At 32.1% G+C, this 47,370-nt stretch carries 41 protein-coding genes and 1 tRNA gene; 7 read left to right on the forward strand and 35 right to left on the reverse strand.

What is annotated here, in order from left to right:
- The first annotated feature begins 161 nt into the window (after nucleotides 1-161).
- Nucleotides 162-2,198, forward strand: a complete 2,037-nt coding sequence (locus tag F0000_RS18725) for a carbohydrate-binding protein (RefSeq protein ID WP_223148922.1) — start codon at nucleotides 162-164, stop codon at nucleotides 2,196-2,198.
- Between the two features lie 368 nt (nucleotides 2,199-2,566).
- Here the strand turns inward: F0000_RS18725 and F0000_RS18730 are convergent, their stop codons facing one another.
- The 3 genes from F0000_RS18730 to F0000_RS18740 are packed head-to-tail and all read right to left on the reverse strand — an operon-like array spanning nucleotide 2,567 to nucleotide 4,485.
- Nucleotides 2,567-3,166 (reverse strand): hypothetical protein, encoded by a 600-nt coding sequence (locus tag F0000_RS18730; RefSeq protein WP_149626258.1) that lies wholly within the window; start codon nucleotides 3,164-3,166, stop codon nucleotides 2,567-2,569.
- Complete coding sequence (locus F0000_RS18735; RefSeq protein WP_149626259.1) at nucleotides 3,159-3,653, reverse strand: RNA polymerase sigma factor; 495 nt, start codon at nucleotides 3,651-3,653, stop codon at nucleotides 3,159-3,161. Before F0000_RS18735 ends, F0000_RS18730 begins: the two co-directional genes overlap by 8 nt.
- Nucleotides 3,646-4,485 carry an alpha/beta fold hydrolase gene (locus F0000_RS18740; RefSeq protein WP_149626260.1) on the reverse strand — a complete coding sequence of 280 codons (840 nt, stop codon included), beginning with the start codon at nucleotides 4,483-4,485 and terminating at the stop codon, nucleotides 3,646-3,648. The genes F0000_RS18735 and F0000_RS18740 overlap by 8 nt, the downstream gene beginning before the upstream one ends.
- Before the next feature lie 280 nt (nucleotides 4,486-4,765).
- Here F0000_RS18740 and F0000_RS18745 point away from each other — a divergent pair, with 280 nt between their 5' ends.
- The 3 genes from F0000_RS18745 to F0000_RS18755 all read left to right on the forward strand — a co-directional run bounded on the left by F0000_RS18745 (nucleotide 4,766) and on the right by F0000_RS18755 (nucleotide 8,506).
- Nucleotides 4,766-5,716, forward strand: coding sequence for a hypothetical protein (locus F0000_RS18745; RefSeq protein WP_149626261.1), 951 nt, complete (start codon nucleotides 4,766-4,768; stop codon nucleotides 5,714-5,716).
- A gap of 237 nt (nucleotides 5,717-5,953) precedes the next feature.
- On the forward strand, nucleotides 5,954-7,063 hold the full coding sequence (locus tag F0000_RS18750; protein ID WP_149626262.1) for a hypothetical protein: 1,110 nt from the start codon (nucleotides 5,954-5,956) through the stop codon (nucleotides 7,061-7,063).
- Between the two features lie 381 nt (nucleotides 7,064-7,444).
- The gene (locus tag F0000_RS18755; protein WP_149626263.1) at nucleotides 7,445-8,506 is read left to right on the forward strand and encodes an Ig-like domain-containing protein; all 1,062 of its coding nucleotides are present in this window, start codon (nucleotides 7,445-7,447) and stop codon (nucleotides 8,504-8,506) included.
- Nucleotides 8,507-8,737: 231 nt separating this feature from the next.
- On the opposite strand, the gene F0000_RS18760 is transcribed toward F0000_RS18755, so the two are convergent.
- Both F0000_RS18760 and F0000_RS18765 read right to left on the reverse strand, forming a co-directional pair.
- Nucleotides 8,738-9,235 carry a YdeI/OmpD-associated family protein gene (locus tag F0000_RS18760; RefSeq protein WP_149626264.1) on the reverse strand — a complete coding sequence of 166 codons (498 nt, stop codon included), beginning with the start codon at nucleotides 9,233-9,235 and terminating at the stop codon, nucleotides 8,738-8,740.
- A 99-nt stretch (nucleotides 9,236-9,334) separates the two neighbouring features.
- Complete coding sequence (locus F0000_RS18765) at nucleotides 9,335-9,961, reverse strand: GyrI-like domain-containing protein (protein ID WP_149626265.1); 627 nt, start codon at nucleotides 9,959-9,961, stop codon at nucleotides 9,335-9,337.
- A 1,181-nt stretch (nucleotides 9,962-11,142) separates the two neighbouring features.
- Between F0000_RS18765 and F0000_RS18770 the strand changes: the two genes are divergently transcribed.
- The gene (locus tag F0000_RS18770) at nucleotides 11,143-11,652 is read left to right on the forward strand and encodes an RNA polymerase sigma factor (RefSeq protein ID WP_149626266.1); all 510 of its coding nucleotides are present in this window, start codon (nucleotides 11,143-11,145) and stop codon (nucleotides 11,650-11,652) included.
- A 338-nt stretch (nucleotides 11,653-11,990) separates the two neighbouring features.
- On the opposite strand, the gene F0000_RS18775 is transcribed toward F0000_RS18770, so the two are convergent.
- From F0000_RS18775 to F0000_RS18890, 24 genes are all read right to left on the reverse strand, one after another.
- Complete coding sequence (locus tag F0000_RS18775) at nucleotides 11,991-13,400, reverse strand: T9SS type A sorting domain-containing protein (RefSeq protein WP_149626267.1); 1,410 nt, start codon at nucleotides 13,398-13,400, stop codon at nucleotides 11,991-11,993.
- A gap of 1,779 nt (nucleotides 13,401-15,179) precedes the next feature.
- Complete coding sequence (locus F0000_RS18780) at nucleotides 15,180-16,457, reverse strand: RNA polymerase sigma factor (RefSeq protein ID WP_149626268.1); 1,278 nt, start codon at nucleotides 16,455-16,457, stop codon at nucleotides 15,180-15,182.
- Nucleotides 16,458-16,467: 10 nt separating this feature from the next.
- Nucleotides 16,468-16,812, reverse strand: coding sequence for a YciI family protein (locus F0000_RS18785; protein WP_149626269.1), 345 nt, complete (start codon nucleotides 16,810-16,812; stop codon nucleotides 16,468-16,470).
- 400 nt (nucleotides 16,813-17,212) lie between these two features.
- A complete protein-coding gene (locus F0000_RS18790; protein WP_149626270.1) occupies nucleotides 17,213-17,560 on the reverse strand; it encodes a YciI family protein in 348 nt (115 codons plus the stop codon).
- Between the two features lie 704 nt (nucleotides 17,561-18,264).
- Nucleotides 18,265-18,945: a 2'-5' RNA ligase family protein gene (locus tag F0000_RS18795; RefSeq protein WP_255452804.1), complete on the reverse strand. Its 681-nt coding sequence runs from the start codon at nucleotides 18,943-18,945 to the stop codon at nucleotides 18,265-18,267.
- 88 nt (nucleotides 18,946-19,033) lie between these two features.
- Nucleotides 19,034-20,266 (reverse strand): DUF3999 family protein, encoded by a 1,233-nt coding sequence (locus tag F0000_RS18800; RefSeq protein WP_149626271.1) that lies wholly within the window; start codon nucleotides 20,264-20,266, stop codon nucleotides 19,034-19,036.
- A complete protein-coding gene (locus F0000_RS18805; protein ID WP_149626272.1) occupies nucleotides 20,247-22,568 on the reverse strand; it encodes a DUF2339 domain-containing protein in 2,322 nt (773 codons plus the stop codon). Before F0000_RS18805 ends, F0000_RS18800 begins: the two co-directional genes overlap by 20 nt.
- A gap of 336 nt (nucleotides 22,569-22,904) precedes the next feature.
- Nucleotides 22,905-23,534, reverse strand: coding sequence for a hypothetical protein (locus tag F0000_RS18810; RefSeq protein ID WP_149626273.1), 630 nt, complete (start codon nucleotides 23,532-23,534; stop codon nucleotides 22,905-22,907).
- Nucleotides 23,535-23,820: 286 nt separating this feature from the next.
- Nucleotides 23,821-24,585, reverse strand: coding sequence for a hypothetical protein (locus F0000_RS18815; RefSeq protein ID WP_149626274.1), 765 nt, complete (start codon nucleotides 24,583-24,585; stop codon nucleotides 23,821-23,823).
- Nucleotides 24,569-25,348 (reverse strand): YARHG domain-containing protein, encoded by a 780-nt coding sequence (locus tag F0000_RS18820; protein WP_149626275.1) that lies wholly within the window; start codon nucleotides 25,346-25,348, stop codon nucleotides 24,569-24,571. The genes F0000_RS18815 and F0000_RS18820 overlap by 17 nt, the downstream gene beginning before the upstream one ends.
- Nucleotides 25,349-25,485: 137 nt before the next feature.
- Nucleotides 25,486-26,388: a PD40 domain-containing protein gene (locus F0000_RS18825; protein ID WP_149626276.1), complete on the reverse strand. Its 903-nt coding sequence runs from the start codon at nucleotides 26,386-26,388 to the stop codon at nucleotides 25,486-25,488.
- A gap of 122 nt (nucleotides 26,389-26,510) precedes the next feature.
- The gene (locus F0000_RS18830; protein WP_149626277.1) at nucleotides 26,511-26,927 is read right to left on the reverse strand and encodes a nuclear transport factor 2 family protein; all 417 of its coding nucleotides are present in this window, start codon (nucleotides 26,925-26,927) and stop codon (nucleotides 26,511-26,513) included.
- Between the two features lie 47 nt (nucleotides 26,928-26,974).
- Complete coding sequence (locus F0000_RS18835) at nucleotides 26,975-27,736, reverse strand: DUF6503 family protein (RefSeq protein ID WP_149626278.1); 762 nt, start codon at nucleotides 27,734-27,736, stop codon at nucleotides 26,975-26,977.
- Between the two features lie 720 nt (nucleotides 27,737-28,456).
- Complete coding sequence (locus tag F0000_RS18840; RefSeq protein ID WP_149626279.1) at nucleotides 28,457-28,963, reverse strand: ferritin; 507 nt, start codon at nucleotides 28,961-28,963, stop codon at nucleotides 28,457-28,459.
- Nucleotides 28,964-29,431: 468 nt separating this feature from the next.
- On the reverse strand, nucleotides 29,432-29,806 hold the full coding sequence (locus F0000_RS18845; protein WP_149626280.1) for a nuclear transport factor 2 family protein: 375 nt from the start codon (nucleotides 29,804-29,806) through the stop codon (nucleotides 29,432-29,434).
- Nucleotides 29,807-30,055: 249 nt separating this feature from the next.
- On the reverse strand, nucleotides 30,056-30,565 hold the full coding sequence (locus F0000_RS18850) for a hypothetical protein (RefSeq protein ID WP_149626281.1): 510 nt from the start codon (nucleotides 30,563-30,565) through the stop codon (nucleotides 30,056-30,058).
- Between the two features lie 98 nt (nucleotides 30,566-30,663).
- Complete coding sequence (locus tag F0000_RS18855; protein ID WP_149626282.1) at nucleotides 30,664-31,176, reverse strand: PAS domain-containing protein; 513 nt, start codon at nucleotides 31,174-31,176, stop codon at nucleotides 30,664-30,666.
- A gap of 98 nt (nucleotides 31,177-31,274) precedes the next feature.
- Nucleotides 31,275-33,746, reverse strand: coding sequence for a TonB-dependent receptor (locus tag F0000_RS18860; protein WP_149626283.1), 2,472 nt, complete (start codon nucleotides 33,744-33,746; stop codon nucleotides 31,275-31,277).
- Nucleotides 33,727-35,088 carry an HTTM domain-containing protein gene (locus F0000_RS18865; protein ID WP_149626284.1) on the reverse strand — a complete coding sequence of 454 codons (1,362 nt, stop codon included), beginning with the start codon at nucleotides 35,086-35,088 and terminating at the stop codon, nucleotides 33,727-33,729. The genes F0000_RS18860 and F0000_RS18865 overlap by 20 nt, the downstream gene beginning before the upstream one ends.
- A 16-nt stretch (nucleotides 35,089-35,104) precedes the next feature.
- Nucleotides 35,105-36,214: an imelysin family protein gene (locus tag F0000_RS18870; RefSeq protein ID WP_149626285.1), complete on the reverse strand. Its 1,110-nt coding sequence runs from the start codon at nucleotides 36,212-36,214 to the stop codon at nucleotides 35,105-35,107.
- Between the two features lie 104 nt (nucleotides 36,215-36,318).
- Nucleotides 36,319-37,548 carry a DUF4856 domain-containing protein gene (locus F0000_RS18875; RefSeq protein ID WP_149626286.1) on the reverse strand — a complete coding sequence of 410 codons (1,230 nt, stop codon included), beginning with the start codon at nucleotides 37,546-37,548 and terminating at the stop codon, nucleotides 36,319-36,321.
- A gap of 200 nt (nucleotides 37,549-37,748) precedes the next feature.
- Entirely contained in the window at nucleotides 37,749-38,210 is a 462-nt protein-coding gene (locus F0000_RS18880; protein WP_149626287.1) for a heme-binding domain-containing protein, read from the reverse strand.
- Between the two features lie 16 nt (nucleotides 38,211-38,226).
- On the reverse strand, nucleotides 38,227-39,093 hold the full coding sequence (locus F0000_RS18885; protein WP_223148923.1) for a hydroxymethylglutaryl-CoA lyase: 867 nt from the start codon (nucleotides 39,091-39,093) through the stop codon (nucleotides 38,227-38,229).
- 49 nt (nucleotides 39,094-39,142) lie between these two features.
- Nucleotides 39,143-39,769, reverse strand: coding sequence for a LysE family translocator (locus tag F0000_RS18890; RefSeq protein ID WP_149626288.1), 627 nt, complete (start codon nucleotides 39,767-39,769; stop codon nucleotides 39,143-39,145).
- A 186-nt stretch (nucleotides 39,770-39,955) separates the two neighbouring features.
- On the opposite strand from F0000_RS18890, the gene F0000_RS18895 reads away from it, so the two are divergent.
- Nucleotides 39,956-40,867, forward strand: a complete 912-nt coding sequence (locus F0000_RS18895; RefSeq protein WP_149626289.1) for a spondin domain-containing protein — start codon at nucleotides 39,956-39,958, stop codon at nucleotides 40,865-40,867.
- A gap of 6 nt (nucleotides 40,868-40,873) precedes the next feature.
- Here the strand turns inward: F0000_RS18895 and F0000_RS18900 are convergent, their stop codons facing one another.
- Nucleotides 40,874-41,902, reverse strand: a complete 1,029-nt coding sequence (locus tag F0000_RS18900) for a quinone-dependent dihydroorotate dehydrogenase (protein WP_149626290.1) — start codon at nucleotides 41,900-41,902, stop codon at nucleotides 40,874-40,876.
- Nucleotides 41,903-42,003: 101 nt separating this feature from the next.
- Between F0000_RS18900 and pepT the strand changes: the two genes are divergently transcribed.
- A complete protein-coding gene (gene pepT / locus F0000_RS18905; RefSeq protein WP_149626291.1) occupies nucleotides 42,004-43,245 on the forward strand; it encodes a peptidase T in 1,242 nt (413 codons plus the stop codon).
- A 38-nt stretch (nucleotides 43,246-43,283) separates the two neighbouring features.
- Here the strand turns inward: pepT and F0000_RS18910 are convergent.
- From F0000_RS18910 to F0000_RS18930, 5 genes are all read right to left on the reverse strand, one after another.
- Nucleotides 43,284-43,355 (reverse strand) — tRNA-Cys (locus F0000_RS18910).
- Between the two features lie 57 nt (nucleotides 43,356-43,412).
- Nucleotides 43,413-44,129, reverse strand: a complete 717-nt coding sequence (locus F0000_RS18915; RefSeq protein ID WP_149626292.1) for an aspartate/glutamate racemase family protein — start codon at nucleotides 44,127-44,129, stop codon at nucleotides 43,413-43,415.
- Nucleotides 44,130-44,131: 2 nt separating this feature from the next.
- The gene (locus F0000_RS18920) at nucleotides 44,132-45,046 is read right to left on the reverse strand and encodes an EamA family transporter (protein WP_149626293.1); all 915 of its coding nucleotides are present in this window, start codon (nucleotides 45,044-45,046) and stop codon (nucleotides 44,132-44,134) included.
- A gap of 22 nt (nucleotides 45,047-45,068) precedes the next feature.
- Nucleotides 45,069-46,535, reverse strand: a complete 1,467-nt coding sequence (locus F0000_RS18925) for an aminotransferase class V-fold PLP-dependent enzyme (RefSeq protein WP_149626294.1) — start codon at nucleotides 46,533-46,535, stop codon at nucleotides 45,069-45,071.
- Complete coding sequence (locus F0000_RS18930; RefSeq protein WP_149626295.1) at nucleotides 46,501-47,280, reverse strand: hypothetical protein; 780 nt, start codon at nucleotides 47,278-47,280, stop codon at nucleotides 46,501-46,503. Before F0000_RS18930 ends, F0000_RS18925 begins: the two co-directional genes overlap by 35 nt.
- Between the last annotated feature and the right edge of the window lie 90 nt (nucleotides 47,281-47,370).

The following is a 47,370-nucleotide window of genomic DNA, read 5'->3' on the forward strand; positions in this document are numbered from 1 at the left end:
CCCATATAAAAAGAAAGTCTTTTCTTATTTTTGAAAACTATTATGTGAATATCGTTTGCAACAAATAGAAAACCTATCCTCTTAAACCCTGAAAGTAAGTAAAGAATTAACTTTTTTAAAGAAGTTAATTTTAAAAAATCCAACTAACTAAAAACAAACTCATGAAATTATTGTACACTTTTGTCTTTTTTTCTTTTCCGCTACTACTACAATCGCAGACATTTGGCGGTGTAGTTATAGATCAAGATACTGGAAATCCTCTCAAAGATGTTAGCATTCGTCTTATCGAAGATGATATGGAGCAAGTTACATCTGATGATGGTACTTTTTCTTTTGCCATAAACTCTAGCGAAAACAAAACGCTTCAATTAAACAAAGAAGGATACGTTTTTGAAGATCTTAGAAATCTTGCTCCTGCCACAAATCTGAATATTTCGTTAAGAACTAAAAAGATTAGTTCGGCTACACTTCGTTGGCAAAACTACCTTACCTCATGTGCTGCTTATAATAGTCCTAACATACCTGAAGAGCCCACTTGGGATGTAGAGTTTACAGAAACTGATTTGACTGGTGATTTTGCTGCAAACGCTACCTATACAAGAAGAGATCCTAGTGCAGTTATTGAACATAATGGTATGTATTATGTTTGGTATACTTATAAACTATCTGAGACTTCTACTTATTTTGGTACAAGTAATGTTAATGACAACGTATTTCCCTGGGATCATGCAGATATATATTACGCATCTTCTCCAGATGGGTATCAATGGACAGAGCAAGGAGCAGCGGTATCGAGAGGCCCTTCAGGATCTTATGATGATAGATCAGCATTTACTCCAGAAATTTTTGTGCATCAGGGAAAGTTTTATTTGATTTATCAAGCGGTAAAACATCCATACATAGAGCGCGTAAAAAATACAGTTGCAATGGCAGTAGCTGATACACCGAACGGTCCCTGGACAAAATTAGATGAGCCTATTCTTAGACCAACGGATAATGGTATATGGCAAGATGGTTCTACCAGTCGTTTTGATGTTATAGAGAAAGGTGATTTTGATAGTCATAAGGTACACGATCCTTGTCTGCGTTTTTATAAAGATAAATTCTACTTGTATTATAAAGGAGAGCGCATGGGTGAAGAAAAATTCTGTGGAGAAAGAGAAATCAGATGGGGAGTTGCTATTGCTGATCAACCAACAGGTCCTTATGTAAAATCAGAATACAACCCTATCACAACCACCGGACATGAAGTAAGTGTCTGGAATTATGATGATGGTATTGCCATTATCCAAAAATTAGACGGCCCCGAAGTTGGTAGTATACAATATGCCACAGATGGAATAAATTTTGAAATGATGGGAAAAGCTACCCACGTTCCTGATGCTTTAGGAATCTTTAGACCTGCTAGTGAAGGAAATTCTCCAAGATCTGGAGTTTCCTGGGGATTATGCCATGTCCTGAGATGGGATCAAATACAGGGTGGATGGATGTTTTTAAAACGTTTTGATCTGGTAAATCCTCCAACAGATACCAATGGTTTGGTCATTGAAGCAGAAGATTTTTTAAATACAGGAACCGATGGCACTCTTACACCAGGAGGTTTTGATGGTGTAAATGCTACCGCTACAGGAGTTAATTATGTCAATACTCTTGATTGGATGGAGTTTGATGTTACTTTTCCAGAAGATGGAGCATATGAACTTACTTATTTCATTAGTACTCCTAATGATAATACCGCAGTACAAATGCTGATAGATGGACAAGTTATTGCAAATAATACTGTGACTAATAATGGAGAATGGGAGGAATTTTACCCATTAAAAAACCCAGATCTAATTGTTATTGATGCAGGTACCTATAGGATAAGAGTGGTTGCTAATGGAAGTAATGACTGGCAATGGAATATGGACAAATTTCAATTTGTAAAGGATGATAGTGGTACATTAGGAGTTGAATCAGAAGAATTAGATGCATTAACAGTGTTTCCTAATCCGGCAAACTCATTAATCTCAATACCAAATATTAAAAAATCAACTAACTATTCAATATATAACATACAGGGTATTGCAGTCGGTAACGGAATCATAAAACCCGGTAGTCCATCTATTCAAATTTCTTCTTTACCAAAGGGTGCTTATATTTTGACATTAAAAGATGATGGTAACAAGGAGAAATCAACCATGATTATCAAAAAATAAGATTATATTTTCTGATTCTCTTGGATATAGAGGAATCATTAATCGAACTCATCTTGAGTACTGCTTTGACCTAGAAAATTTACATTTTCGGTTAAAAACTACTACTCAAGATAAGTTCATTACAAAACCATTCTAGATATTAAATTCCAGGGTGGTTTTTGTTATGGAAGTAGTTTTTACTTTCTCTTAAGGCACTTTTGTTAAATACCAAGTATCCTGTGAATTCACTCGATAATCGAGATTTAAATGCTGCGGCCTGCTTCAAAATCAAAATATTTTTTTCAATAACTGCCTTGTGGGCTTGCCCAGAGATAGTTTACTTGAATAAAACTTTCTCTTTTTTTGTATCATTTACATTCGTTTTCTTCCTATGTTTTTTCTATAATATGCTTTCTTAATTTTACCATATCCAAAAGTATTTGTATCTCTTTTTTGATATTCTTTCTGATAACTTTAATCAATATGAAAGCTCCTACAATATATGAAGTGCATATAAATACTAAATACCAGTTTTTTAAGTATACGCTAAATTCTGGAGTGATCATATAGAAGCCAATCGTATACATTATAATGATAGCAATTGTTACTGGTCCGTGAATAGTCTTCCTAAATCTGTAAAATGACATGGTATCATTAGTCGTTTTTAAGGTAGTATGTATCAAACGTATTCTTTTTGATTTTTTTATACTAATAATTTCAATAATAATTCTGATTAGTAATCCTCCTGTCATAAGCCCTACTCCTATTCTACTTACAACTCTTTCTACGGGAGCTACAAAATAGAAGAAAGCACTTATTCCTATAAGCGTGCATAATAATATGATACTATTACCGTAATAAAAATGCACACTCCATCTCTTTTTCACCTGTATATCAACAAGAGTTTGTTCCATTATCCGTTCGGTATTTTCAATCCCTATTTTGCCTTTTTTCCATTGATTTTGCAATACTTCAAATTCATTACTCATGATCTAATATTTTTTTAAGTCTTTTTTTAATTCTATGAATTTTTACACGCACATTGGTTGGTTTGATCCCAATAACTTCGGCTATATCTTCATACTCTTGCCCATCAAGTACCATCATAATTAATAACCGATCTAGTTCTTCTAATTTACCAATAGCGCGATATAAATTTTTATTTTGGTCGATTCTGGAATCATATGAAGTATCTGCCAGAACATGTGCTATTTTTTCTATAGAAACCTTGGTTTTCTTTTTCTCTTTTCTGATATATTGGAGGCAAGTATTTACGGTAATTCGATATATCCATGTTTTATATTTTGATTCCCCTTTAAAACTATGCAGAGCATTCCAGATATTAATACATACTTCTTGTGATAAATCATTTGCTTGTTCAAGGTTTCCTTTCATATATCCCAGGCATATCTGTAGAATCATAGGATAACATTCATGATATATTGATTCAAAAAGTTGTTGCTTCTTTTTACTCATGTACCAGAAAAGAATTTACTTTTTTATAAAATAACGCTGGTTGATCAAACATAATAAAGTGTTTACTATCCGGTACCATTATGATGGTTTTCTTGGATAAAGTAGCATATTGTTTCTCATAATTTGCTTTTGCTATTTCTATGGTAGGGAAAGCGGCTCCCAAAATCAATGTTTTTGCTTCTACTTTATTTAATACTTTCCTTAAATCTAATTTTAACAAATCGGTGTATCCATATACATATGTCTTTCGATCAGCTTCCATAATCCAATGCTCCAAAATATCGATTTTATCCTTTTTATTAGTCATATTTTGTGCCATCATCCTCGCAGTTTGTCTAAACTGAATAGTATCCATAGCCATCATCTGCTCATTATAAGGGCTTTTGTATTGAATTTTATTTTCTGGAACTCCTGGCATCATAAGCTCACGCATACAGGGAATAGAATCTACAATGACCAAACTCTCTATTTTTTTAGGTAATGCGACTGCAATATCGATTGCTAAATTTCCTCCCATACTATGCCCAATGATTTGTACATTAGTTAAGTTATTAGTTTTTATATAATCGATCAATTCATTTTTAATAGTATCATACCAAGGCATTTCTATTGGCGCATTGCCATTAAACCCTGCATAGGATATCAAATAACTTTTGTGATTTCCTTGTAACTGATGAACGGTTTCTTTCCAAATTGAACCTGGATTTGTAAAACCTGGTAAGAATAATACTGGATCCCCTTTTCCTATTATTTCTACTTTAATTGCTGTAGTCTGACTAAATCCCAAATTAATAACCGCTAATAATAAAAATATAATTCTAAAATTCTTCATAATATTTTGTTTGTAAAGTTTTCTCTTTGATGCAAGATCATAACAATTGTTACACCTGATCTCAAAAAAAATTAAAAAAAATGCTAGCTTTAGACAATAATCAGGATAAATAACTGATTTACTATTAGTTGCAACAAGAAAAGTAGTTTTATTTTTTTGTACTTCATAACAGCATTAGGAAATAAGAAAAATCCGAGAATTGAGTCAAAAAGAGCATTTTTATAACGAATTGAAAAAAAATAAACCATTCTATAAAAAAATAATATCAAAAATAAATACCATGGAATATATACGGTCACTATTAATGCTACCATTCCTGACTATTTCATTCCTACAGGCACAAGGGGAATTATCACAGGCAGGGTATATCGAATTGACTTCTGATGAATATGAAAAGATTTCAGAAATAAATAAAGAGAATAAATTACATGGCAACTATTATATACGAGAGTTTTCTGACAAAAAATTAATAAACATAAGAAAGATCTCTTATAAAAAAGGAAAAAAACATGGAGAATGGTTACATTTTTTAACCTTTACTAAAAGAGGTATTGATCTATCAACCATAGAAAACTATGAAGATGACCTAAGAAACGGATATTATTATAACTCTGATAATGGTTTTACTTTTACAGAAGAAGGATCCTATAAAAAAGGAAAAAAAGAAGGCTTATGGCTCATCACAAAAGGAGGGTCTAAAGAAAAAATCTTATACAAAGATGGTCAAAAACATGGAAAATACTGGAGGCAAGATGCATCTGGAGTGATCATTAATGGACAATACAAGAAAGACAAGAAACACGGTAACTGGACTATACAGGATCTCTCTGGAAATACAGTGCAGCCTAAAGATAACCAAAACCCAGATTCCTCTGTGAAATCAGACATTACTCAGTTACATACAATCAATAACGTTAACCTACTAAAAGGTATCATTTTAAAACCGGATAAAACCCCTGTGTCTATAGCTGTTATCCGTCTTGTTATAAACGAAGCTACCTGTGCATACGATTATTCTGATTTTAATGGAAAATTCAGTATTAAAACTGATAGCACAAAGGTTACAGAAGACAGCTATTTTGAAATTGTCATTGAAGGCCATCCCAAAAAAACAGTTCCTTTTCATGGGTTTTCTAATAATGGATCTATCAGTCTTGACAAAAAAGGAAAAAAGATCACCTACGAAGAATATCGTGCGTATTATGAATCCGCAAAAAACTGTAATCTATAAATCTACTTAGTTTATTAGATCATCCACAAATGAAATCATCTGCCAACATCATTTCTTTTTGTATCAAAGAAAGCAACTTCATTATCGTGCAACGATGATAAGCTGTTTTTTATGTTTTCACCCCAGAACAACACCTGCAAAATACTATAAATGAATGTATTGGCATTTCTTTAACTGATAGCTTTACCCATTTTACTTAATTTTAAGCACAATGATCTATTTTTTAAATTTTATAGTATGAAAACGTATATCCCTTTTGTTTTTTTATTGATCTTCTCTTTTTCCGGAAATATAGCGAATGCCGACCCTTCGTTAAAATCAAATTTTACCACAGGTGATCCTGATATTATCGCTATCAATAAAATGACTTTCGGACCTGAAGGTATTTTATTTATTGGTGATAGCAAATCAGCTCAAATAGTTGCAATCGATGTAAGTAACCATCCCAAAGTCGATAATTCTAAAGTAAAAATTGAGCTATTGGATACATTAATTGCAGACCTGTTAGGTACATCTGTCGATCAGATACAAATTACAGATATGGCTGTGAATCCGGAAAATAACAATATTTACATCTCTGTCCATCACGGTTCTGGTATTCCGATCTTGCTGAGAGTAGAAAACAATACGCTAAAACAAGTACCGCTGGATAGTATATCGCATAGTAAAACTACATTAATCGATCCGGTCGGCGTAGAAACCGAAGATAAAAGAGGAAGAAAACTGCGCAAGTGGGCGGTAGCAGATATGAAATATTCTTCAGGAAAAGTACTACTTTCTGGTTTGAGTAATAAAGAATTTGCTTCTACCTTTAGAGCTATTGATTTTCCTTTTTCTAAAAAGCAAAATTACGGGTCTTTGGAGATTTATCACGCTGCTCACGGACAATATGAAACTCATGCTCCTATAAAAACTTTTATTACCACAAATATCAAAGGAAGCTCTCATATAATCGCAGGGTATACCTGTACACCTTTGGTAATTTTTCCCATGGATAAAATTAAACCGGGAACACATCAAAAAGGCAGAACTGTAGCTGAGTTAGGTAGTGGAAACTCTCCAGTAGATATGATAGAAGTTGAAAATGAGGGAAAACGCTATTTACTTATCGCTAATAACAATAGACCACTAATGAAAATGGAATTCAAAGATCTGGAGGCTTTTGATGGATCTCTAACCACTCCTGTTACTAAAAAAGGAGCCGCTGTTGGAGTAGCATATGTAAATCTACCTTTTGTAAATGTACAGCAACTGGATAAACTTGGCGATAAAGACTTTCTCATTATAAAAAGAGAAGCTGATGGTAATTTGGTTTTAAAAACAGGAAATCGTTGGTGGATCCAGTAGTGAAGGTTATTTATGGGGTGTATTCAATTATTATCGTAGAAGAAAAAACCGTCAATTCGAGACATCTAATAAAAATTTTATCCAGCGTTTAAATTGATGTGTGCAAAAAAAATATCAGAGTGATCAGAGAATTATCGAGGTAAGTCACATATCATACAACGAGTTGAAGAACACATCCGTGGTAATACTTTAACAAAAGAAAAGTGTGTCAAGAATAGATTCTAAAACCCAAAACGCTTGTTTTGGATACAAAATTTTTATCAGAATTTCAATACAAACTAATACGTTTGTAATTAAATCGGAATCAGATTTTTATTTTGAACTATGAACGAAAAAGAGGAATTTTTAATGAGTCATTTTAAATAGAAAATACCATATGGTATGAGAATATATATCTTTTTTATAATACTACTCATTTATCATACTTCAGAGATGTTTGCACAGACACCTCTGGATTTTACTTTTAGCCAGAATGAAATTATTGTACCCAGAAGAAATGCTCCATTCGATGAACTGAAGGTATATCGAGGAGAAATTTCTGGAGACAAACTTTTTTCTACAAATGCAATACTAGGAAAAATCGTAACTGAAGATATTCAACTACGGTTTATTCCTGTAATACCCTTTGGGCAACATCAAAAATATACGCTTTTTTATGACGGTATCATAGATTACTTTACCATCAATATTCCTAATGACTACACATATCTTACTGTACAATCTATATATCCATCTGATAAAATGCTTCCTGCCAATTTACTAAAATGGTATGTCCGGTTTTCTAAACCAGTTAATGAAGCTTTTATATATGATCATATACAATTCATAAACGCCAGAGGTGATACACTACATAATCCGATTTTACATATAGAAAATGCGCTGCTATCGGATCAAAATACGCTATTAACTATATGGATAGATCCTGGTCGTCAAAAACGTGATCTAAGTCCTAATATAAAATTAGGTGCCGTTTTTAAAAAGAATAACTCATATACATTAATTATTTCAAAAAAATTGAAAGATCATCAAGGTATTCCTATGCAACAAAATTTCAACCATCAATTCAATATTACTGAAGCTGATCGTATACAACCTAATATAGACTTTTGGAAAATACAAACACCAAAAGCGGACTCAAAGGCAGATTTGATTATTAATTGCGAGGAATCATTGGATTATGGAAGTAGTCTGGAAGGGGTACTACTAACCAATTCTATAGAAGGAACTGTTCCCGGAAACTGGAAACTTATTGATCACGAATCTGTATTTGTTTTCACCCCCGCAGATACATGGCGCAGTGGCAGATATACAATTTCTTTTGATAAAAATATCGAAGATCTCGCTGGTAATAATTTAGAACGATTGTTTGATAGCGATATCACCAATCATGCCAATACAGGTCTTAACAAAAAAGAATACAAAATTGCATTTACCATCCGGTAAATTATGTTGGGGCGAGCCTCGAAGTATTTAAATCTCGATTATCGAGTAAAAACGGATACACTCAGAGGTTCTAAATATATTAGAATCTACTACTTTTATTTGGATTTTTTTTAAAATCATAATTACATCATTATCTGAATAATCAAAGGTTGTACAACCTTTTTTCACATAAAGTTGTATACAAAAAAACAGTTAGTCTGGATATCGATATGATACAGATCAATAGAGTCATTACATTTTTTCTTTATCATAAAATCTTAATTTTTTCTGCACGCGATCCATCATCCTAAGAATTCTATTTGCTTTTGTTTCGTCTGTTTTTGCAGCATATACCCAATCCAAATATGTTTTCTGTTCCCCTTCTGTAAAGGATAAAAAGGTTTCTAGCACTTTTTTGGATTCCTGAGTAAAACAATCTATAATTTCTGAGGGTATTTGGAGTTTTGAATGATCAGAATATAGAATCACATTTACATAATCTCCTGCCTGTTTTTTAATTTTATTTCTAATTTCTGCTCTTACGGGAAGAAATAATTTTCCATTTCCCATAGGCATTAATTTATACTGCCTTAGCTCAAAACCATCTATAAAACCTTTGACTTTTACCCATCCAAAAGGTTTTTTTTTATTTTGAAGAACTTCAGGTATTTCTGCATACGTCCATCCTCCTTTTCCCGAGAATTTACATAATAAGTATTCTGAATTAACTAATGGTTTTTCTGTATCCATAAAATATTTTGATTCTCCTCTATTTTTTATGTATAGTCATCTGCACAAACTACCTGCACTTAAATAACACCATTTGTTGTTCGGTATAAAATCTTAAAATCATTTTTTGACTTTAAACCTGAGCACAGTTTTTAACTTTTCTGTACGTACTCTTCTAAAGTCTGACAAGTAGATTTCCCGATGTTTCTTTGATACCCTAAAGAGGCTTTCCTTTTTCCCAAATTCCTCCATTAAACTAAAACTTTCATTTTCCTTATCATATGATCCCAAATGCATTATTTGAATGCATTTTCCTTCCTTTATGCTTTCAAATTTAACGCTCTCTAATAGTTCATTTGGTTTTTTATCTTGCGTCTGATCTATTACTTTTTTAACAAATTCATCATCGACAAAACCGGGTTGTCTAATCATTAGTTTAAAAATCAGGTCTTTCTTATCAATAATACCTTTAAAAGTTTTTTTTGCTTGTTTATTAATATCCCAAACACCTTCTAATGGATACACCGTGTAGTCCATATATCCTTCAAAGGTTCCTTCTTTTTTTAAATTCATTTTTATAGCATAAGAAATTGAATACAAAACCTTAATAAATTCAGGAAAAAACTTACTATTAGGATTTCCTTCTCCTGTGATAGTCAGAAATTTATATTCGGGGATTTCAATCACTTCCGGCTCGTTTCCAGGCATATAAATTTTCTTTTCTTTTTTTCTCCATTCGTTTTTCATGACAATACTTTAGATAGCTTTTATAGTATTACAAAAATATGATGAAGGAGTGACAACTGTATGTCAGGTATATTTTAAAAACAAACATAATACCAGTTCTTAGATGAAACTACCGTAAACTGAATCAAATTATTCTTTAATTCAGACAAGAAAGAAATGATTTTAGTAGATAACTTCATTTAAGACTGGTATACAATACACTTTGGTATGCAATACTATTAGAAGTAATATCACTTCTGGTATTTAAAAAATACTCAATTAACATACAGTTATTTCTGTTTAGGTAAAAAATATAATTGAAGTGTAAACATAGCTAATACTTTTTATATTTTGAACTCATCTTGAGTAGTGGTTTTTAACCAAAAAGGTTGGATTTTTTACTATAATGAAGTAGTTTTTTTTCAGAATAGCCATAGCTACGGTTAAAAAAATAGACAAAATTAAAGTGCAAAATGTAAATTTTGTAGGTCAAAGCAGTACTCAAGGTAAATTCTTTGAAATATTAATGCAAAAGAGAAAATCTGAAGGAATAATTTTAAATCAGATTGGTAAACTACCGAATTAAAACACGATTTTGAATCCTTCTTATATAACAAACACGCTACTTTTCGTCCATAATACTTTGCGATAAAATAAAATTTTAGAATGTTAGTTAACTAACATTCTAAAATTTTATTTTTTATTAATATTACTAACACCAATTTTAAGTATATTATGAACAAATCGTTAATTTTTTACAGATATATTATCAAGTATATTATTTCCCTATTATATTCAAATAATCATTATACTGATACTACAGTAAATTTTCTTCTTTTAAAAAAAACAATAAATAAAAAACTCAGAAAAAACTAAACATACCAAAAACATTGATTTATTGGACTTTTACCTACTTATTCTTTTGATATTGATTCACTAAATCAAAAGAAACAGGATTCTTAAAATAGTAAGTTGCTTTTAGGTAGTTCTTTCTTACCTATTACAATCATTCAAGATATTCAAATTTCTTGTCCAATCTTATAATCATATAAAATTTAAAAAGCCAAAGGATTATTTCAAACTCAATTCAACGACTTTTACTATACTGCTTTTGAAAAAATTTACTAGCTGTCTAATAATAGACATCGATTCAATCAAAGCAGTATTAGTATCACCATTAAATAAATGTTTTCGAACTATCCATGAAAAAAAAATCCATCTGCGAAAAGAAAAACTTTGAAGCAATTTTTGATAAACATTCTGCATCTCTAAGAAATATCATTTACTATAAATATGGTGATATGGATCTTGCTGAAGATATTGTACAGGATGCCTACATAAAATTATGGCTAAATTGTAAAAAAGTACTTTTTGAAAAAGCCAAAGCCTACCTAATAACAGTTGCCAACAATAATTTATTAAATCATATTTTACATCAAAAAGTAATTCTCAAATATGAACAGAAACCACATTCAGAGATTGATCATCAAGATCCTCAGTTCTTAATTGAAGAAAAAGAATTTATGAAAAAACTAAAAAATGCAATCAATCAACTGCCTGAAAAGCAGCGTGAAGCCTTTTTATTATCAAGAATTGACAAAAAGACATATCGAGAAATCTCAGAAATTATTGGTGTTACTATTAAAGCTGTAGAGAAAAGAATACACTACGCTTTATTAAATCTAAAAGAAAGCTTAGGAGACATTTTATAAGTTTTTATATCATTTCACCATTAGACATGGTAGTGTTTCAACCTTTAGAGTACCCCAAAGAGTCATAAGATTTTTCTTATGGTCTTTTTATGTTTTATATATCTTTTTATCATTTCCCGATCTATACCACTAATCCTATTCTTTAATTAGTAAACTTAAAAAACATCAAAACTTTTAAAACATAACCACCGTCAGAGACGATGGTTTTTCATAAATAAACTACCTTGGGAAAAACTCACGAGGCATGTATTGAAAAAAATACATATCGATTCTGAGGCGTCTCAGAGGATTGAAGTCTCGGTTATCCAGCAAATAATTTTCTCTTCAATATAAGATTCTTAATTTTTTACAATTTTTTTAGTTACTATCCCTTTATTAGTTCTAATTGTAGCCATATATAATCCCGAATTAAGTTCTTTGATAGAGAATACAGAATTCTTTTTTCTAAGAACTTCATTTCCTTTTATATCATAAACAGTCACTTCTATAACTGGTATTGTAATATTCATCAAATCACTGCTTGGATTAGGAAAAATTTCAAACACATCAATTGCTAAATTATTTGTATCAAGTGTCTGTATCAAAATACAGGAAGATCTTTGGGTACATCCATTGACAGTAACATCTACTGCATAATTACCATTATTGCTAGCAGTAAATGACTGACCGGTTTCTCCCGATATTTCAGAATTCATATCACAATTAATCCATTGATAAGTAGCTCCTGTAGTATTTGCTGTTAATACTGGCACAGCACTATCGTCAACAGATGCATCTGGCAACACAAAAACCGCTACGTCATCACTGGCACTTGTGGAACATCCGTTACTATCTGTAAAACTATAGGTAATCGTATGCGTTCCGACACCTGCTACTGCAGGATCAAAAGAATAAGTCATCCCGTTTCCATCATCAGTTACTCCAGAACCCGAATATACGCCTCCGCTCGAAGTACCTCCTCCTAATCCGGATTGTACTCCTGCATCAACACAAAGATCTGATAGCGCCGTAAATGTTACAGTAGGCAACACAAACACCGCTACGTCATCACTGGCATTTCCTTCAGTAGACACATACGTAATCGTATGGGTTCCAATACCTGCTACTGCAGGATCAAAAGAATAAGTCATCCCGTTTCCATCGTCAGTTACACCAGAACCCGAATATACACCCCCAGTAGGAGTTCCTCCAGCTAATCCGGATTGTACACCGGCATCAATACAGAGATCTGCAAGAGCAATAAAAGCGGCTCCAGCATCAACAGTTACATCTGCCCCATAAAAACACTGTGTACCAAAAGCTGAGTTTGTCACAGAAACTGACAGTGTATTAGTCCCGCCAGAAGTAAAGGCGGCTGCAATTGCAGGTGTTATCGTTACAGAATAACTCTGAGGTATATTAGGGTCTCCCGAGATGGACTGACACGAGCAGCTCAACCCGGTAGCTGTTCCAGTAACAATAGAAACTCCATTTAAAAAAAACTCTACATTACCCGAACAAGCACCATAAATCAATAATGACATTGATTGTAATGCAGCTCCAGAGGGGTTTGTATCAATAAAAGATCCTAATTCTAAAGCAGGATTGCCATCAAGAACGCAATCAAATGTAGCATCTATTCCAGAATTAGGACATGTACCTCCAGAACCAGAATTATTTGTAGTATCTATAGTATAAGTCTGTGAAAATGCCTTGAACGACAATAAAAATACATAAATAAGAATTTGAAAAGAATAACTTTGTTTCATGAAATGTAAATTTTAAATTAGAATTCATTAAGATTTGTTTCTTATTTAGACAAAAATACTTCTAGCCTCTTTTATACTAACAATACAGTAATAAGGGACATTCTAATTCGATATAAACCCGGCTTATTAATTGTTTAGTAATTAATGCTATTTGTAATTACGTTCAGGCCCTATTAATAAAGGTTAAAAAAAAAATACAAACTAAATAACAAGCTATTAATAAAAATTAGAAAAGCTTTTTATTTAACAAAACGCAACATAACCAAAATATATTTACGCATAAATAAATAAACATCTGTCTATATCTAAGATATTAAATCTCAATCTAATTGACGTAATTTTCCCTCATTATTTTTTTTTAAAAAACCTGAAAATTAGCACAATAAATGACCCCACAGTAGAGCCCGAGGAATATCCAACGGAAGAAGGTTTATTTTTAGTTGACTGAAAAACTTATGTTTTTTTAACTTTACTCTTAATCCTGATGCAGAACTTCGAAGAATTCTATAGATTAAATTATACGATTTATAACTAAAAATTTCGCATATTCATCGTTTCTTTTTCCTTTCTACTTCGTTTAAAAAATAAACCGTAGCTATAGCTATGCTTGATTTTTTTGCCTTGCATAAAGAAAAAATAATTCAATGAATTTATACGAATTTTTTAATCACAAATCGTATTACAACACTTATAATAAGTATCATATACTAATGGGAAGATCCGTTTTTTAGACCTAATAAGATTTACATTCTTTTAATTCTGAGCTAGGTTTTATTTATAATATAAGTTTATGTGATGGTTAAAAACAGAACTATATTATTGCTGCTGACAATTTGTATTGTAAAATACGATATCCCATCTCGTCCATAAAAATAAGAGTATGTTTAAAAAGAATACAAATTGAAAATCAATAGTTTGAGGTTCTGAGGACACTTCAAATGATGAGAATATCGAGATATTTTAATTATTTGAAGTGAGCTCACGGTTCTTAAAATATTTTTTTTCAGGAAGTAAGGTGTTTAAACAAGCTCTAACCACTATACTTGTAATTTAGTTTTTTAAAACTTTTTAGATATGTTTATTCTCGAGGATAAAATTGAAATTACAATAATTACATCTTCTTTTAAGATGACCTCATTTAGACTTTTTTAATTGAGGGAAAAATTAGTTTTTTGCTCCCACTTTGTGTTTTTTCCTTCCGTAATGCTGCTATTGCTATGCAATTCAGAAATAGTTTTCAATTGGCAACAAAATCCAGAGTTTTCATTTAAGTCCAAAAAGTCTATATGAGTTGGTCATTTTTTTATATTATTGCTTATGCTTTTTTTCTCAAATTCTTTCCATCTTTTAATTGCTCTTACTCTTCTTTTTTTCTCTCCAATTATAGCCGAAATTGCTCTTAATAAAGCTAAAGCGAAAAATAATATAAATACCCAGATCATCTTTTAATTATAATTAGTTAGATTGTTAATGATTACATTGATAAAACATCCTACTACTACATAGTAGTACTATGTATATGTCATAAGATCATAATATGTTACCAGGTAATAGTTTTTTTTTATAAATGAAGAGGTTTACTAACTAAATTCTGATATAATGAACTCATCTTGAGTACTGCTTTGATCTACAAAATTTACATTTTGCACGCTAATTTTGTTGGTTTTTTAAACCATGGCTATGCTGAAAAAACTACTTCATTATATAGTACAAAAGCCAAACTTTTAGATTGAAAACCAATACTCAAGATGAGTTCAATGCCATTCCTCTGATTTAAAACTACCCATTCAAGTTTGTTATTTTTTGTTTCAGTAAACGTTTCTCAGGTTTTGATTGTGTTAGCTGTATTGCTTGTTGATAGTATGCAACTGCTTTACTTGATGCTTTTAAACGTTCATGGATTTCTCCCAAAATAGCATGATAAAGGTAATATTTGCTTATTATCTTATGATTTTGGATTTTTTTTATGGCTTCCAGAGCTTCATCAGGACCATTAAGTTCCAGCATCACTAAGCATCTGTTGAGAAAAACAACCGGATCATATGCTATAACTAGTAACAAGTCATAATATGTTAATATTTCTTTCCAGTTTGTATTTTCATAATTAGAGGCTATACAATGCTGATAGGCTATCGCTGCTTCCAGGTGATAGGTTGTAAGAGTTTTTCCAAAAGCTGCCTGATTCAGATACATACTCCCCAGGCTAATAAGTTCCTGATTCCAGCTATTTCTGTCCTGATCTGCTAAACGTATTAATGCTCCTTGTTCTGTAACCCTGCTATCTACTCTGGCTGCATGGAAACTCATAAGTGCCATTAACGCATATACTTCTGGAGTTTGGGTGCTTTTATTATCTAATAAGGATTTGCATAACCATAATGCTTGTGATATCAAATCTTTTCGTATTAATTGATCACTATGCGTAGAATTATATCCTTCATTAAACATAAGATATATAGTACGTAAAACCACGGCTGTTTTAGCATTTATTTCTTCGGGAAATGGTATTCTGGGGCGAATTTTATGTTTCCTGAAATATTCTTTAGTTCGGTACAATCTTTTAGAAATAGTATCTTCTGAAACAAGAAAGGATCTGGCTACTTCTTTAGTACTAAATCCGCAAAGAGATTTGAGGATGAATGTGATCTGGTTTTCTTGTGAGATATCAGGATGACAACAGGCATACATCATTGCTAAAAAATCATCTTGTATGTGCTGTTCTTTCCAAAAATTATCCATCGTAGTTGCCAGCGTATACTCTGAGATTAATAATTTTCGTTCCGGATCGGAGAAATCTATTGTTTTACTATGTTTTTTTCTGCGAATGATATCAATAGCTTTATTACGTGCTGTACGATACAACCATGCTTTTGGGTTTTCTGGCATTCCTCTATATTTCCAGGTTTCCAGAGCACTAATCAATGCATCTTGCACAACATCTTCTGCTAGTTCTATATTTTCTGTCCCAAATATTTTTATCAATACAGCAACCATCTTTCCAGACTCTTGTCTAAAAAGATTGTTCAAAGTTTTGTTTATATCTTCTTTTTTTTTCAAAAAGTATAGATTACACTAATGGGCTTATTTCCCGAATCTCCAGGCTACAATCAAACTCAAAACTAGGGCATTCTTTTGCTATCTTTGTTGCCAGATCCATTGAATCTGCTTTGATAAGCAGATATCCTCCTACAATCTCTTTACCTTCTGCAAACGGACGATCAGTTATTTTTTTTCCGCCCTCGGTCAGCGTAGCACCTTCATTCATTAATGGTTGACCTCCAACCAGTGTTTCCTCTTTTGCCAGAGTTCCCATCCATTGTTGCCAATCTTCCATATGTTTTTGCATTTCCTTTAGAGCGCTATTTTGATATTTCTCCTGTCCTCCTCTTATTAATATTAAAAATTCTTTCATCTGTTTACGTTTTATACCATTCTTTGAATTTACTGAAATATAATACGATTTATAACTAAAAATTTCGCATATTCATCGTTTCTTTTTCCTTTCTACTTCGTTTAAAAAATAAACCGTAGCTATAGCTATGCTTGATTTTTTTGCCTTGCATAAAGAAAAAATAATTCAATGAATTTATACTAATTTTTTAATCACAAATCGTATAATATACTTTTTTGCATCTTAATTTTTGAATAAAAAACACGATTTTCTTTTACAATAAACTACCTCAGGGTAGGCTCAAGAGCCATTTATTGAAAAAAACATTTCGAATTCGAGGCTAGCCTAGTAACATGTAAATCTCGATTGCCGAGTACATTCAACATATTGGTTATAATTTTGCACCTGATTTAGTATTTCTCTATGCTTTTACCGGCCAGACTTCTCTAACCTCAACAGATGTCTCCCACTGCAAACCTGGGCAGCCTTTTGCCATTTCTGTTGCTTCTTCCAGTGAGTTAGACGTTACTGTTACATATCCTCCGACGAGTTCTTTGGCTTCTGAAAGAGGTCTGTCAGTAATTTTTATAGTTCCGGGGTGAATTGTATTTCCTTGAGGATATAAACGTTCTGCTCCAACAAATTTTTCCTGCTGAGCCATTTCTCCGATCCATTGTTGCCATTCTTCCATGTGTTTCCCTTGTTCTTCTGGAGATTTGGCATCCCATACATCATCTCCTCCTTTAAAAAGGAACATAAATTGTTTCATAAGTCTATTTATTTTATGGTTTATATCATTTCTGATCTTATGACGAGTTGTTTTTCTCTATTTGGACAAAAAAACAACTTATTTTCAAAAAATTTTTAGCACTTCCATACATCTTGTCAAAATTAAAAAACCTGAGAAACCAGACCACTTGCACCTGACCTTTAGTCTCTCTACCCCCATACGACTATACTTCTACTTCTTACAGAAGTACTTCTAACCAGTCTTTTTATCCTTATTACCCCATTTTTAATGCCTCCTACCCCTTTTTATTTATGATGAAACCCTATTGGATAGGGGGTATCCCTATAACTTATTGGGTGCTTAGACCTTTGTAGATGGCATAGAACTATTTCAGGACGGTCTGGAACTACTTGTGCAAGAAGTAAAAGGCATCAAGCAAGGGGCTAGAGATATATCTTACCTTATTACCATAAGTATCTCTTATATATGTTCCTTCTTTGATTTAATACCATTTACCTTTTGAATTTACTGTAATAAAATGTTCTTTTTTCACCTCAGCTTCAGCATAAAAACAAACCCTGCTATGATTGATTTTTCTTATTCACCGAGATAAAAAAATCTTACGTTTCTTTTCCTGTAAATTCAAACAACAAATGCTATAACCAATATAATTATATCTTTTTATGATCTTTTCGAAATAAAAGCCATCCATAAAACAATGTTGAACTTTTGTCTTCTTATAATTAAATTCTAAAATCCTGTATTTTTTTCACATATCTTTCTCTTTGATACCAATCGTTATACACCAATTCTAACCTATCTGTATCAAAACTTCCAAAATCATACGTTATATATTCTTCTATAAGATCAAGAAACTCAAGTTTTTTTGATATTGGTTTTCTATAACGAACTACTGTAGCGTGTGCTGTGAGGATCGTATATCTTGTATCAATTGATTGTTCTAACCCAGAGTTCTTAAATTGTATTCTCAACCTATTTCTTATATCATTGAGGACTGGATTGCCAAAACCTTTTATCATCACACAAGAAGGAGATGCTGTAACTCCTTTACATTCTATTTTGATTTTTGAGGCATCTATCAGACTTTCTTGTATAATCTTGATATATCTATCTAATACTATATGGTTTAGGTCAAAACCTTCATAACAAGAGATTATAGATAAAACAGTAATATGGATATCTGAGTTTGGGTAATAGTACTGATCTGGTTCAATTTCTTTTAACTTGCTTAAAAACTTTTGGATATTATTTTTCACATTGATGGATGGTCGCAGCAAAAGAGTAATTCCAAATCTTTGATCTGAGTGAGCATCTATCAAACGATCAACCTGACAATTGTTTGATATAAAATAATGTTTTGTCTCTTCATAAAGCTTTTTATAATGTTCTTTGAGGTTTATCATTATTATAATTTTTGAAGTTTATGCTTATATTTTCTATGTAATTGCCCACATAGTAAATCTCTTGATTAGAAAAGAGAAATTAAAAATCTCACTTCTTTTTCATCATCATTAATGTAAATCCTCCCAACAGTCCGATAACAATAAGCATTACTACCCATAACCATATTTCGTTTTTAAAAAGTGGCAATACGGTTTCTGGTTTATTTTTACTAATAGCTTCTTCAGCTCCAATTCGTAGTGTTTTTACATCTTCAGAAGTAACATCATATATATACTTTAGATCATAAGAGGGCTTTCTGACAGCAGGGTTACCATAGGTGAGATAATATGTTGCCGGAGTGGTAAAACGTGCAATCAGTTCGTGCGTATATCCTTTTACACTAATAGCATCGAATGCAAGTGGTTCATTATCTTGGTTATCGATTACGATTCTTAATTTTTCTGCAATTACGCTACGAAATCTAAACTCATTATCCTCTATAGAATTAAGTATCCCGGATGTTAGGTTTCTATAAGTATGTATCCACCCTTTTTTGGTTTGGGCACTATCACTAAGATACGCTATTCGTAAAGGTCGATAATAATCAAAATCGTTTGCATCCCTTATTTTTATATAACTCACAGGAGTTGATGTTTTTAAATCTATATCTATTACGGTACGATGGTTTTGTTTTTGTTCCTGAGTATGTATTGATTTAATATCATATGTTTTATAACTGGCTTCTTCTACTTCTACTAATGTCATCTGAGCATTCTTTACCTCTGGTGCTTTAGTCCCTTTTATAAATACTCTAAAATATTGGTATTTTGAGCTTGGGATTTTTATTCTGGTAAATGCATAATTTGTCAGTTCATTTTTTATGGAGAGTATCCTATACGATTCAACAATGGTAAACCAGTTTTTTAGATTCTGGCTTCCTTCTATGTTAACAAGATTATCAAAGTTCTCCTCCTCAAAAAATAGTTTGATTTGATTAATTACCTGATCATAAGGGATTTTTAGCGTAATAAATGAGCCTTCAGCAGTTATGGATTGATTTATAATTTCGAAATTTACTTCCTTTCCCGATCTTTTTTCCTGGTTTTGTTTTAACAGATATGGCGCTTCTATAGTATCATTTTCTTTGGTAATTCCATAAATTCTAATATCTGAAAGGTCAGATGATAACCGTTTAAAGATTTCGTCAGGTAACGCTATCCTATGCCAGGTATTACTAATACCCGTCAACTGTCTTTTATAACTGTAGGTATCGATCTGTCCATAACTACATAAACAGTATAAAAAAAGGATAAAGACTATGTTATTGATCTTTGATCTCATCTGTAATGATATGTTTGTATTTATTATATAAAAAAGAAATAATCAATAATAATAATCCCAGAGATACGAATACAATAGTTTTAGAAATCGTGTTAAGATGTGATATATCATAAAAGAATAGTTTGATTAAGGTGATACCAAACAATCCAAACGCAATGATCCGAATATGCTTTCTCTTTTTCCAGAATCCTAAAACGATTAATAACAACGCATACACTCCCCATAAAATACTCAGGCCTAATTTATCAGAGGATGTATACCCTGCGATATCTAACCAATGAATTAGTTCACTACTTACAATCCATAAAATGGCTATTTGTAGTATAATATCATATCCTATCGTAAAGGTTTTTTTTAGAAATTCCTGCCTTACATACTGATAACTAGCCATTAGCAATCCGATACTAAAAGCTATAGCAATATACCGAATCCCAATATGATACAACCCAGCTTCTCCAGATTTGATCGTAGCAGGATACAGATAATTCTCGCGCAACACACTGAGTATGTAGAGCCCACTGGTCAGAAAAATAAGTAATGCTATTATATTGAATAATATATTGATATATCCCAATACCTGATTCTTAAACTTCTTCATATTTACAAAAGATAAGATTGTCAGAAATAGCAATGTATAATTAATCAGCCAGATTCCTCTGAACTTCTGACTATCATACTCATAAGCGTCCCAATACGCTATGATTTCTAAGAAAAAAGCCATGTATAAAGTGAAGAGAAAGGTAGCAGAGATCCATAATGAAATTAGATGAAACAATGTCTTTTGATCAGCCCATGGAAATGGATATTTATCGCTTCTGAACAGGGAAAAAATATACCCAAAAGATGCTACACATACTAATGATGTAAGTACTGATATATTAAAAAATGGCAGCATACTACTTTCTACTCCTTCTAATACATAGGAGTATTCTACATAATAATTCCACCAATCCTGAAGCAGACTAAAAAAGGTAAGCGCGATCACAGGGTATGCTAGTTTTTCATAGATTGGTACTTTTTTTGTTCTACCAATCCAAAATAACAGAGCAGCTTCTGCAGCCCATAAAAGTGTTACCCAGTTACCATCCAGTTGAACCGGAAACGCAATACTGATAAAAACCAATACCATCCCTGAGGTAAAATAAAAGAGGTTACGATCCGCCAGTTTTAGTCTATATATAAAAACACTAACCCCAAAATGAATTATAGCATTTCCCAATGTAAATACTCCTAGTAACTGCTCTCCTACAGGGTGATTCGTAAGGATAGAAAAACCAATACTATAAAAAACAAATGCATTCATCAATTGTAGTAAAACATCTCCCATACCAAACTTCTCTTTTCTTTTGAGTTTGTAGAACAAGAATATAGAATAAAAAGTGACAAAAAATATAAACAAAAACACCGATGCCAGTGTAAAATGGACCGCTATCTCATAGGAAGAAACAAACCAACTAAAGAAAATTAACCACGTTAGAAAAAAAGATGAATAGTATAATGGTTTCCAGTAGCGCTGCAAGGATACAAATAGGATTCCGATATTAATGATCGCCATATAGCTAAATAGTATTGCCACTTTTCCTGATCCGTCACTAAGCAAAAAAGGTACGGCATAAGCGCCCACCAATCCTATATGTGCAATCACTTGTTTATTATAATGTATAGCAGCAAATACAGTAAAAATTGTAAATATCACCATGAGTACAAAAGCAAATACTTGTGGCATAAGCTCATATAAACTATAACCTATAAAGGTGATAAAATAAAGTATTGTCATTGCTCCACTAACTAATACAGCACTAAAATTCTCGTACTTCTTTTTTAGTTTCATGCCTACTCCAATCAGTCCGATACCCATAAGATATCCTAATATTATTCTTGTCAATGGACTTATTAGCTCATTATCGATAGAATATTTAGCTCCGATAGCAACACCTATCACAAGAATAATTACGCCTATTTTGCTAATAAGATTCTCTCCTATAAATTTTTCTAAACTGGATTTGTTTTTAAGTCTGGTAACTTTTTTGATAACGGGCGCTGAAACGGTTTTCTGTACAGGTATTTCTTCCTTTTTCACCTCAGAATGTGTTCTATTTTCTACTTTTTCAGGCTCTGAAGTAATGCCTGGAGAGTCCATTTTCTTTGCTGTTACAGGCTGTTCCTGTTTTTTCTCTGAAGTCTTTAATCTAAATATTTCCTGTTTTAGATCTAGTATTTCTCTATAAAAACTTTCTTGCTTTTTTGAAAGAATTTCCAGTTTCTGAAGAAGTTCTTCGAGGTATTCCTGATTGTTAGCCATATAGTTTATCTAAATTAAAAAAGAAGTAAAATGGTTATACCATTAACCTGCTTTTGTATGATAGGTTTATACCAGAAAATCTATCTTAGAACTGATCTGGAGTACTGCTTTTTCCTATGAAATTTACATCTATTTTTTCAAATTAAATGGGGTTATTCTCAAGGTTTATGTTTACTCGATAATCGAGATTTAACTACCTCAGTTTACCTCGAGATAGTTTATTGTTTTTTTTACCGTTTTTTACTATTTTTCCTGGTAACCTGATTTTACCCCAAACCCCACATTTGTCATCTCTGTAGGATGTAGATAAATAAGAATTTTAAATCATTAGCATATTCAATTAATTTCCATATGATATACGACTTCAAGAAATTTCTGAGAAGCTGTTTTTTCTTTTTTATCAGATTTTAATTCTTTCAATACTCCTGCTATCTTAATTTTTTTCTCTGGTAGCTTAGTTGTTCCTTTAGAATGAGCAATCAGAAATTCCTTATCAGAAACTTCATCTCTTATTTCATACACATCATATATATCAATTATTGGAACCATTGAAAATGTTGTTACCTTACCCGTAACGATAGGAATCATGATAAATCCTATAAAATTACTATTGGATTCAGTCAATTTTGGAATTCCGGTCATGATCATATTTGAGGCTACTATGCCTTTAGTATGAGCTTCTGACGGCAACAATTCGATTGGTTTATACTTTGCATAAACCTTTTGTAACTTTTCGTCCAATTTTGAAATGACGGCTTTTCTTTTTTCTTTATCTAATTTTGAAATTGACACCTCAAAAAACAAAATCATTTGTTGCTTATCATAAAAAAGACCTCCAACTTTTCCTAATTCAGATGTAGAGATTATCCCATCATCTGCTTTTGTCAAAATGTTATAAAACCTTCCTCCATTATCTAGTTTTGAAATTGCTTCATCGATATTTTTATAAGGCTCTATTTTTTTCATATGCTTTTTTGTGCTTTTCCTTCTATAACAGTATGGGCAATAACCAAGTACGATTTCAAAATATCCATTCAAATTTGCTCTGTATCCTTGATACTTCAAAATAAAAATGGTCGCCTTTTTGTTTGAGTATTTTAAAACCAGACATGGTCTAACAAGAGTATTTCCTGGTTTTTAAAACAACTATCCTTTTTTTATTCAAAAATATCATCTAAAAAATTCAATTACTACCCTGAAAAAAGGGAAACTACATATGCAATATTGATTACTAAAGAGTATCAATACCCTATTAAAACCCTGTTGTAAATAAGTTTCTCGCTCCTCTAATACCACATTTTTGATACGTATGATAGGATTGTGCTGCTCGTTCATCTATTTGTTCCCCTGATTCATTAGCTATCCAACCATCTATTGCTGATTTGAGCGTATATGCTTCCGGAGCCATTAGGTGTGTGGTCCATAATATCGGATTAGCCTTTGCTTTTCTAACTTGAGGTTCGAAATAGCGCTTACTATAACAAGCCAAAATTATTATATCTCTTATCTTGGTAACAGATTCCTGGTATGACGGATTACTCTCAAAATCCATCAACCCGTTATGACCTACATAAGCCAGGAGATCAGATCCACCACCAAAATCCAGCGTTTTTGATTTTTCTTTGAGCTCAAAAGAAAGTTGCCCATTAGCAGATCTCAAAAAGTTTTCTGTACAGTCTTTTATCTTAGCTCCATCATAAGCATCTGCCAATACATATATATCTTTTGTTATGTGTTTGAATAATAATCTTTCTAAAATAATCGGATCATCTGATGGAACCGTTTGTATAAGTTGCCAGTCTTTAGTTTTTACTTTAAAAAAATTCTTTACTCCATAACCAGCACCCCAGTATAAATTGTTTTTTGGATCTTGACCATTTCCGATTTTATCGGGTACAGGAACAATACCTTGATGTATATTATCACACAAGGCTACAAAAACATGAATTGTTTTTGTCTGACTTACTGCTGCAAAAGAAGAAAGAACAATTGTAATAAGACTAATTATTATCTTCATGCTTCTTAAGACTTACGATCAATTCAATATTTTTTTTTTCGATCGGTGTTAATTTTTCTGTGGCATCCTGATCAGATGGAGTATACCATGATTTTGATTCAAAATAATCCTGCCACATTTCTTTCTTAAACATATATCCGTGAGCAGCAAAGATTTCATTTTTGATAATTGCTAATTCTTCTTCTGTTTTTTCTTTTAATTCTTCTTCAGTAAAAACTCTATGAGAAAATATATAGTTTTCACGTTCCAGTGATTTTCTATCTGTATAGGGTTTAGCAAACGTTCCTTCCTCACGTATTGGCTGAAACTCAAGCCACATTTTCACTCCTATTTGACTTCCATCCCCCTGACAATCGAGTTTTTCTCTTACCTCCTTAAAAACTAATAATTCTTTAGAAACATACACAGATTTCCTGCTATCATCAAAAGAACAATCGGTTATTGTTCTTTCAAAAGCTATTGTTCCTATTCGTTCTCCGGTATTACTAAAGGATGTTATGGATGACTGCACACAATTCCTTTTTGCATTACACTCCAGATGCGTAGATACTATAAGATAAGTATCTGTTTGTACAATGATTTGACCTGTTAGCAGTTTATTTGCTCTTTCTGTAGGTTGAAAATCAAAATAAGTTTTAGCTAAGATTAAAGGAATCTCTTTTTTAGGAGTAGCAAATAAAGATATAAGTTCATTGAATTCATTTTTCTGCGCATAGATTTTAAATGAGAGAAAAATAAGTATGATGAAGGTGTATCTTATCATAAATAATATTTTTTTATTAGAAATTAGTAAGGTTAATTGTCTAAAAAAGGGAGGGTATCCTACAAATCTAAAAAAAGCTTATTAAATATTGGTGGATTTTTTGATTTTTTTGGAATAATTTTATAGTGGTGTCTATCTTAACGATATTGCTCAAATATCTTAGCGTCTACCCAATAAATATCCTGATTACTAGTATAGAAAAAGTATTTTCCATCTTTGGTCACAAAAGGACATAGTTCATGCCCTTTACTATTAATCGGAACTCCCATATTCCTGGATTTAGTCCAGCTACCATCCTCACGTTTAAAACTGATATACAGATCTCCTCTCCCTAAGCCTTCTTCTCGTCTTGCACAAAAAATAATATATGATTCATCTGGAGCTACAAATACGTCTGCTTCATAACTTTTGGTATTAATCGCTCCACTTAATTTTTCGGGTTTCTGAAACTTACCATTTACACTTCTTGAAGCATATATATCAAAATTGTCATTATTATTTCCTGAGAGGTTATTTGAACTAAAATACATAGTCCCTTCATTCGTAAAGGACATATAATATTCATCCCCATCAGAATTAATAGCAGATCCAGCATTTATAGGTTCTGACCAACCATCAGGTTTTTTTTCAGAATACCAGATATCATGCCCTTTTCTATTCCCGTTTTTCTTATGTTGTAGATTTGATATGTAATACAATCTATACTCATCTGGTGATAAAAATGGATCATTAAAACCATATTTGGGGTCAGATACAATAGTTTTTGGTACAGTCCATAGATCATTTTCTAATCTGGTATATCGGATTTCGGTTTTTCCATTGATATCTACTCCATAATAGAATTCTTTTCCGTTTTTAGAAAATACTGATCCAAATTCTGACTCTGTAGGTTTGGAAATTATATGCTGAGCAAACACTTCTGGTTGCAATCCAGGAGGTTTTTGATTTAAATATAAACGAGATTCTTCGACATTCTGGGTATATCCCAATGTAGGTAATATGGCTATGGATAATAGTACATTTATAGTTTTTAATTTCATGATCTTTAATGTTGTTGGTGATGAAGTTTGTCTATTTTTTTTGAAATTCTTCAAAATACTTAACTACACTATTATAGAGGTTTCTATACAGAGTATCTTTAAAACCTTGACTATTTTACAAATCACTTGTTGTCATGTAGTTTTTTATAGAAAATTTTGCTTACAATCTTCCATTCTCCATCAATTTTCAGCAAATTCATATAATCTATAAATGTAAATGTAGGATATTCAATTTCTAACCTGGCGTGAGCCGCATGACCAGATATATCAATAGTCGCAATTTTTGTTTTACGATTTTGTTTAGGCCCTGGTTTCATTATTTTTTCAAAAAAATCAATGGCATTGACCTCCTGATATCCTTCCCGAATATATTTCATAGTAGCTGTTTTATGAAATGCCTTTTTTAGGGTTTCAAAATCATTATTAGTTCCTCCTTCCAAATAATAATTTACTGTTTTTTCTACCAGTTTACGGTCGGATTCTTGTGCACTTACCACTGTAATTGCCAGTACTAAAAATAAACTTAGACATTGTTTCATGATTGATAATTATTTTGATGATTTATTTAATGTTGATATGTATCCTTTCAATTGTGTGATTTCATCTTTTTGATAGCAATATCAGAACCAGAATATTCATCCGTATAGTAGTCATACCAATGCCTGATCCTTGGAATTCTGATTCGGTTAATAACGATCTGTTTTTCAAAATAAATTCTTTCTCCTTCTTTAGGTTTATCCGGAAAAATTATTTCTACCCCAACTAATTGAAAATTTGATCTTTTTATATATACATACCAAAACTTAGAAAACAGAGCCTCTTTTAGTTCTAACTCAATTTTATAACATTCTTGTTCATTAAAATCAGCAGTAGATACCTTTTTGAATTCATAGATAACAGCTTCGTTTAACGACATAGGTAGCCCCCACATCAGCTGGTAAAACTTTTGATAATCTATACTTCTATCAGGAACCAATTTGTATTTAGTAATTAGAGCGGTATCTTTTACTTTCTGACCATCTAGTAAAGCACTTCTTTCTCCATCTTTGTTAATACTATACGTTACGATATGTTTTCCTCTGTTTCGTTGTAGCTCAAATGATTCTTTTTGATTATTCATTTTTATTATAGAATACCTGTAGGGATTTCCTATTCTGGGTTCTTGTATATGCATATAGAGCATAGAAGTATTCCATTGATGCTGAGGATCATGATAATTTATACTTTTTTGTAATACTGTGCTACCATTAATTTCCTGAACAGGTTTTTTACTGCAAGAATATAGAACTGATATGATTATACATATACAACTACAAAAAGTAGTTGTAGTACATCTTCTAGTATTCATAAATATACCCATATCCCCAACAGTATTTATGTTACTAAGCTATTAAATCATTTTTGTAATCCATCCCAATAAAATCTTAATCCGTTAAAAATGCAGCACACTATCAACCTATATGTAAGTGTTTTATGAACGCATCTTGAGTAATTAAAATCATTTCTTTTTGTTTCACACTTCAAAATAAAAAGGATCGATAGTGTTGCTATCTATGAATTTTCTTTCTCGTCTGAATTAAAGAATAATTTGATTCAGTTTACCATGATTTCGTCTAAGAATTGATTACTCTCCAAATTTTATGACATAAAAGTTAACCTTCCCTACAAGCTATTCCTTCCTTTTGTTTTCTTATAATCAAATAATGCTAAGCTTTCATTATTATCATTAAAGTTTAGGACATTTTTTACAATTTGTTTTTCCTTTCTTCTTATATTTTTTACAACATTTCTTCTTTTTTATACCACAGCTAATTTCACAATTTACAGTGATACAAGGAGTATATAGAGAAGGTGTATCGAATGTTCTCACAGTCTTTTAATTTTTATTAAATCTAAATAAAGTGTAAAAATATAAAAAAAAAGATTCTCTAAAAAAGAATCTTCACTTTTAATTTACTCTATACTTGAGATTTAGACAAGGGCTTGCCTCAAAAGCAATTTTTTTTTCTCAATACACGCCTTGTGAGATGATCCCCAGACAGCTTGTTTATTAATAATACGTTAGCTATTACTCTTCTGATGATTTTACCGCTTGTAATGTGTTAATATCTCTATCAAAAAGGTAATGACCTGATTTGTCATCTCCAATTATTTTTAGTTTATCTAATAATGTCCGGGCTGTAGCTTCTTCTTCTAATTGCTCTGCTACATACCACTGCATAAAGTTGTGCACATTGTAGTCTTTATGCTCTAAGCATTGAAAAATCACATTATTAATCTGTGCCGTTACAAATTCTTCACTTTTCAGAAAAACTTCAAACAACTCCATTAAACCATTAAAACTATCTCTTGGTTTATCTATTGAAGGAATCACAGCTTGTCCGTTACGTTCATTGATAAACTTAACTAACTTGGTCATATGGACACGTTCTTCTTCGGATTGTGTATAAAAAAATTCTGCTATTCCATTATATCCATTGATATCTGCCCAGCAGGCCATCGCAAGGTATTGTGCAGAAGCTTTTGCTTCATATTTTATCTGGTCATTAAGAGACTTTTCTATTTCTGGTATCATTTTTCTGTACGTTCAATTAAGTAGACTAAAGTACATAATTTATTGATCCTTCAGTAGTTTTTATACGATTTGTGATTAAAAAATTCGTATAAATTCATTGAATTATTTTTTCTTTATGTAAGGCAAAAAAATCAAGCATAGCTATAGCTACGGTTTATTTTTTAAACGAAGTAGAAAGGAAAAAGAAACGATGAATATGCGAAATTTTTAGTTATAAATCGTATTATATGTTTTTACAGTTGTTTTCAACTTATTTAAAATCAGACTATTTTAAGAATTAATATAAGAAAGACCCGAGGTCATTAAAATTTCTCTTTAGCTAATTTTAACATAAGTTTCCTTATTAAAATCCAAATGATTTTTCGAATTGAGATCTAGAATCATAAACTACTTCGTGGTCAATATCCTTTACATCTCGATTATCGAGTACTATCCAGGTTTGATCTTTGAATCAAAAAATCATTATTATCAATTGATTTTAGTGTCTTGAAAACCAGCTCTTTTCCACGTGCCAGACTCCTTAACCCAGATATTTGTTACCCGATAATTATTTTCTTCTGATATTCCTGATTTTGTCTGCATTACCTTAACTCTGGCGGTTACAATGGCTGTTACCTTATAGATTTTAATTTCAATTTCATCTATCCGGTAGTCATTAACTAACAGATGCCCACTGTCTATATCTGTTTTTCGATTTTGCAAATATGAAACCCAGCTTTCTTTATCTATGGATTTAGAATGACCATTAGTATGTATATAACTATCTGTGATCATTGTTTTTATTTTTTTGACATCGCCTGTTCTGAAAGCCTGATTGAATTTTTTTATAGTGACTAATACGATTTGTGATTAAAAAATTCGTATAAATTCATTGAATTATTTTTTCTTTATGCAAGGCAAAAAAATCAAGCATAGCTATAGCTACGGTTTATTTTTTAAACGAAGTAGAAAGGAAAAAGAAACGATGAATATGCGAAATTTTTAGTTATAAATCGTATAATACGATTTACGGGTGAGAATTTCGTAAAAATAATGGCAAGGATTTTTCGCTAGATTGATGAATCAAATTAAAGAATAGCCATAGCTATTGTTTCATTTTATGAAGAAAATATAGTAGAAAAAGAATGTCATTAGATGCGAAATTTTTATTCGTAAATCGTATAACAAGGATTTTCTTTCTGCTTCAGTATTATATACGTGTGAATCCTGTTTTTTTGAACAACTGTTTACTAGTAAAACTACTATCAAAAACCTAAACATAAGTATACCTACACGCCTAAACATATATTCTTTTTTTATAGCAAGTTTATCGATACCTGAAATCTCTAAAGCTGTAAATGCTTTATAAATAAATACTTTAATAATTGGGACCATTCCATAAATAGTTATCAATATCTTAAACCATTTTCTTAGCAAATGAAAGGAAAAGATTAAAGAATCCATTCCTAATGTAATTAGTGTTTTGATCGTATTACTTATATATTTTTTGGAATATAGAGAAGCAAAAAGTGCTACCCATATTTTGGGCTGTAACATATAAAATACTCCAACGATTACAAGATTTATAGCAGTAAATAATGATATGGACTTTGCAGCAGTCATTTTTTGTAAAAAATTATGATTACAAAACTAGACAAAAACAAAATAAAAAAAGAAAAGGTTACTGCATACTAAATTAAAAACAAAAATACCCTAAGAAACTAAGCTGCAGTTTCAAAAGCAATGTAATTGACGAGTTTCCCTCGTTTATTGAGAACCGGAAAACCTTTAATATTACAAACGTATGTAGATTTATCTTTTTTGTAGTTAAGAATTGAAACTTCAAAAGGTTGCTGTTTCTTCACTGCTTGTCTTACCATTTTAGAAGTCTGATTACAGGTATTCGCACCTTGAAACATTTTTGGAGAACTCCCAATGATTTCTTCTGGAGTATACCCATTCATTTTTTCTATGTTATGCGAGGCATACACAATAGTAAGTTTGGTATTGGTAATAACAATTACAGATTTTTTATTTATCAGTTCTTTTTGATAATTTCTATCAAAATTCCATTTTTGGGTAATCTTTTTCAACATCTCGAGGTCTTCTTTAAAACTACTCATAGCAGAAAAATGTTCTCCATAAAATTCCCAGGAAAATAAGGGTAAAATATGTGTAGAAATAGATTTATAATATTGAGCCATCATCTGATCGTATACCGCAAACTCTTTCATATCATTGGATTTTGGTCAAATTTATGTAATAATCAACCAACTGATAATTGAACAAAAGTTAATTCTGTAATTAAACAAAGGTTAATTTTTATGGCTGTTTACCATTTAAATTGCAATGTAGCATACCAGGCTAATGGTTCTGAGGGTATAATCCCAGGCCCAGGATATCCAGTCGCCCTTTGTGTAAAATAGCTTTCGTCCAAAAGGTTATTAATCCCTGTTTCTAGTTTAAACCTGTCAAAACTATATGAAAAGGAAAGGTCTACTATCGAGTATGCAGGGATCTCGCCGATAATACCATTACGGTTATCTCCATCATTTGCGATAGCAGCATTGGTTACATCTGTAAACTGCTCAGAAAGGTAGGTATATTGTACATTTGCCAAAAAGTTTTTATACCCGAATTTTAATCCGGTTTTTAGATTAATAGCAGGAATAAACTCTACCTTTTTTCCTGTAACCCCCGGAATTTCAGAAGCTGTATATTCTGAGTTTGTCAATGAGGTGTTTGCAAATATATTGAGCCTGTAATTATTATTTTCTATTCCAATGGTATTCCAAACATTCCAATCTAATAAGCTTTCTAATCCATAAATAAAGGCACTACCAATATTTCCTCGTACTCTTTCTGCTCTATCATTAAAAACGATACCTATCCTATCATCATACAACAACCCAAATACACTCACATCATACGATAGGGTTGTATTTAATTTTCCGCGTACGCCTATATCAGCGGTAAATCCTTCTTCGTCACCAATAGTTGGATCTACTACAAAAGTAGGACTCACCACTCTAATATCATTAAAGGTAACTGATCTGTAATTCTGAGAGATATTTACATATGTTTCTATGCTATTAGTAAACTTATAACTCGAACCTATTCCAAAAAGAAAAAAAGAACGATTTAATTTTCTATTGTCCGTATCAAAATTATTAGCAATAGGATTTCCTGCATTATCAAAAATAACCTGATTAAAACTTCCTTCGCTTTCTGTTTTTATATGTTCGAACCTAAATCCAGGGGTTACTGAGAATTTATCTGAAAAATTAAATATATTTTCTCCAAATACAGCGATATTAAAATTAGGGAAATCAAAAGATGACTGATTAGGATAATCCAGAAAAATAGCATCTTGAAAATCAAAGTCTGGTCCTGTCCCTAATCCTCCTGCTCCTTGTCTGGAGTTATTAGCAGCCTGATAATACTTGGATCCAATTAGAAAGACGGATTCTTTATCCCATAATTGATATCGGGTAAGCAACCTGGCTTCTGCTCCCCAATTCCTAAAGTTATCAACGATAAGGTCTCTGGAGTTCACAAAATTACCTGAACTATCTACTTCATCAACATCTGTTATAGGGTTTGTATTTAATCTTCCCGGAATTCCTCTAAATCCTAATGCAGATCTGGAAGCATCCAATCCAAATAGATACAGGCTAAAATCGGTAGCATCAGAGAATTCGTGTGTTAGTTTTAATGCATACAATTTCCAATCTACTTCAAACCAGTTTCTTGTTCTATTACTAAAATCCGGATCTGTTCTAAAATCTGTATCCGTTAATCCTCCTGGTTGTTTTGCCAAGTATTTTAAATACGAAAATTCACCTTCAATTTTTGTGCGCTCTGATATCTGATATCCTGCATGAACATATGCATTCTTAGAATCAAATTCTGAATTTGGTCTAAAACCATCTCCCTGTTTATAATTAAAATAGGTATAATAACTAAATTTATTAATGGTACCACCAAGACTATTAAAACTAGTAAACAGATTAAAAGAACCCAATGTTTGTCTGGAAACAAGTTCTATTTTTTTGTTTGGGTTCGGGCGTTTCATTTTAAAATTAATCAATCCTCCAAACTGCGTACCGTATTGCAGGGATGCTGCCCCACGTACTACCTGGATTTCACTAAGAGCTTCTGGTGGTGGCGTATAATAACTCTCTGGATATCCTAATACATCTGCACTGATATCATACCCATTCTGGCGGGTATTAAAATTGGCAGTACGATTAGGATCCAAACCTCTTCCTCCGATATTGAGCTGTAACCCTCCAACACTATTTTCATAGATATTTAATCCTGCTACCTGTGCATAAATCTGTCGGGCATTATTAGAAGCCAAATTTCCTTGCACATTATCTAATAAAACGACTTCACTTTTCTTTCCTGCATATATCGCTGTTCCTTCTACAGCCTTTAATCGTGTTAACCCAAATATTTTTTCTCTTCGCTGTGTAATAACAACTTCGGATAATTCTTCTCCCAAAGGCTTAAGAACAAAGTTTATACGGCTGTCGGATGTTACGTCTACCGATTTTTCTGAAATTTTGTAATCAAAGCTAAATACAGTAATCAGATACTTACCTTCTCTTACATCCGTAAATTCAAAGCTACCATCGCTATTCGTGACAACTTCTTTTCCCGTAGTACGATTATATACTTCTGCTTCTGGAACAGGAAGGCTATCTTGATTTGTTACCACTCCTGTAATCCTATATTGTGCTGAAACTATTGTTGATATTAATAAAAAAAAGACAGCTACCTTATAATCCCTTAATCTCATCCTTAAATGGAATAATCCATGTTTTATGTTTAAATGATTCTTCTTGTTTCCCCAGATCCACCGTTGGATCTATATATTGACTACTTAATCGACCATTAAGTGCGACATAACTTTCTACAAATACTTGTATATTTTTATGTCCTTGATTTGCGAAATGATTTTTCAGGTAATGTGCATATTGTACTATAAAATCTGGCTGTGTTGCCATTTGCTTTTGTTGAAAAGGAGTTAGAAAATCATCATTATCAACATAAAATCGTTTCTTTGTTTTACTATCTACAATTTTAAAATTAGCGTATCCCGCTTTTTCCATCAGCATTACCCGCCAGGAAAAACGATACCCTTCTTCTGTCCAAAACAATTCTCCCGGGTATAGCATATATCGAAATGGCAAAAGTAATTGAATCACAAAAAACAAAGACAAAACCCCTATGCAAATTTTGGTATGACCAGAGTGAAGACTTATAGTTTTATTCGTATCAAATTTTATTTTATCAATCCTGAATATTTTAGAAATAACTGTGAGTATTTTATGATGAACCTGATGATCAAAAAATATCAAAGTACCAATAATCATAATATAAGGAAACATACCAATAGGAAAAAGAACTCTTGTAAGTAGGTGAAAAACTACTACCATGACAAAAGCAAAAATTCTTGTTTTCTTAAAAAGCAATAAAAAGGGAATAGTTAAATCATACATAGCACCTGTATAACTAAATGTATAGTGTAACCATTCTTTATGCATCAAATTGCCTATGATAGGAATATCATATTTTGAAGGTAACCAAATCTTCAGAGGCATGGCTTTTATTAACCAATCAGAATTCAATTTTGCTAATCCTGCATAAAAATATACGATGCCTAATAATAGCTTTATACAGTCAATTGTCCAATTGGGTATCTCCTGAAAGGAAACTTTTCTCACTTTGGCATCCAATGAATAATATGCATTGGCGGGTAAAAATATAAGTAAGAAGCTAAGAATACTTATGAAATAATAATGATTAAGATAGGTCGTTTTATCCATTAATTCTATATAGGTAAAACTTAAAAAAAATGTTATAATAGCGATCCTATACTTATATCCAATCATAACAAATATACCAGACAACCCGCACAAGGCGAAAATAATATACGTATACTCCTCTATTGGTTTAATAAAGTCGAATCCATAGTATGAAAAGAAAAAAGTTGGCTCAATATATAATTTATCAATCCAGCCATAACTCCAGAAACGAATAATACTGAGCAGCATCATTAACCCAAAAAAAATACGAAAGACTGCAAGTGGTGCAGCCTCCGTATTTTTTTTTAGATATTCGTTTATACTATATTTCATTTAATACACAACTTCCTTAATCGCCATCAGCATCAACAAAATCTACACGAACCGATATTGCCTGAAGCATATCTACTTTTAGAAAAACCACATTTTTCTGAAGTTCATCATATGTATTCAGCATAAGTTCATTGTTCGTGCGGACTTGAGAAGAAAAATCATCATTAAGATTATCTGCTACAGACCTGGCTGTATTAAATTGATTATTAATTAATCCACTTAGATCTTCTCCATTTTTTATAGCAGTAAGAAAGTCAAGATAGGTTTTTAAGCTTTCTCCTGTTACAGCACTCCCAAAATGCTTTCCATTAAAAAAATCTTGTAACGCATTAAGATTGGCTTCAAAAAGAGTTTTTGTTAAATCTCCTTTGTACAGAGCTTCTACTTTCTCTTCAAAAGGTGTCCCGATAAATGCCCCTGCTGGAATCCCAATCTTACCAGCGCGTAAATGTTTTTCATAATGAAATATGAAATCATTCACCAATTTATCTACAGAACTTGTTGCAGAAGAACCACTATTGCTTACAAAAGTATCTCTATAACTGCCTGTCCAATCGTTTAGTACCTGTGAAGTTAAATCAACAATTCTATCTACTAGATCTGTAAGATACTTTTTATAGTTGACACCATTTGTAGTATCCGTATAAAACTCAAGAATTTTAGCATCAGAATCAGACACACCATTGATCACATAATCCAGCGCTCCAAATCCTTGCTCATCTTGTTGAGAAACTGTAGTAAGATCATAAGTCTCTGAAGAAATATTTGCATCTATATTAGCAGCATTAACAGGAAAAACATTCATAAAATTTCTAAAAGACAATTCTTCGGCTTTTCCTATTTCAAACATGCTAACTGTTTGCCACGAGATATAAGCTGTAGACCAAGCAGTTCTCAAATCGATCAAATTAGCTTCGTCTGTTGTATTAGTAAAGGCAGAAGCCGCAGTTTTCAGAGCTGCTACATCATTAGAAAAACGCTGGTATGCCGGAATAATAATATTATCTGAAATATTTTCCAGCATTGCTTTTCTATCAAAATTGTCTGTAGATGTTGTAGCATCATCTCCGGATGAGCAAGCTACTATAAGTGCAAAAGCAACAATTAAAAACCAAAACTTTTTCATCTTATTTTTATTTATTCTTAATAAATTTTTGCAAATGTAAAAAAAGAGGAGGAATTGATATAACTTCCTGCCTCTTTTTTAGCATTTTATACTTTTTGACCTTCTCAGCTACCAGCTTGTTCTGCTGTAAAATCAAATTTGGAGGCTATTGTTTCTGAGATAGTTTGTAACGTTTCTGGTGTTACATCCCATAATCCATTAGTTCCTTTCATCAAATCATCAAGTAATCCCTGAACTTCTGTTCTGGAAAAATAAGGAGTAGCATCATCTGACTTTCTGGTAAACTGCAGACTATAGATAAAACCATATCCTTCTGAAAGGTCATGAAATGCACTAGCATAATCAATCGTAGAAGCTTCTAATGCTCTCTTACCTTGTTGTAAGTAAAATACTGCTCTAACTGCAATAACCTGAGATATTTTTTCTCTGATAATAGCGGCTTGCTGATCTCTTACTGTATATTTTTTTGCTACAATAGCAGCTCTACCTAACTTAAAAGCGTTATAAATATCATCAGCAATTCCTTTAAAATCCTCATCTCCTTCTACTCTACCTATATATTTATTAAGGAAACTATCATCACTCCCAATAGTAAGATTAGGTTCTGCCGTATTAACAGAAGTTCCATATAAATAACCATATGCTTCGTCCCACTTGTGCTCCATAGTGGTATACGGTTTACCATCTGCAACAACATCATTATCATTATTAGCTATATTCTCTGCTTCATCCAGAACAGCAGTACCCAAGTAATTGTTTAATGCCTGATCTGCCATTAATCCACCTATCAGACTTTTGGCAAATGCCTGATTCAATTCTAAGCCTTGAGCATTAACATACCGACTAGATCCTCCTCCTGCTTCTTGCAAAACTCCAGGAGTACCAGCCATAGCAGTTACACCCCAGTTAGGAAACACCTCATCAACCTGACTTTTGATCCAAGTATCAAAATCAGCCTTGATTGCAGTTGCATCTGTAGTATTCGCCGAAAAATAATCTCGGGATGCCGCAGTCTTGCTTCTCACATTTTTATCAGAAGCATTTAAGTCTGCATCCTCAAAATCATCAACACCTTCCTGATGATTAAACATAGCGTCCAGTATTGCCTGAGTATTAGTATTATCTTTTAGTTCACTACTAATTTCTTCTGCCATTTTTATTCTGGTCGTTTGTCCTCCAAAACTTACAGTACTTTCTCCGTTACGCTCAAATGCATACGTAGCTGGTTCTTCTATCTGAACACCCGGTACTGTTGTATCATCATCAGATGAACAAGATGCCATAAGTAAGACTCCTGATAAACATATAACTTTGGTTAAACTTTTAATCCTCATCATTTTTTTAATTTAGACTTATTACAAATAGTTAATTAAGGCTGCAAATATATATATCGAAATGCAGTTTTCAAACTTTATTTGTATTAAATCTAAATAAACGTAAAATTCTTACAAGCAAGACGGAATTGGGTTGAAAACAGTATAAACTAGGTCATTGTAATGCTAACAAAGAAATCTAACAAAAATAAAATGAACATCTATTCTACTGAAGAATATTGTTTTCTCAGTTCTCTTACCCAGGCTATCAATACTTCTTTATCTTCTTTTTCTAAATTTCCATGAATCCAGGTATAAGAAGACAGTGGCATCTCTCCTTCTTCTACCTCTTCTATCAATTCATCTAATTTGTGATCTTTCTTTTTGTCAGAATATTGCTCCCAATCCGACACATTAAAATGTTCTTTCCCTTCATCTACGTGATGGGATAACCAATAAGACACTGGTGCTACTTCTGCATACCACGGATAAATTGTTTGGTTGCTATGACAGTCATAGCAATTACTTTTTAATATTTTTTTTATGGCAACACCTGGCTTGGTATCATTTTCAAAATAGGCAACAGATTCATATCCCATTTCATTTTTATCAGGTCTTATAAATTGCAGTATTACCAATACTACTGCTAACAACAAGCCTATTTTTTTTAAAACACTTTTCATTTTATTACTTAATTATTTAATGATATACTGTAAATATTTTAGTAGCTTCATTATGCGAAGATTCGAAGCTCATCATTTTTATATTACTATCCGCCTTTTCTGTAGTGAAATATGAAAGCATCCGCTCGGTTGGCATATTTCCTGTCAATTCATCTTTTGCCATTGGACACCCGCCAAATCCCTGTATTGCTCCATCAAACCTTCTACAACCCGCTTTATAAGCAGCATCTACTTTTTCATGCCAGCTTGTAGGAGTTGTATGCAAGTGCGCTCCGAATTCTATATCAGGATATTTAGGGATCAGATTAGCATATAAGTAATCTATAATTTCTGGATTAGACGTTCCAACAGTATCAGAAAGCGATAAAATCTTCACTCCCATAGTACTTAATTTCTCTGTCCAATCGCCTACAATCTCAACATTCCAGGGATCTCCATAAGGATTGCCAAAACCCATGGAGAGATATGCTACCACCTCTTTATTTGACCTATCAGCAATATTGAGAATTTCTTGTAAAGTTTCTACAGATTCTGCAATTGTCTTATGTGTATTACGCATCTGGAAATTTTCAGAAATCGAAAAAGGATATCCCAAATAATCAATCTCCTGGTGCATAACAGCAGTATTGGCACCACGCACATTAGCAATAATTGCTAATAATTTGCTTTTTGTAGCCGATAAATCCAACCCTGCCAGTACTGCTTCCGTATCTATCATTTGGGGAATTGCCTTTGGCGAAACAAAACTTCCAAAATCTATCGTATCGAATCCACATCGTAAAAGAGACTGTATATACTGAATCTTTTTTTCAGTAGGAATAAAGTCTTTAATACCTTGCATGGCATCTCTGGGACATTCTATAATTTTTACTTTTTTGATCATTTAAGAACTTCTGTCTAAAAGAAAACCAATTTACGCCATAAAAGTATGATTATTTTTCAGAAAAAAGGATAAAAACTCCGATTGCAATAAAGACAATTATCTGTAGCCATTTTAGAAATATCGCTACACTCGGATTATCTTTAATATGACGAGAAATATATCCAGCCATCACCGCTATTAAACCAAAAACAAAAAATGAAACCAGTATAAATAAAAATCCTAAAATATAGAACTGTATTACAGTACTTAATTCCTTACTAAATAAAAACCCAGGAAAAAATGCTAAAAAGAATATTGATACTTTAGGATTCAATACATTCATCATAAAACCTTGCTTAAATAAACTCATCATATTCTTCTTTTCTATCAGTGTATCTTCCAGTTGTAATGAGATGTTACTTCTCCAAACTTTAAATGCTAATAAAAACAGGTATATAGTTCCTAGAAGTTTTATGATAAAAAATAACATATTACTTTGCTTAATGATAGCTGAGATCCCAAAGGCAACCAGCGTAGTATGCACCAGACAACCAGCCATCAAACCCGCTACAGTAGCTAGTCCATATTTTTTACCATTTGATAGGCTTTGCATTAAAACATAGATATTATCAGGACCCGGAGAAATAGCCAAAGCTGATGTTGCTAATAAAAATGTATAAATAATTTCAATATTCATTTGTGTTATAAGTTTTTTTTAGGGATAAAGCAATAATTTTTAATTATAATAATCGTTTTAAATCTAACATATTTTAAATTGTTATCTTTATTTATTATTTAAATTGGTAGGGTAAAATATATTTTAACTGTTTAAATAATATATCTAATAACTTAATGTAAAAATTCACGCAAAACCTCAACTCACATGAAAAAACTTATTTTAACAACATCACTACTTCTATTATCAATCATAACATTTGGTCAGACTACTGCGGTATATGACATTGTTTTTACCAGTAACTGGGAAGCCCACGGGCCATTACCTGGTAGTAATGCACATTTTACAGAACTTGTAGGAGCTACTCATAATAGTAATATTACCTTTCTAAAGATGGGAGAACTAGCTACCCCCGGTATTGAAGGAGTTGCAGAAACAGGATCTAATGGCACTTTTAATTCTGAAGTTAACAGTGCTATAAATGCAAATAATGCAGATCAATATATAGAAGGACCTGACCTGTTTTTTAATGGATCAGGCAGAACAATTACTATCAGTGACCTAACGGTAAGTTCTGATTTCCCTTTAGTCAGTCTTGCTTCTATGCTTGCTCCTAGTCCTGACTGGATGATTGCTGTAAATAGTGTATCTCTGGTTGATAATGGAGGGCAATGGATTCCTGAGATCACATTGGATTTATTTCCTTATGACGCAGGAACTGAAGAAGGAACAGGATACCAGTTAAATAATCCTGAGACTGTGCCGCAAGAGCCTATATCTGATATTCGTGGAATGTATACGTTTACAACAGAAAAAGTAGGAACTATCGTTTTTACGCAAAAAATATTAAATGTAGATTCTTTTCAGGATAAAGAGAACAAAATTATAGTATCACCGAACCCTAGTAATGGAAATATTTCTATTCTTGCATCCAAAAGTTCTCCGATAGAAGATATAGAAGTATATAATATTTTAGGTAAACAAGTAAGACATTATAATTTTAAACAAAACATTTCGAGTATTAATTTAAACTTAACGAGTTTAGATACTGGAATTTATTTACTTAAAATATATAATTCTACTGGAAAAACAACAACCCAGAAGTTAATTTTGAACTAGAAAAGCTTACAAACCCTTTTTTAATAATTCTTTATTTATTTGTTTTATTAAACCAGGTCCTTCATAAATAAAGCCGGTATATAGTTGTACAAGACTTGCACCGGCTTCTATCTTTTCTATCGCATCATGTGGGCTATGAATCCCTCCTACTCCAATAATAGGAAAAGCTTTACCACTCTTTTCTGAAAGAAACCTAATCACTTCTGTAGATCTGTCAGTCAAAGGTTTACCGCTCAACCCTCCTTTTTCATTAGCCAACGCAAGATTAGATCTTAACCCCTTTCTGGAAATAGTCGTATTGGTTGCAATCACTCCTGCTATTTTTGTTTCCTTAATTATATCTATAATGTCAAATAACTGCTCTTCGGTAAGATCCGGAGCAATTTTTAATAGAATGGGTTTGGGCAATGCTTTTTCCTGATTCGTAGACTGCAATGAATTTAACAAAGCTGTTAGCGGTTCTTTATCTTGTAATGCCCTTAAATTTGGGGTATTGGGAGAACTTACATTTACTACAAAGTAGTCCACATAGGCAAACAATGCATCAAAACATATCTTATAATCTTCCTCTGCATTGTCATTAGATGTTAGCTTATTTTTCCCAATATTCCCCCCAATAAGAACTCCTTTATTTTTTTTTAATCGCCTTACTGCATCTTCTACCCCGCCATTATTAAACCCCATACGATTGATAATTGCAGCATCATTTTTAAGGCGAAACAGCCTCTTTTTTGGATTGCCCTCCTGAGGTTTTGGTGTAAGTGTACCAATTTCTACAAACCCAAATCCAAAATCTGATAATTCATTAAATAACTTAGCATCTTTATCAAATCCGGCAGCCAAACCAACCGGGTTTTTAAATTTCAACCCAAAAACTTCTCTTTCTAAATTTGGATTATTAATCTGATATATACTTTTGAAAATTCCGGGTACAAAAGGAATTTTAGCCATTATTTTAATCATCCTAAATGTAAAATGATGTACTTTTTCTGGATCATATTTGAATAAAATAGGGCGAATTATAGCTTTGTACATGGAAGATTCTTTTGGTTGGCAAAAATAAGTTTTACAAGGTTCTAATAAAAGCGTATTAAAATGTATTTTTGGCAATCTTCAGTTTATAAAATTTAATTTCTATGATTTCAAAAAAACACATCATTGATAGATTCATAAGCTACGTGACCATTGATACTGAAAGTGATCCTAACAGCACTACAACCCCAAGCACTAAAAAACAATGGAATCTTGCTCATAAATTAGTTGAAGAATTAAAAGCTATTGGTATGGAAGATATCACTATTGACCAAAATGCCTATATTATGGCTACACTCCCATCCAATATTGACCAAGTCGTTCCTACCATTGGTTTTATTTCGCACTTTGATACCACTCCTGATTTTACCGGAGCCAATGTAAATCCACAAATTATTGAAACATATGATGGCAAGGATATTATCCTCAATCAAGAAGAGAATATCATTTTATCTCCTGATTATTTTGAAGACCTAAAGCAATACAAAGGGCAAACACTAATTACTACTGATGGCACTACACTTCTGGGAGCTGATGATAAAGCTGGGATTGCAGAAATTATTTCTGCTATGGAATACCTTATACAACACCCTGAAATCCAACACGGAAAAATACGTATAGGATTTACTCCGGACGAAGAAATAGGGCGTGGAGCTCATAAATTTGATGTTAAAAAATTTGGAGCAGATTGGGCATATACGATGGATGGGAGTCAGATTGGAGAGTTAGAATATGAAAATTTTAATGCTGCCGGTGCTGTAGTCTCTGTAAAAGGTAAAATCGTGCATCCTGGATATGCCAAAGACAAAATGATTAACAGTATGTATATTGCTCAAGATTTCATTAATTCACTACCCAGATTAGAAACTCCAGAACATACAAGTGACCGCGAAGGTTTTTTCCATCTTCACAGCATCCATGGTGATGTAGAAAACACTAAGTTGGAATATATCATAAGAGACCATCACAAAGAACATTTTGAAGCTAGAAAAGAGGTTATGATCAAACTAGCTGCAGAACTAAATACGCAATACGGAAAAGATATTGTTTCTGTAGAAATTACTGATCAATATTACAATATGAAAGAAAAGGTAACCCCAGTAATGCATATTGTAGATATTGCAGAAAACGCTATGAAAACTATAGGAATCAGACCTCTTATAAAACCAATTCGTGGCGGGACAGATGGATCACAATTGAGCTATATGGGCTTACCTTGTCCTAATATTTTTGCGGGTGGTCACAATTTTCATGGAAGATACGAATATGTCCCTGTAGAAAGCATGATAAAAGCTGTAGAAGTAATTGTAAAAATTGCAGAATTAACTACAAAGTATAAGAATTAAAAATACATCTTTATAAAATGTTATAGCAATAAAAAAAGAGGTGTCGAGTAGACTCGAACTACTGTGTGTGATCTTGCAAACCACCGCCTAACCAACTCGGCCACGACACCTTTTTATCTTAATACTGTACTAAAAAAATAGTAAAACCTTTTCTTTGATGACTTTCTCTATTCTACTATTGCATATTGCGAATGATTAATCGCACACATGCATATCACTTTTGCCAATATATCAGTAGGATCAACAAATACTTTATTAATACTTTCTGTAGACAACAATGGTAATTCTGTACACGCTAATATAACAACTTTGGCCTCGATTTTATCTAAAATTAATCTAAAATCATTAAGTAACTCTTTATTCTCAGAACCTTTTATTTTTATGCCCCTAATAAGAGTATCCATTTCTTCAGAACCTGGCGTTTCTACGCTAAAATCATCCTGAAGATATTTGTATGGAGAAAATTTCCCTAATTCAATCACTTTTGGAATTGATAAAAGTGCAATTTCCTTAGTGTTACTTTCTAATAGATAGTCCCTCGTAACATTAACGATAGAGACAAATTTTGATTTCAAATTCATTTCTTGTATTTGCAAAGAATAATGATGCAGTACATTACAAGCAATACAAAAATAATCTACTTCACTATCAATTTTCAATAAAGCAGCTTTAAGATGACTCCATACTTCATCAGTATTAGTTTCAATACTCATAACTTTACCTAGTTCCGGAACCGAATACACTACAACATATGGAGTATCAATATCTCCTTTATACGCTTCATTATAATACTTCTTTGTATGGCTAAGAATCTTCTGCCATAAATCAATACCTGCTTCAGGTCCTGCTCCCGTAATTATACCTATTTTACCTTTAGATTCCATTTTTATTGTTTCTTAAATATTTTAAAACGTACGTTTTGCCCTAGCCGTTGTGACTGTATAAATTTAGAAATCCTTTTCTCTAATACAACGCACAACAATCCTGATAAGATAATTATAAATGCAATTGCCACTTTTAAGGTTACTATTTCACCTAATAAAAGATAAGAAACAAGCATTCCAAAAACTGGTGTAAGCAGATTAAACGGAACTACTTGATTTGCTGAATATTTTTTTAACAATCTTCCCCAAAGAGCAAACGCCAGAATAGTTCCTAATAATCCTGTATATAAAATGGAAGTAATACCCATAGGGGTAATTTCACTCAACACCTGTAAATGGTTTTCTTCTAAAAACAACGATAAAACAAATAAAGGAACGGGCGGTATCAAGCATCCCCATACGATGAGACTAAACATATCCACGTTTTTCCCAGCAGATTTCATCAATATACTACTTGCTCCATAAAAGAAGGCCGCTCCAAGAACCAATGCAAAAGATAACAATGATCCAAAACTCTCTGAATCTGTAGCAATAAGAATAACCCCAGAAAGTCCCAATATAATACCCGTTTTCTGAATACCACTTGGTTTGTCTTTAAGAATAATTGTTGCCAAAATTGCCGCAAACAGTACAGAAGATTGTAATATTAATGATGTAAGACCAGAAGGCATCCCAACTTTCATCCCTACATACATCAGACTAAACATGATTACATAATTCAAACCATATAGCAAAAGAAATCCTAGACTTACCTTAGGCCTTTTAACGAATAAAAAAAGAGGGAAAGCAGCACATAAAAACCTTAGAGAGGCATTAAAAATAGGAGGAAAACCTTTAAGTCCCATTTGTATAATTGCAAAAGCTGCTCCCCAAATAATAGTTATAAATATAGCAATAAGTATGTCTTTTAATTTCATAATTTATATTCTAAAATTTATTCTACAAATAAGGTGAAAAATTCTCTTTTAGTTCTTGATTAATATCAAAGCTATCTTTAATATCTATTTCTTTAAGCTTATGCTGATATATTCCTTCTTTATTTGCACTATACTGGGTGAGATAAAAATCTAGATTTTGTACTATATATTCTAAAGCTTTAATCAACACCTCTATTTCTTTCTTAGTAGAGTACAACCCTAAACTAACCCGAACCATCCCTTTAAAAAAATTAACTTCATCTTCATTTTCGATATCCCATAATTCATCCAAAAGACATTCTCTTACATAAGGATGAGCACAAAAACAATCATTCCTTACCGCAATTCCAAAATAATCATTCAACACTTTTGACAATAATTGATGAGGAAAACCTAGTATATTAAAACTTACAACACCAATTCTAGGTCCTACACTATTTTTAGGGTACATAGAAATCTTTGGTATGCCAGCCATTTTATGTATCAAATATCTGGTTAACTCTTCTTCTTTTATATAAATTTTATCCATCCCAATTTGATCAAGAAAATCTAAAGTTGAAGCAATTGTAATTATTCCGGGAATATTAGGTGTACCTGCCTGTTCTCGATCTAGTATCGAGTTTGCTAATTCATATTCATGAACAGAAACAGAATCAACCATTCCTCCTCCATAATATTCTGGGACCATCTTTTGTAACAAATCATTTCTACCTACCAAAACCCCGGGAGTACCAGGCGCATATATTTTATGACCAGAAAAAACAAAAAAATCAATAGACTTATCAATATCTTCCTGAATCAGTTTTACTGGACAATGTGCTATCAACTGAGCTCCATCTACAATAATATAAGCTCCATACTTATGAGCCAATTTTGCTATATCATATATAGGAGTAATAATACCTGTAACATTACTGGCTCCCGTAATAGAAACATAGTTCACATTCCCATCCTGTTCTATTAGTACTTTCTCTAAATCTTGTAGTTGTATCCCTTTGTGTGTTCCATCTTCTAATATCACTGGCAAGTAGATAATTTCATTCCCTTGTGAACGATGAGGAAGATCATTAGAATGATGTTCCATAATTGAAACTACTACAGTTTTCTTGTCAGGTCTTAGCTTACTAAGCCCTGAAGCCAACCTATTCATAACTGCTGTAGTACCACTTCCTAAAAAAACAGCTGAATAATTATCATCAACCCCAACAAAATTTTTTATTCTTTTCTGAGCCCATTTCATCATTTCATTGCTAATCTTAGCTGTCAAATGAACTGTACTATGAGTATTAGAATAATAATTAAGAAAGTTTTGAGTAATTTTTTGTGCTGGTTTCAATGCTAGATTAGATGCTGCAGAATCAAAATAAATTCTAGAAACCAGATCATCATTAACTGTTCTAAAAACAAGATCTGCACCTATAAATGCTTTCTTAATATTTGATATATTAAATTCGCTAGTTGAATTCTTCTCTAAAAATACTGTCTTCATCGCAGAAAAAATTTATAAATTTTGTGTTGATATCATAAACCTGAGTACCTACATATACTCCTAACCTGATTCTATCTATATAAATGTCATTAAAAATATTTAATATGACATCACTATTATATGTCTTAATTATGGATCTGAATAAGGTCCCTAGAATAAGGTTACACTTAGGGTTACTGCCTTCTTTCATCACTATTGGCGACCCATCAATATCTTCTATTGTATATGCTTTTTTATTTTCTTCTATCACACAAACATCATTATCAATACACCTTATAAGTGATTGATCATTACTAGAGTAAATCTTAAATTTATCTGGAGTTCTTTTATATACTTTTCTAAAAAGCACAGATGCTTGATTTCTAGATGTACTTTCAAAGACAACATTTACTTCAGACTTAGAAAGATCTTTATTATTCAGAATTTTTAGATAATTATCAGGGATGGTATAGTTTTCTTTCAACTGTTTCCTTTGAATTTTATCTATTCCTATATCATTTATCCAAAGTATTAACTTGGAAGAAACATTCATTTTCTTTAATTCACAATAAACTGAAACTCCTAGTTTAAATGAAAAAATTTCAGATTCCCCCTCATTAGATAAATCACTTAAATCTGGTGCAACACAATAATGTCCGGCTATAATAGAAATATTCGCATCTGTATCTAGATATGGAACAAGACTTCCTTTAATCTGATCCCTTATAGTATAGGTTACCTCTAAAATTAATTTATTTTTAATCAAATAGTTATAGTATTTTACTGACTAAACACAGGTGAGATGAATAGTTACAAACGCACAGGAACAACTTCTTTATTTTCAGAAAGTTATCGA

The organism is Aquimarina sp. RZ0 (assembly GCF_008370685.1).
Taxonomy (GTDB): Bacteria; Bacteroidota; Bacteroidia; order Flavobacteriales; family Flavobacteriaceae; genus Aquimarina.

Excerpts from the sequence above, each read along its gene's own strand:
- F0000_RS18775 (WP_149626267.1), bottom strand. The coding sequence starts at position 13,400 with ATGAAACAAAGTTATTCTTTTCAAATTCTTATTTATGTATTTTTATTG.
- F0000_RS18860 (WP_149626283.1), bottom strand. The coding sequence starts at position 33,746 with ATGAGATTAAGGGATTATAAGGTAGCTGTCTTTTTTTTATTAATATCA.
- F0000_RS18830 (WP_149626277.1), bottom strand. The coding sequence starts at position 26,927 with ATGAAACAATGTCTAAGTTTATTTTTAGTACTGGCAATTACAGTGGTA.
- F0000_RS18730 (WP_149626258.1), bottom strand. The coding sequence starts at position 3,166 with ATGAGTAATGAATTTGAAGTATTGCAAAATCAATGGAAAAAAGGCAAA.
- F0000_RS18765 (WP_149626265.1), bottom strand. The coding sequence starts at position 9,961 with ATGAAAAACGAATGGAGAAAAAAAGAAAAGAAAATTTATATGCCTGGA.
- F0000_RS18815 (WP_149626274.1), bottom strand. The coding sequence starts at position 24,585 with ATGAAGATAATAATTAGTCTTATTACAATTGTTCTTTCTTCTTTTGCA.
- pepT (WP_149626291.1), top strand. The coding sequence starts at position 42,004 with ATGATTTCAAAAAAACACATCATTGATAGATTCATAAGCTACGTGACC.
- F0000_RS18835 (WP_149626278.1), bottom strand. The coding sequence starts at position 27,736 with ATGAATACTAGAAGATGTACTACAACTACTTTTTGTAGTTGTATATGT.
- F0000_RS18865 (WP_149626284.1), bottom strand. The coding sequence starts at position 35,088 with ATGAAATATAGTATAAACGAATATCTAAAAAAAAATACGGAGGCTGCA.
- F0000_RS18880 (WP_149626287.1), bottom strand. The coding sequence starts at position 38,210 with ATGAAAAGTGTTTTAAAAAAAATAGGCTTGTTGTTAGCAGTAGTATTG.
- F0000_RS18895 (WP_149626289.1), top strand. The coding sequence starts at position 39,956 with ATGAAAAAACTTATTTTAACAACATCACTACTTCTATTATCAATCATA.
- F0000_RS18825 (WP_149626276.1), bottom strand. The coding sequence starts at position 26,388 with ATGAAATTAAAAACTATAAATGTACTATTATCCATAGCCATATTACCT.
- F0000_RS18750 (WP_149626262.1), top strand. The coding sequence starts at position 5,954 with ATGAAAACGTATATCCCTTTTGTTTTTTTATTGATCTTCTCTTTTTCC.
- F0000_RS18755 (WP_149626263.1), top strand. The coding sequence starts at position 7,445 with ATGAGAATATATATCTTTTTTATAATACTACTCATTTATCATACTTCA.
- F0000_RS18740 (WP_149626260.1), bottom strand. The coding sequence starts at position 4,485 with ATGAAGAATTTTAGAATTATATTTTTATTATTAGCGGTTATTAATTTG.
- F0000_RS18805 (WP_149626272.1), bottom strand. The coding sequence starts at position 22,568 with ATGGCTAACAATCAGGAATACCTCGAAGAACTTCTTCAGAAACTGGAA.
- F0000_RS18915 (WP_149626292.1), bottom strand. The coding sequence starts at position 44,129 with ATGGAATCTAAAGGTAAAATAGGTATAATTACGGGAGCAGGACCTGAA.
- F0000_RS18890 (WP_149626288.1), bottom strand. The coding sequence starts at position 39,769 with ATGAATATTGAAATTATTTATACATTTTTATTAGCAACATCAGCTTTG.
- F0000_RS18855 (WP_149626282.1), bottom strand. The coding sequence starts at position 31,176 with ATGAAAGAGTTTGCGGTATACGATCAGATGATGGCTCAATATTATAAA.
- F0000_RS18870 (WP_149626285.1), bottom strand. The coding sequence starts at position 36,214 with ATGAAAAAGTTTTGGTTTTTAATTGTTGCTTTTGCACTTATAGTAGCT.
- F0000_RS18725 (WP_223148922.1), top strand. The coding sequence starts at position 162 with ATGAAATTATTGTACACTTTTGTCTTTTTTTCTTTTCCGCTACTACTA.
- F0000_RS18885 (WP_223148923.1), bottom strand. The coding sequence starts at position 39,093 with ATGATCAAAAAAGTAAAAATTATAGAATGTCCCAGAGATGCCATGCAA.
- F0000_RS18840 (WP_149626279.1), bottom strand. The coding sequence starts at position 28,963 with ATGATACCAGAAATAGAAAAGTCTCTTAATGACCAGATAAAATATGAA.
- F0000_RS18850 (WP_149626281.1), bottom strand. The coding sequence starts at position 30,565 with ATGACTGCTGCAAAGTCCATATCATTATTTACTGCTATAAATCTTGTA.
- F0000_RS18770 (WP_149626266.1), top strand. The coding sequence starts at position 11,143 with ATGAAAAAAAAATCCATCTGCGAAAAGAAAAACTTTGAAGCAATTTTT.
- F0000_RS18800 (WP_149626271.1), bottom strand. The coding sequence starts at position 20,266 with ATGAGATCAAAGATCAATAACATAGTCTTTATCCTTTTTTTATACTGT.
- F0000_RS18925 (WP_149626294.1), bottom strand. The coding sequence starts at position 46,535 with ATGAAGACAGTATTTTTAGAGAAGAATTCAACTAGCGAATTTAATATA.
- F0000_RS18785 (WP_149626269.1), bottom strand. The coding sequence starts at position 16,812 with ATGAAAGAATTTTTAATATTAATAAGAGGAGGACAGGAGAAATATCAA.
- F0000_RS18920 (WP_149626293.1), bottom strand. The coding sequence starts at position 45,046 with ATGAAATTAAAAGACATACTTATTGCTATATTTATAACTATTATTTGG.
- F0000_RS18900 (WP_149626290.1), bottom strand. The coding sequence starts at position 41,902 with ATGTACAAAGCTATAATTCGCCCTATTTTATTCAAATATGATCCAGAA.
- F0000_RS18760 (WP_149626264.1), bottom strand. The coding sequence starts at position 9,235 with ATGGATACAGAAAAACCATTAGTTAATTCAGAATACTTATTATGTAAA.
- F0000_RS18735 (WP_149626259.1), bottom strand. The coding sequence starts at position 3,653 with ATGAGTAAAAAGAAGCAACAACTTTTTGAATCAATATATCATGAATGT.
- F0000_RS18810 (WP_149626273.1), bottom strand. The coding sequence starts at position 23,534 with ATGAAAAAAATAGAGCCTTATAAAAATATCGATGAAGCAATTTCAAAA.
- F0000_RS18875 (WP_149626286.1), bottom strand. The coding sequence starts at position 37,548 with ATGAGGATTAAAAGTTTAACCAAAGTTATATGTTTATCAGGAGTCTTA.
- F0000_RS18745 (WP_149626261.1), top strand. The coding sequence starts at position 4,766 with ATGGAATATATACGGTCACTATTAATGCTACCATTCCTGACTATTTCA.
- F0000_RS18795 (WP_255452804.1), bottom strand. The coding sequence starts at position 18,945 with ATGATAAACCTCAAAGAACATTATAAAAAGCTTTATGAAGAGACAAAA.
- F0000_RS18790 (WP_149626270.1), bottom strand. The coding sequence starts at position 17,560 with ATGAAACAATTTATGTTCCTTTTTAAAGGAGGAGATGATGTATGGGAT.
- F0000_RS18820 (WP_149626275.1), bottom strand. The coding sequence starts at position 25,348 with ATGATAAGATACACCTTCATCATACTTATTTTTCTCTCATTTAAAATC.